Origin of the sequence: Micromonospora alfalfae, assembly GCF_022230925.1 — a bacterium.
Lineage (GTDB): Bacteria > Actinomycetota > Actinomycetes > Mycobacteriales > Micromonosporaceae > Micromonospora > Micromonospora alfalfae.
This window is the reverse complement of sequence record NZ_JAKKFH010000009.1, coordinates 114826-171666: the sequence shown is the minus strand read 5'-3', so window position 1 is coordinate 171666 and position 56841 is coordinate 114826. Positions and strand designations below refer to the sequence as shown.

Below are 56841 nucleotides of genomic sequence, written 5' to 3'. Positions count from 1 at the left end.
TGAACTCCACCGAGGTCACCGTCGGGTACTGCACGACCGGGTGGTCGGCGAGCACCTCCAACGACACCGACCGCTCCCGGGTGAGCCTGTGACCCGCCGCGACCGCCAGCACCCGGCCCTCGGAGATCAGCGCCGGGCCGGTGGCCATCCCGTCGAACGGGTACGAGGCGATCAACACGTCTGTCGAGCCGTCGAGCAGCCCGGATCGGGTGGTGGACAACTGCGCCTCGTGCACCTCCACCCGGCAGTCGGGGTGCCGTTCCCCGAACACTGCCACCGCCCGGAGCAGCACCGGCGCGGTCCACTCGCCGAGGAACGCCACCCGTAGCGTCCCGGTCACGCCCCGGGCGGCGTCCGTCGCCCGGCGGACGGCCTCGTCCATGCCTGCCACCAGGGGAGCCAGCTCGTCGGCGAGCTGCCGGCCGATCGGGGTGAGCCGGACGACCCGACTGGTACGGGCGAACAGCGGTGCGCCGATCCGGCGCTCCAGCTTCTTCACCACATGGCTGACCCGGCCGGTGCTGACTGTCAACCGCTCGGCCGTCCGGCCGAAGTGCAGTTCCTCCGCGAGGGTCAGGAACGTCTCGACCTCGTAGCGCTCCAGCACACAGTTCCCATCGTTGACCTGTGGGCAACGATCGTAGCGGCATCGGGTCTTGGTCGGCGGCCCTCGCCCAGGGATCGTGAACGCGGCAGGGAAAACCGAGCGAAGGGCTCTGACATGAGCGTTGACGACTACCTGGCCGGCCTCGCCGGCCCAGTGCGCGAGATCGGCGAGAAGCTGACACCGGTCATCGCGGCGGCCCTTCCCGGGGCGACCGGGGCGATGTGGCACGGGCACCCGGTCTGGAGCCTGGGCGACCGGCCCGGCCAGCGCCCGCTCTGCCTGATCAAGGCGTACGGGTCGTACGTCACCTTCGGGCTGTGGCGGGGGCAGGAGATCACCGACCCGTCGGGGCGGCTGATCCCCGGTGCGCGGGCGATGGCGGCGGTGAAGTTGCGCGACGTCGCCGACATCGACCCGGCCCTGTTCAGCGACTGGCTGCGCGCGGCGGCCCACCTGGAGGAGGGGTGAGCGCGGTGCGGGTAACCGGATTCGACCACCTGGTGCTGACAGTCGCCGACGTGGAACGGTCCCTGGACTTCTACTGCGGCCGGCTCGGGCTGGCGCCGGTACGCGTCGACGAGTGGCGTGCGGGCAGCGTCCCGTTCCCGTCGGTGCGGATCAGCCCCGACAGCATCATCGACCTCGTCCGCGGTGAGCCGCAGGGCGCGAACGTGGACCACTTCTGCCTGGTGGTGGCACCACTGGACTGGGCGCAGGTGATCGAGTCAAAGGTCTTCACGGTGCTGACCGGCCCGGTCAGCCGGTTCGGCGCCCGCGGTTCGGCGACCTCGATCTACGTGCGGGACCCGGACGGCAACTCGGTGGAGTTGCGCTGGTACCCGCAGGACGCGGGGTCGGATTCGGGTCCGGTCGTCAGGCCTCGGTGACCGCCCGGTAGGCGTCCTCGATGCGGGCGGCCAACAGCACCTCGCCCTCGGTCAGCGGCTCGCCGCTGCCGTGCCCCACCCGGATCTGGGTGCTGTCGGCCCGGCGGCTGATCTCGGGTCGCAGATGCAGCGCATCCGCGACGACCTTGACCCGCTCAGTGAGTGCGGCGTGTTGGGTATCGTCGATCACGAGCGTCCGTCGGATCTGCTCGCCCTCGCGCGTCCAACCAGATAGCAAGGTCAACGCGTCGGACAGGTAGTCGTGCTTGGCCCTGCTGTTGAACAGCACGCGCATCACCGCACCCCCCAAGCGCCGTTGCCGGCTTGTGGCCAAGTCGTCGCCATCCCGTGTCTTGTCGGTGCCTCCTAGTCTCCCGCTGCTCGGAGGGGGTGTCCACGCCCACACTTCCGTGTCTTGTTGGCCTAGCGGACGGCTACGGTACCCAAACCGCCGATTGATCTGGCACCCTGGACGCCCGTGCGGACCGAACGGGCGAATGATGGCGGGCAGGCCGAACGACGGGACCTGAAGGTGATCGTCGGTGCGGCGATCATCCGGGATGGGCGGGTGCTCGCCTGTGCGCGTTCCGCCCCACCCGAGGTAGCGGGCATGTGGGAGTTTCCGGGCGGAAAGGTCGAGCCGGGGGAGGCCGAGACCGACGCGTTGATCCGGGAGTGCGCCGAGGAGTTGGCCGTACGCGTCGAGATCGGCGACCGGGTCGGCCGCAACGTACGGATGGCGCACGGCCGGTCGGTGCTCAAGGTGTACGCGGCCCGCCTGCTCGGCGACGACCAGCCACAGGCGCTGGAGCACGAGGCGCTGCGCTGGCTCACCGCCGACGAACTGGACTCGGTCACCTGGCTCCCCGCCGACGCCCCCATCGTGGCCGCCCTCCGCCCCCTCCTGCGCAGCTCTCGTTGATCATGAAGTTATTGCCACCGCGCGCGGCGTGTCGTGGCAATAACTTCATGATCAACGGGGGTGGGGCGGGGGGTTGGGGTGGGGCGTGGAACGGGGGCCGTGGCAACTGCCACGGCCCCCGTTGTTGTTCAGGTGATCAGTGCTTGTTGTCCTGCTCCGGGTGAGCGAAGTTGAGGTGCTCCGGAGGCAGCGGGAAGGTCACGTCGTCGCCGAACGGCGACGGCGCGGCGGCCCGGTCGAAGGTGAGCTCGGTCAGCGGCAGCTTGCCCCGGTCGTCGACCGCCGGAGCGGTCGGGTGCGGCACCTCCCGGTCCCAGTTGACGCCACTCTGCGCCTGCGCCTCGGCCCGCTTGTCGTGCGAGCCGCCCGCGTGCGAGTGGACCCCGGCCCTGGTCGCGCCCGACGAACTCGCCGAGCCCTGACGGGCGGTGGTCACGCTGGTCTGGGGCGTCTCGCCCCGACGGAAGATCTTGCTACCAAGCCACACAAGGGGATCGTACCTGCGGTCGACGACCCGTTCCTTCATGGGGATGATCCCGTTGTCAGTGATCTTGATGTGCTCGGGGCAGACCTCGGTGCAGCACTTGGTGATGTTGCAGAAGCCGAGGCCCTGTTCGGCCTGCGCGTACTCCTTGCGGTCGGTCCGGGCGTCCAGCGGGTGCATGTCCAGCTCGGCCGCCCGGATGAAGTACCGCGGGCCGGAGAACGCCTGCTTGTTCTCCTCGTGATCGCGGATCACGTGGCAGACCGTCTGGCACAGGAAGCACTCGATGCACTTGCGGAACTCCTGCGAGCGCTCCACGTCGACCTGCTGCATCCGGTAGTCACCCGGAGCCACGTCCGCCGGAGGGGCGAACGCAGGGGTCTCCCGTGCCTTCTCGTAGTTGAACGAGACGTCGGTGACCAGATCCCGGATGACCGGGAAGGTGCGCAGCGGGGTGACCGTGACCGTCTCGTCGTCGCCGAAGGTCGACATCCGCGTCATGCAACCCAGCCGCGGCTTGCCGTTGATCTCCATCGAGCAGGAGCCGCACTTGCCGGCCTTGCAGTTCCACCGGCAGGCCAGGTCGGGCGCGTCGGTGGCCTGCAGGCGGTGGATGACGTCGAGGACTACCTCGCCCTCGTTCACCTCCACCATGTAGTCCTGGAGGTCACCGCCGCTCTCGTCGCCCCGCCAGATCCGGAACTGACGCTTCCCGCTCATCGGTTGTCCGCCTCTCCAGCGTCGGCGACGAGGGCGTCGAAGTCGGCGAGCTCCTCGTCGGTGAGGTACTTGGCCAGCTCGGCCCGGTCGAAGAGGCCGATCAGCTCCGGCCGCATCTTCGGCAGCGGCTTGCGGGTCAGTTGCACCGTGTCGCCGTCCAGCGCGCAGACCAGGTTGACCTGCCGCCACTTCGGCTCCATCGCCGGGTAGTCCTCCCGGGTGTGCCCGCCGCGCGACTCCTGCCGCTCCAGCGCCGCCTTCGCCGTGCACTCCGAGACCACCAGCATGTTGCGCAGATCCAGGGCCAGGTGCCAACCCGGGTTGTAGCGTCGGCCGCCGGCAGCGCTCACCTTGGCCACCCGCTCACGCAGCTCGGCGAGCCGGACCAGCGCGTCGGCCAGCTCACCCTCCCGGCGGATGATGCCCACCAGGTCACCCATGACCGCCTGGAGGTCCTGCTGAAGGGTGTACGGGTTCTCGCCGGTGTCCCGTTGCAGCGGCGCGAGGGCCGTCTCCACTGCCGCCTCGACCTCGTCCACCGCCACCTTCGGCCGGGCGGTCAGCCCGTCGGCGTAGCTGGCCGCGTGCCCGCCCGCCCGCTTGCCGAAGACCAGCAGGTCGGACAGGGAGTTGCCACCGAGTCGGTTCGAGCCGTGCATGCCACCGGAGACCTCACCGGCGGCGAACAGCCCGCGTACGTGGCCGAAGGCGGCACCCGAATCCGGGTCAACCTCGACGCCGCCCATCACGTAGTGGCAGGTCGGGCCGACCTCCATCGGCTCGGCAGTGATGTCGACGTCGGCCAGCTCCTTGAACTGGTGGTACATCGACGGCAGCCGGCGGCGGATCTCGTCGGCCGACCGTCGGCTCGCGATGTCCAGGAAGACGCCACCGGCGGGGGAGCCCCGGCCGGCCTTGACCTCGCTGTTGATGGCGCGGGCGACCTCGTCGCGGGGCAGCAGCTCCGGCGGGCGTCGGTTGTTGTCCGGGTCGGTGTACCAGCGGTCCGCCTCCTCCTCGGTCTCCGCGTACTGCTTGCGGAAGACATCGGGGACGTAGTCGAACATGAACCGCTTGCCGTCGGAGTTCTTCAGGACGCCGCCGTCACCACGCACCGACTCGGTGACCAGGATGCCCTTCACCGAGGGCGGCCAGACCATGCCGGTCGGGTGGAACTGGAGGAACTCCATGTTGATCAGCGTCGCCCCGGCCCGCAGCGCCAGCGCGTGCCCGTCCCCGGTGTACTCCCAGGAGTTCGAGGTGACCTTGTAGGAGCGCCCGACGCCGCCGGTGGCCAGCACGACCGCCGGCGCCTCGAAGAGGATGAACTCGCCCGACTCGCGGTAGTAGCCGAACGCGCCGGCCACCCGGTCACCGTCGAGCAGCAGCTCGGTGATTGTCGTCTCGGAGAACACCCTGATCCGGGCGTCGTACGAGCCGAACTCCCGCTGGTCCTCCTGCTGGAGCGAGACGATCTTCTGCTGGAGGGTGCGGATCAGCTCCAGGCCGGTCCGGTCGCCCACGTGCGCCAGGCGCGGGTACTCGTGGCCACCGAAGTTGCGCTGCGAGATCTTGCCGTCCTTGGTGCGGTCGAAGAGCGCACCGTACGTCTCCAGCTCCCAGATCCGCTGCGGCGACTCCTTCGCGTGCAGCTCGGCCATCCGGAAGTTGTTGAGGAACTTGCCGCCGCGCATGGTGTCGCGGAAGTGCACCTGCCAGTTGTCCCGGCTGTTCACATTGCCCATCGCGGCGGCGGCGCCGCCCTCGGCCATCACCGTGTGCGCCTTGCCGAACAGCGACTTGGAGATGATCGCGGTCTTCTTGCCGGCCAGCCGGGCCTCGATCGCCGCGCGCAGACCGGCGCCGCCGGCCCCGATGACGACGACGTCGTAGTGGTGTCGTTCGATGCGAGTGGTTGTGGTCATGTCAGGGGCCCTTTAGTTGATGAACCGCAGGTCGGAGAACCAGCCGGCCGCAAGCGCCATGATGTAGAAGTCGGCCAGCGCCAGGGTGCCGAGGGTGATCCAGGCGAGCTGCATGTGCCGGACGTTCAACGCCGAGACGAACGTCCAGGCCTTGTACCGCACCGGGTGTTTGGAGAAGTGCTTGAGCCGGCCGCCGATGATGTGCCGGCAGGAGTGGCAGGAGATCGTGTACGCCCAGAGCATCACCACGTTGAGCAGCAGGATGATGTTGCCCAGCCCGAAGCCGAAGCCCTTCGGCGAGTGGAAGGCGAGTATCGCGTCCCAGGTGTTGATCAGCGAGATGATCGCGGCGGCGTAGAAGAAGTAGCGGTGCAGGTTCTGCCCGAGCAGCGGGAAACGGGTCTCACCGCCGTACTCCTTGTGCCCGTCCGGGACGGCGCAGGCCGGCGGCGACAGCCAGAACGACCGGTAGTACGCCTTGCGGTAGTAGTAGCAGGTGAGCCGGAACAGCAGCAGGAACGGCAGGGTCAGCGCGGCGTCCGGGATGATCCACCAGCCGGGCAGGAACCGGCCGAAGTGCGAGGCTTCCTCGACACACCGGTCGGTCACGCACGGGGAGTAGAACGGGGTCAGGTAGTGGAACTGGTCCACCCAGTACCACTTGTGCATGAAGACCCGGACCGTCGCGTACGCGACCCAGGCGCTGAGCCCGATCACGGTGATCAGTGGGGCGAACCACCATCGGTCGGTACGCAACGTCTTCGCCGCGATGGCGGCGCGCGCCCGCGCCCCCCTCGGCCTCGTTGCCGTTGAAGTCATTCGAGTCGTCTCCTCGACGGGCCCGTACGGGCGGGCTGGTCTCTCTCCGGTCGGCACGCGGACCGGCGAACCCGCACCCGCTGCCACGTCATGCGCACACCAACGACCACGCCGGATCGACCGACGCAGCTAAGTGACACACGTTACGCCGATCTCCGCGAGCCGTCCGCGCAAGGGAGTGTCCCGTGTGTCTGGCCTGCGGAAAAGCCCTCGACGCGCCGGTTGGCGCGCAGAATCGGGAACGTCAGCCGGAGGCTCCTCCGGTGAAGTGCCAGGAAGCCAGCCGCAGCGACGGCGCCGCCCACCAGGCACCGTCCACCCGGTCCGGTTGGCGCACCGCCCGCGCCCCCAGCCCGAGCACCGCCCCCGGCCCGAGCGCCCGCGGGTACGACTCGGTGAACCGCAGGTCACGGACCGCCCGGACCACAGTGCCGTCCTCGATCAACCAGACGCCGTTGCGGGTCAACCCGGTGACGACGAGGCTCTTCGGGTCGAGCACACGCGTGTACCAGAGGTCGGTGACCAGCAGGCCCCGGCGCACGCCGGCCACCAACGCGGCGTTGTCCGCGTCGACGACCGCCCCGGCCGCCGCGCCGGTGGTGCTCCGGGCCACCGCGCTGGCCGGACCCGCCGCCGCGCCGGTCAGCCGCAGGTTGCGGGGCATCGGGCCCCAGGTGGCACCGCCCGCTACCGCGTGCCCGGTGGACTCCGCACCCGCCTCGGCGGCGGTCCGGCGGTCGTGCGCCACCGCCCGGGTGGTGCCCGCCTCGACCAGCGTCAGCGCCCCTCGGCCGGTGCCCTCCGCGTCGAACGGCAACCCGGACCCGCCCAGCGGGTCGTCCACCACCGTCACCGCCCTGTCGAACTGGGCCGCGCCCGGCTCGGCGAACGACTGCCGCTCGGCGTACCGCTTGCCGTTGAAGCCGTAGAAGGACAGGTTTTGCAGAAGGTCCGCCACGGCGGCCGGCTCGAACACCACCTCGTAGTGCCCCGGCGGCAACTCGACCGGGTCGGCCGCCGCCTGCGCCTTCGCGGCCGCCTGCGCGCCCAACTCGGCGCCGTCGAGGTCGGACAGCCGGTCGGCGCTGCGCCGGGCCACCCCGTCCACGCCGTCGCGGCGGGCGATGCCGTCCATCGCCGCCTCCACCGAGCGGCCGTACGCCGAGTGCCCGGCCGAGTTCGCGAACGCCGACGAGCGGTGCGCGGTGCGGCAGTAACCGGCGGTGCTGAGGCCCCCGGCGGCGGCCACGAACGCCCCCACCCGATCGGCCCGCTGATCCGGCTCCGCGTGCGCGGTGGCCTCGTCGACGGGCGGGGCGTCCGGCGTGGGCATGGGCGGGGTCAGCCCCGGCCAACCCGCGTCGGGCGGGCAGAGCCGGGCCGCGGCCAGGGTGCGCTCCACCAGGGCGGACAACCCGTCGGCGGTGACCACGCTGCCGCCACCGGCGGCCGTCCGACCATCGACGTGAACCCGCAGCCGAACCCCGACAGTGGACTCGGAGACGTTCTGGTGGATGCCCGAGTTGGCGAACCGGGTCAGAGCCAGGTCCGCCCGCGTCACCACCGCCTCGGCCTGCGCGGCCGGCCCGCCGAGACGGCGAACCAACTCCACGACCTGCCCCGCCAGCTCCAACTCCGTCGGCCCACTCATGCCGAGCCACCTTCCGTTCGCGACTGCGGGGCTCGCAAAACCGGCTCACTCCTCGCGCTCACGCTGAAACCCCCACGCGGACGTTGCGGAACCGGGCCGGCGCGGCCGGGTGGCCTGTGTGCCCGACCTGGCCGGGTTGGCCCTTGCCGCAGTTGGGTGTCCCCCAGGAGACCGTCTCGCCGGAGAGCATGTCCATCGAGCGCCAGAACAACGGGCCGATCCCGGTGTACGTGGGGTTGCGCAACATCCGCCCCCGCCGCCCCTTCTTGATCTCCCAGCCGACCTCGCAGCCGAACTGGAAGTTGAGCCGCTTGTCGTCGATCGACCAGGACCGGTTGAGGTCCATCAGCACGCCGTCGTCGGTGGCCGCGATGATCTCCTCCAGCGTGTGTGGGCCGGGTTCCAGGCCGACGTTCGTCATCCGCACCATCGGCAGCCGGGCCCACCCGTCGGCCCGTACGCTGCCGCCGTAGTCGAGGCTGGCCATCGCTGCGGAATCCCGGCCGGCGAGTACACCCACCCAGCGGCCGTCCCGGACCGCGTCCCGCTTGACCGCCGGGGAGCCCTCGTCGTCGAAGCCGAAGCTGCCCAGCGCTCCCGGGATGGTCGGGTCGATGGTGATGTTCATCAGCTCCGAGCCGTAGCGCAGCGAGCCGAGCTGGGCCAGGTCCAGCCAGGACGTGCCGGCGAACGCCGCCTCCCAGCCGAGGATCCGGTCCAGCTCGATGGCGTGTCCGACCGACTCGTGAATCTGCAGGGCCAACTGCTCGCCACCGAGGATCAGATCCGTCTCGCCGGCCGGACAGAGCGGCGCGGTGAGCAGCGCCCGGGACTCCTCGGCGATCTGCGCGGCGTGCGCGGCCAGGTCCAGCGACTCGACAAGCTCCCACCCGGTGGTGCCGTACTGGCCCCGGTAGCTCGGCCAGGACCGGCGCTGCGTCTCGCCGTCACCGATCGAGGTGGCCGAGATGCCGCCGCCGCACTCGCGGATGCGCTGGTCGATCCGGTGACCCTCGCTGGAGACGAACCACTTCGCGGTGTCCCAGATCTGGTACAGGCCCTCGGCCAGGTCCGCGCCGTGCTCGGCCATCGTGCGGGTCGCGTCGACAAGCAGATCGCCCTTGTCCGACAGGGGCACCCCGAGCGGGTCGATCTGGCAGCCGGAGGCCCAGCTCGCGGTGACCGCCTCGACCGGCACCAGGTCGACCGAAGGGCCCGGCACCCGCGCGCTCGCCATGGCGGTCCGCGTCGCGCGCCGGCCGGCGTCGCGGGCGGCGGCGTCCGACAGATCGGGTACGGCGTGGAAACCCCAGCTCGCCCCCACCAACGCGCGGACGCCCAGCCCGATGCTCTCGTCCTGCGTCAGCTCCTCCACGTCACCGTTGCGTGCGGTCATCGACTCGTAGCGGCGGTGCATCACCCGGGCGTCGGCGTACCGGGCGCCCGCGTCGAGGGCGGCCTGGACGGCGGCGGTGGCCGCGTCGAACTCGGTCATGGACCGACCCTAGGCCAGCCGACCGACACCCGTCAGGGAAGCAGTTCCTCCGGCCGAATGGCGGCCTTGACCGGCTCGGTGAGCACAAGCAGGTCTCCCGGCCTGGTCACGGACTGCTCGATGTAGTGGCCGCCCTGCCGCCGATAAAGGTGCAGCGTGCCATTCGTCTGCTCCACCAGCAGGTACCACTCGATCCCGGCCGAGGCGTAGTAGTGCATCTTGAGCACCTTGTCGGTGGACGCGTTGCTCGGCGAAATGATTTCGCAAACAAGCCGTACGTCACCTGCCTCGACGTTGAGTTCGTCGAAGTCGATCGGGCCGGTGACCACGAGGTCGGGGATGGGAATCCGGCCGGGCCTGAGCCGGACGTTCACCGCTTCCAGTACGTGCAGGCCGGCCTCGCGAGCCGGAGCCCGTAGGGCCGCACGCAGTTCGCCGGAGATGTTCTGGTGTCGGGGGGTGGGCGCTGGGGTCACGTGGAGGCTCCCGTCGAAGAGTTCGACGCGTTGCTGCGTCTCGCCGAGGGCGAGGTACTCCTCTTCGGTCCACGGGCCTTCGTGGTTGAACACCGCCGCGGTCATCGTCACCTCCACCTCGTGCCACGGGCGTCCTCTGCTGGTTGCTCTCGCCATGGTCGCACCTGAAGTGCGGTAACGGCATGAACAGCCGTGGATGGCGAGGTGACGGGGGTGCGGGGCCGATGCCGACTCGTTACGCTCGGGCCCGCTGACACGTGCCGGCTTTGTAGCTTATTTTCACCCTCGGGACTTTGCTGTAAGTTCTCTTCGTCACTGAGGGAGGTGGCCGTGGACAGCTCGGAACCCTCGCCGTCCGGGGACCCGGACGACCGTCCCGCCGTGCCGGCGCAGCGCTCCGACCAGGACGCCTACCTGCGGGTGCATGATCTTCGGGTTCGGTTCGACACCGAGGACGGCGTGGTGCGCGCGGTCGACGGGGTGTCGTTCGCCGTCGAGCGGGGCCGCACCCTCGGCATCGTCGGTGAGTCCGGCTCCGGCAAGAGCGTCACCTCGCTGGCCATCCTCGGCCTGCACGACCCCAAGCGGACCACCATCACCGGGGAGATCTCGGTGGGTGGCCGGCAGGTGGTCGGCCTTCCAGACGAGGAGGTACGCCGGCTGCGCGGCCGGGACATGGCGATGATCTTCCAGGATCCACTGTCGGCGCTGCACCCGTACTACACGGTGGGCCGGCAGATCGCCGAGGCGTACCGGGTGCATCACCCGAAGGCCAACCGGCGCGAGGCCCGCCAACGGGCGGTCGACATGCTGGACCGGGTCGGCATTCCGCAGCCGGCGCGTCGCTTCGACCAGTACCCGCACGAGTTCTCCGGCGGCATGCGCCAGCGGGCGATGATCGCGATGTCCCTGGTCAACGACCCGGCACTGCTGATCGCCGACGAGCCGACCACCGCGCTGGACGTCACCGTCCAGGCGCAGATCCTGGACCTGCTCGCCGACCTTCAGGCCGAGTTCCACTCCGCGATCATCCTGATCACCCATGACCTCGGCGTGGTCGGCCAGGTCGCCGACGACGTGCTGGTCATGTACGGCGGGCGGGCCGTCGAGCGGGGCAGCGTCGAGCAGGTGCTCCGGGCGCCGCAGCATCCGTACACCTGGGGGTTGCTCTCCAGCGTGCCGTCACTGCACGGCGACGCGGACGCGGACCTGCTGCCCATCCCCGGCAACCCGCCCAGCCTGATCAACCTGCCGCCGGGCTGCGCGTTCCACCCCCGCTGCCGGTACGCGGACCGCGCGGGCAGCCGCTCCCGCACCGAGGTGCCCGAGCTGCGAGCGGCCGGGGCCGACGGCCACCTGGTCGCCTGTCACCTGAGCGCTGAGGAGCGCGCGGCGTTCTACGCCGAGGACGTCGCATCCGTGGGGGTGGCCCGATGACCGATGAACCACTGCTGCGGGTACGCGGCCTGACCAAGCACTTCCCGGTACGCCAGGGGCTGCGCGCCACCGGTCTGGTGCGGGCGGTGGACGGGCTCGACTTCGACGTGCGCCCGGGTGAGACGCTCGGCCTGGTGGGGGAGTCGGGCTGCGGCAAGACCACCACCGGTCGGATGCTGGTGCGGCTGCTGGAGCCGACGAGCGGCAGCATCGAGTTCGACGGGCGGGACATCACGCACGCCGGCCGCCGGGAGCTGCGCCCGCTGCGCCAGGAACTTCAGATCATCTTCCAGGACCCGTACGCCTCGCTGAACCCTCGGCACACAGTGGGCCGGATCGTGGCGATGCCGCTACAGGTCAACGGGATCAAGCCGCCGGGTGGGATCAAGGCCCGGGTGCAGGAGTTGCTGGAACTGGTCGGGTTGAACCCGGAGCACTACAACCGGTACCCGCACGAGTTCTCCGGCGGTCAACGTCAGCGCATCGGCATCGCCCGCGCGCTGGCCCTTCGGCCCAAGCTGATCGTCGCCGACGAGCCGGTCTCCGCGCTGGACGTCTCGATCCAGGCGCAGGTGGTCAACCTGCTGCGCAACCTGCAACGGGAGCTGGGCCTGGCGTTCGTGTTCATCGCGCACGACCTGGCGGTGATCCGGCACTTCAGCCAGCGGGTCGCGGTCATGTACCTGGGTCGGATCGTGGAGATCGGCGACCGGGCGGACATCTACGAACGACCCCAGCACCCGTACACCCGGGCGTTGCTCTCGGCGATCCCGGACGTCACCCAGCTCGGCCCGGCGGGCCGGATCCGGCTGACCGGTGACGTGCCCACTCCGCTCGACCCGCCCTCGGGCTGCCGGTTCCGTACCCGTTGCTGGAAGGCGCAGGACATCTGCGCCACCGAGGAGCCGGCGCTGGTGCCGCGCGACGGTGGTCGGCAGGCCACGGCGTGTCACTTCCCCGAGGTGGCGGCTCCGATCTTCGAGGAGGTGCCGTCGTGAGCCTGTCCCCGGTGGAGGGTGTGGCGCTGGCCGAGATCGAGTCCGACCCGGACGCGACCATGCCCGCCGCGAAGGGCGTCGTCGGCCGCTCACCCGGTCAGCTCGCCTGGATGCGACTGCGTCGCGACCGGACGGCAGTGGTCAGCGGCGTACTCCTGGTGTTCTTCCTGTTGTTGGGGTTGGCCGCCCCGCTGATCGAGATGGCCTACGGGATCGGGCCGCGGGAGCAGTTCCAGAACCTGCTGGACGGTTTCGGCATGCCGCTGGGCTACGCCGGCGGTGTCACCGGGGACCACTGGTTCGGTCTGGAGCCGAACCTGGGTCGGGACATCTTCATCCGGTTGATCTACGGCTTGCGGACGTCACTGTTCATCGCGTTCGCGGCGGCGCTGATAACCGCGACGATCGGGGTCGTGCTGGGCGCGCTCGCCGGCTACCTCGGCGGCTGGCTCGACGCGGTGATCAACTGGATCACCGATCTGACCCTGGCCATGCCCTTCCTGATCATCGCGCTGGCGCTCACCCCGACCATCACGCTGCGCTTCTACGGTGAGCGGGGGCAGGTGTCGTCCGCCTTCGGGGTGGGCGTGCTGATCGCCGTCTTCGCCATCTTCGGCTGGACCAGCACGGCCCGGCTGGTTCGCGGGCAGGTGATCGCACTGCGCGAGCGGGAGTTCGTGGAGGCGGCCAGGGCCAGTGGGGCCGGGCTGGGGCACATGCTCTTCCGGCAGCTGCTGCCCAACATCTGGGCGCCGATCCTGGTGTCGTTCTCCCTGGCGGTGCCGCAGTTCATCACCAGCGAGGCCGCGCTGTCATTCATCGGTGTCGGTCTCAGCGACGAGACCCCGAGCTTCGGCCGGATGATCTACGACAGTCTGGACTTCCTCCAGACCGACCCGGCGTACGTGTTCTTCCCGGGCATCACGATCTTCGCGCTGGTGTTCGCCTTCAACCTCTTCGGCGACGCGTTGCGGGACGCGCTCGACCCGAAGTCGTCCCGGTAGGGGTGGACTCATGTCACGGTTTCTGATCAAGCGGCTGTTCTCCGCCACGCTGACCCTGTTCGCGGTGAGCGTGTTGACCTTCCTGATGTTCTTCGCTCTGCCGCGTGACCCGGTCAGCAGCATCTGCTCGAAGAACTGCAACCCCGAGCGGCTGGAGCGGGTCCGCGACGACCTGGGTCTGAACGACCCGCTGATCAGCCAGTACGCCGGTTACATGAAGGGAATCGTGACCGGTCGTGACCTGGGCAGCGCCCAGGGCGGCCGGTGCGACGCGCCCTGCCTGGGCTGGTCGTACGTCACCAACGAGGCGGTCTCGGACACCATCGCCCGGGTGCTGCCGGTGACGTTGAGCATCGTGATCCCGGCGGCGATCCTCTGGTTGCTGCTCGGGGTCGGCCTCGGAATGGTGTCCGCGTTGCGGCGGGGCACCTGGCTGGACCGCCTGGCGATCGGCTTCTCGCTGACCGGGGCCTCGTTGCAGCTCTACTTCGTGGGCGCGGTGCTGCTGTTGGTGTTCGTCTACAACCTGCGGCTGTTGCCGGTGCCCAGCTACACGTCCCTCTTCGACAATCCGGCGAAGTGGGCCAGTGGGCTGGTGCTCGCCTGGGTGGCGCTGGCCTTCCTCTTCTCGGCGATCTACGCCCGGTTGTCCCGGGCGCAGATGTTGGAGACGCTGTCGGAGGACTTCGTCCGGACCGCGCGGGCCAAGGGCCTGGCCAAACCCACTGTGTACGGAAGGCACGCGCTGCGTGCGGCGATCACTCCGGTGGTGACCATCGCCGGCCTGGATGTGGGCGGGGCGCTCGGCGGCACGGTGATCACCGAGACGACGTTCGGCATCCAGGGCTTGGGGCGTACGGCGGTGGACGCGGTGCGCTCGGGTGATCTGCCCACCATCATGGCCACCGTGCTGATCGCCGCGGTCTTCGTGGTGTTGGCGAACGTGCTGGTGGACCTGCTCTACGCGGCCATCGACCCGCGGGTGCGGCTGCGCTGACCTGTCGATGTCCAGCGTGTGGCTGGTGGCTGGGCTGTGGCGGAAGTTATCGACAACTGTTACACAACTCGAAGGTTTTCTTCCTTACGATCCTCGGGACGTCGGCGGTTCTCGCCCCGACGAAATCGCACGGCACATGGGTGAAGGGGGTACTTCATGAGACCACGCGTGGTGGCTGCCGCAGGCGGCGCGATCGCTCTGGTTGTGGCATTGGGTGCGTGCTCGAAGAACACGGGCGAGGGCACCACCGTGAACACCGAGCGGCAGCAGACCGGGGTCATCGCGACCGACCCCAAGGACTCGCAGGGCCCGGCCGCCGAGGTGAGTGGGGCGCAGAAGGGCGGCACCTTCACCATCATCCGGGAGTCGCCGATCTCCCACCTCGACCCGCAGCGGACGTACTCGTTCGCCGGTCTGATGGCCAACCCGCTCTTCGCCCGCTACCTGACCACCTGGAAGGACGACGGCAAGGGCGGCCTGGTCCTGGTGGGCGACCTGGCCGAGACGCCGGGCAAGAACGTCAACAACGACTGCAAGGTCTGGGAATTCACCGTCAAGGACGGGGTGAAGTTCGAGGACGGCCGACCGATCACCTCCAAGGAGATCGCGTACGGCATCGCCCGGTCCTTCGACCCGGACCTCTCCGGTGGCCCGACCTACATCCAGGAGTGGCTGGCCGACACCCCGCAGTTCGACACCAAGTGGGACTTCAAGAAGAACAAGACGTCGCTGCCGCCGGGCCTCAGCACGCCGGACGCGAAGACGCTGCGCTTCGAGTTCGCCAAGCCCCGCTGTGACCTGCCGTTCGCGGTCTCGCTGCCGACCACCGCGCCACTGCCCGCCGACAAGGACACCGGCGTCGACCTGGACAAGCAACCGTTCTCGTCCGGCCCGTACAAGATCGCCAAGAACCAGGTCGGCGTGTCGATCACCCTGGACCGCAACCCCAACTGGGACCCGAAGACCGACGCCGTCCGGCACCAGTACCCGGACCAGTTCGTGTGGACCTTCGGCCCGACCGCGGACGCCGCCAACAACCGGGTGATCGCCGACAACGGCGCCGACCAGAGCGCGCTCGCCTTCAACACCGTGCCGGCCTCGCTGGTCGCGAAGGTCGCCGGGGACGCCGCGCTCAAGTCGCGGACGATCCTCTCCCCGACCCCGAGTGCCAACCAGCTCGTCATCAACAACCAGCGGGTCACCGACCTGAAGGTCCGGCAGGCGCTCAACTACGCCGTCGACCGCGAGGGCATGATCAAGGCGCTCGGCGGCCAAACCGTCGCCGCGCCGCTGACCACGCTGATGCCGCCGGCCACCATCGGTTACAAGGCGTACGAGGCGTACCCGGCCGGCCCCAACGGCAACGTCGACAAGGCCAAGGAGCTGCTCGGCGGCAAGACGCCGGAGCTGGTCCTCGGTGTCGCCGACAACTCCACCGAGCAGCAGCAGGGCGCGCAGCTCAAGGCCAACCTGGAGCGCGCCGGCTTCAAGATCACGCTGCGGAACATCTCGGACGACGCGAAGCTCGACGAGATCAAGAAGAAGGACAACCCCTGGGACCTGTACATCGGTAACTGGGCGGCGGACTGGCCGAGCGGGGCCTCGATCCTGCCGGTGCTCTACGACGGTCGCACCATCAAGGCCGAGGGCAACAGCAACCAGTCCTACTTCAACGACCCGGCGGTCAACGCCGAGATGGACCGCATCCTCGCGCTGGCCCCGGCAGAACAGGGCCCGGAGTGGGCCAAGCTCGACGAGCGGATCATGAAGGAGCACGCGCCGGTGGTGCCGTTCTACGTCGACGTGGCCTACAACGTGCACGGTTCCAAGGCCGGCGGGATCTTCATCTCCAGCGTCTTCGGCTACCCGTCGTTCGTGAACGCGCACGTCAAGCCGTAAGGCACACCGCAAGCCAGAAGGGCCCCCTCCCGACAACGTCGTCGGGAGGGGGCCCTTCTGTTCCTGCCGATCCACTGCGACCTTCAGCACGGCGTGGAGTGAGCACCGGGCAGAACTCGCACCCACAGATCGAACGTAACCTTGTGGGTACGTAACCGAGCGGTTACATTCGTGGTCATGGACGCCGTGTTGCACGCGCTGGCAGACGAGAGCCGGCGCACGGTTCTCGATATTCTCCGCGACCGCCCGGCGAGTGCAGGAGAGCTGGCCGAGGCTCTCCCGATCGCTCGCCCGGGCGTGTCCCGGCATCTCCGCGTGCTGCGGGAAGCCGGGCTTGTCGACGTACGCCAGGACGCGCAGCGCCGGATCTACACACTCCGCCCGGAGGCGCTCGTCGAGGTCGACGAGTGGCTGGGGGAGTACCGCCGGCTCTGGGAGAACCGGCTCGACGCTCTTCATACCGAGATCGCACGAGGAAAGAGGGCGCAACGATGACCACGATCGCGACGATGCGAACGCTCGACGAGACCCGCGGAGCAGTCCGGGTCGAGAACCTCTATGACACGGACATCGGCGACCTCTGGCAGGCGTGTACGACGCCCGAGCGGCTGGCCCGCTGGATGGCCCGGGTCGATGGCGACATGCGGGTCGGCAGCACGATCCAGGCCGTCTTCACGAGCAGCTGGACCGGTCCGGCGCGCATCGAGGTGTGCGATGCGCCCCACCACCTGCTGCTGACGACGAAGCCGGGTACGGACGACGAGGGGCAGATCGAGGCGTGGCTGACCGAGGAGGGCTCCAAGACCCGGCTGGTGGTCGAGGAGCGCGGTCTGCCGATAGGGCATCTCCCGTTTCACGCCTCTGGTTGGCGGGTCCACCTTGATGATCTCGGTCGGTCGCTGGAGGTCGACGGCCCGGTCCATCCGGAGGGCTGGAGCTCCGATGTCAGAGCGCGCGGATGGGAGGAACGCTGGGAGGAGCTCACGCCGGCATACCAACAGATGGAGATTGTTCGATGACAGACCTGATCAGGCTCAGCTTGACGACTGTCAATGCGCCCGACGCAATCGCGCTCGCGCGGTTCTACGCCGAGATCACCGGCGGGGTGGCGAAGGGTGACGAGTCCTGGGCGCTTGTAGAAGGGCCGAACGGTGACATCGGGTTCCAGCAGATCGACGACTACCGGCCACCCACCTGGCCGGATGGCGAGGTGGGGATGCAGATGCACCTCGAGTTCCTCGTCGACGACCTGGAGGCGACCGGAGCGCGTGTGCTGGCGGCCGGCGCTACCCGATTCGAGCATCAGCCCAACGCGGACCACTGCTTCGTCTACGCCGACCCGGCCGGGCATCCGTTCTGCCTGTCCACGTGGGGGACCCCGAGAGTCGGCGACTGACTCAGCTCGTTCGGGCACCTGTTGGTCAGGCGCGGACCAACGTGCCGGTGCCGGAACGGGCCGAGCGTGGATTCGGGCGTGTCAGGCGATGACGAGACCGCGCGGTATGGAGAGGGCGTATCCACTATGAAATTCCGCGGGGTTGAATGATGGACTGGTATCCGCCCGTCGAGCCGTACGACTCCGGGATGCTCGACGTCGGCCACGGCAATGAGCTCTACTGGGAACTGTGCGGAAATCCCGACGGCAAACCCGCGGTGTTCCTGCACGGCGGTCCCGGCGGTGGCCTGCTCCCGGACAATCGGCGGTACTTCGACCCGTCCGGTTACCGGGTCGTGCTGTTCGACCAGCGAAACTGCGGTCGTAGCCGGCCCTTCGCGGGCGACCCGAAGACGTCACTGGAACACAACACCACCCCGCACCTGGTGGCGGACATCGAGCGGCTACGCGAGCACCTGGGGATCGAGCGTTGGCTCGTCTTCGGCGGCAGCTGGGGCAGCACCCTCGGCCTGGCCTACGCCCAGGCCCATGCCGAGCGGGTCACCGAACTCGTGCTCCGCGGCCTGTGGCTGGTTCGCAGGTCGGACGAGGCATGGTCGTTCACCCCGGCGGGTGCGGCGCACCTGTTTCCCGCCGAGTGGGCGGCCTTCTGTGCCGCGATCCCCGTGACGGAACAGGACGACCTTGTCGCCGCCTATGGCCGCCGCATTTCCGACCCCGATCCCGCGGTCCACGGCCCGGCGGCCCGCGCCTGGATGAGCTGGGAGCTCTCGGCCAACACCCTGCTGCCGATGACGCCGCCCGTCATCGACGACACCAGCCTGCTGGCGTTCGCCCGCATCACACACCACTACATCAGCAACGGCGGCTTCCTCCCGCCGGAAGGTCTCCTGGCGGGCGTCGACCGCATTCGACACATCCCGACGGTCATCGTGAACGGCCGTTACGACATCAAGACGCCGCCGAACCAGGCCTGGGACCTGCATCGGGTCTGGCCTGAGGCGAAGTTCCACATCGTGGAGGACGCCGGCCACAGCGGCTCCGAACCTGGCACCCGCAGCCTGCTCATCGAAGCCACCAACCAGTTCCTCGCGCCGATGTGATCTTGAGCCGACGTAATAGCCTGTTGAGGGCGAATCCGTACTACGCCATCCGCAAAGCCAACTGCGGATCAGTCGGCGAAACTTCTACTCGGGCGAGGTGTTGTACTGGTCGAGTGTCGCCTTGGACGTGGAGGCATCCCGGAATGTCAGCTCCCAGGGGCCTGTGTTGACGTCCATGTCCTTGCCGAACCCGACCCATTTCCCGGCCATCCGCCGGCCGGTGGGCTCCACCAGTAGCTGGATTGCGCCGTGGTACCGGGCTCCCCGGTAGTAGCCAGCGGGATCGGTCTGCTCCACCCAGGTGCCGGTGACCACGGCACCGTCCACGGTGAGATCCATTGACAGCGACGATGCCGCCGAACCGGGCAGACTGCGCACGGTCAGTCGGTCGCCGTGCTGGAGCACGACCACGAAGTGCTGCCCGGCGAATGATTCTCCCCGGCCGCTGGAGTGGTATTGGTAGCGGCTGAGCCAGACGCCCTCGTACGACGCGTGGACCGCGAGTGGCTTGGGCGTTGGCGTGGCCAGGCTGGACATGGGCGAGGTCAGGTCGTGGCCGCCGTGCTGGTCATCGACGACCTGGCCATTGGGTATCGCGGCGAAGCCGAGCAGCGGCAGGCCGGTGACGACCTCCAGGGCGCGGGCGTACACGGGCCGCGGTGCGGCGATCGCGCCGGACTCCCAGCGCTGGACGAGTCTCTTGTTGGCGTCGTTGGGCTCGCCGACGCGGCGGCCGGCGGCCTGGAGCGCGCGGGCGAAGTCGTCCTGGCGCATGCGCATCCCCGTGTGGACCACGCGCAGAGCGGTGTTCGGGGCACTCATATCAGCAACGATAGCGTTGGGTCACCCCAATGCCACCCTGAGTGCACCCGAAGGTGTCACGCCGGTGCAGTGAGTGATGAGAAGCCACGCAGATGTCCTTGCGGCGGCGACAACGGGAGCGTCCAATCAGCATGACGCCGTGTTTGCTCGACGCACTGTCCGTAGCAGTAGTTCGCCGATCCGGTCTGAGCTGTCCTGCCTTCGATTAGGGGCCTCTCGTGTCGCAGGTCGATCCACGCTTCGGTGCCCAACTTCGCGCACTGCGGACCAGCAAAGGACTGTCTCTGCGGGCGCTCGGTCAGCTCGCCCATCGGGGCAAGAGCCACCTGCACGATCTGGAGACCGGGGCGAAGGCCCCCACCCCTGACACGGCTCGGCACCTCGACGAAGTGTTGCGAGCCGACGGGGCGCTCGTCCGTCTGGTGGACCAGCCCGTCGACCACGACGCCGAGGCCGGTGAGCTGCTGGCTCGGGTACGGGCCAGCGATGTCAGCGCCGAGACGCTCGTGCGGATCGAGGCCGGAGTAGACGACCTGGCGAGCGCGTACGCGCTCTCGCGGCCGTTCGAGCTACTTCCGAGGGTGCGTCGGCAGTTGGCATATGTGGAACGGCTGCTCGATGGGCGTGGCACTTTGGCGCAGCGCCGGCGGCTCGTCATTGCCGGTGGCTGGCTGACGGTGCTGCGGGCGACGGTGCACATCGATCTGCTGCAACAGCCTGCCGCAGGCGCTCATCTGCGTACGGCCATGGCTCTTGCCGAGCATGCGGAGCATCCGGAGATCCAGGCGTGGTGTCTGGAGACGCGGGCGTGGGACTGGCTCACCCGGGGTGACTGCCGGCGGGCGATGAACCTTTCGCGGCAGGCGCAGCGGGTCGCGCCTCAGGGTAGTTCCGCGTACATCCAGGCGACCGCCCAGGAAGCGCGGGTGTGGGCGCGCTTCGGTGATGTGCGGGGGACGCGTGATGCGCTGGATCGTCTGGAACTGTTGACAGCGAACTTGCCGGTGCCCGAGCGGGCCGAGCACCACTACCGGTACGACCCGACGAAGGCGTTGGCGTACACGGCGACCACGCTGTCGTGGGTGGGCGACCCGGCCGCCGAGCAGATGGCCCGGACTGCCTTGGCGGAATTGGACCCGCGCGGCGATGGTGGGGAGCGGCCACGGCGCTCCGCTTCCGCCCGTCTGGATCTCGCGATGGCACTGGTGGCCGGCGATCAGCCGGATGAGGCGAGTGTCGTCGCCGCCGATGCGGTCCGCTCGGGGCGAGTGGTGTCCTCGAACTGGTGGCGGGCGCGGGAAGTGCTCCGAAAGATCGAGGGCACCGGGACGGCGGAAGCGGCCGCGTTCCGTGAGGTCTACGAGGCGTACCGGCCCGTGGCCCGATAGCGGACGGCACGCGCGACCAGCGGACACCCGCTAGCTTTCTGTCACTCACCGTTCACCAGATGCTGAGTGAGGGCGGGATCAGTACGAACAGGTCGCCAAGGCGAGACCACCTGCCCCTGTCAGCGGAGGTGGGAATGAGCGGCAAGGACGACGCCGGCACGCCGTACACGGGCGAGCAGATCGACGCTGCCGAACGGGACGAAGCCAAACGCCGGTTGCTCGCGCAGGCCGAGGCCGAACGGATACCGGTGCAGGAGACGACTCGGGCGGTGCCGGATCGGCGGTGGCGGGGTGAGCCGTGATCCGGTGCCGATCGGCCGACGGGTCGCGTACCTGCGGGTGCGGCGGAGGTTGTCGCAGCAGTCGTTCGCGGATCGGTTGGGGAAGTCAAAGAGCTGGGTGGACAAGGTCGAGCGTGGGGTCCGTTCCCTGGAGCGGGTGTCGACCATCCGGGAGATCGCAGCGGTGCTGCGGGTCGATCCCGCAGCCCTGCTTGGCCGTGATGTCCAGCCCGCCGGGGTTGTCGAGCGTCGCGAGGGCGTCGCGCGGATTCGGGCGGCGCTGTCGGCGTACCCAATGGCTTTTGGTCGTCTGGCGGACCGTGACGTGATGTCGCCCGATCGGTTGGCTCGGGAGGTGCGTCATGCATGGATGACCTTCCAGCACGCCCGGTACCCGCGTCTGGTCGAGCTGCTGCCCACTGTGGTGACCGAGGTGCGTCGCGCCCACGCGCAGGACCCGGAGGCCGGACGGGCGGCGGTGGTCGAGGCGTATCGGGTGACGGCGGCGCTCCTGGTCAAGCTGGACGAGGGGAGCCTCGCCTGGTTGGCGGCTGATCGGGCGATGTCCGCCGCCGCTGGTGACCGGGTCTTGTTGGCCTGCGCGGCGGTGCAGCTTGGCCAGGTGTTGCGGGCATCGGCTCGTGCAGGGCCGGTGATGCTCGCCGCCGCTTCCCAGATCGCTTCGGGCACGCCGGAGGAGATGTCGCTACGGGGATCGCTGCTCGTGCAGGCCGCGCTGATCGCGGCCAGGGCCGGTGATGATCGGGTGTTCGGTGAGCTGTTGGGCGAGGCCGCCGAGTTGGCCGCTCAGGTGGGCGACGGTCAGGACCATTACCGGACGGCGTTCGGGCCGACTGCCGTCGAACTGGCATGGGTCGCTGCCGCCGTGGAACTGGGCGACGGGCCCCAGGCGGTCGCCCGGCACGAGAAGGCGATCGGGCGGGACGGGTGGCGGTGGCTGCCGGTCGAGCACCGCGCCGCGCACCTGATCGATGCGGCGCGCGCATACCTCCACACGGATGACCTCGCCAACGCGGCGCGGGTCCTGTTGCGGGCCGAGCGCATGGCGCCCGCTGAGGTCCGCGACCGGCCAGCCGTGCGGGACGTGGTCGCCCAGGTCGCCCGCGACCCGGGTGCCCCACCGACGATCACGCAGCTCGCCATCGGCCTCGGGGTGCTGTGAGTCGACAAACCGCTGGAGCGCCTCAGCGCGCCGCGTTCAGGTAGCGCAGCACGGCGAGCACTCGCCGGTGGTCGGTCCGAGCCTGGGGTAGGTCCAGCTTGGTGAAGATGGCTGTCACGTGCTTCTCCACGCTGCGTGCGGCGAGGTGCAGCGACTCGCAGATGGCAGCGTTGGACCGGCCCTCGGCCAGCATTCCCAGGACCTCTCGTTCCCGCTCGCTGAGGCGGGCGACGCCCGCGTCCACCGCCGGGGCCGCCAGCAACTGCCGCACCACCTCCGGGTCCAGTGCTGTCCCGCCGTCGGCCACCCTGCGCAGCGCGTCGACGAAGTCGTCGGTGCTGACGATGCGGTCCTTCAACAGGTACCCGACCCGCCCGGGGTGCTCGGCGATCAGTTGTCGCGCGTACCGGGTCTCCACCCACTGTGAGAAGACCAGCACGCTGATCTCCGGGTACGTCGCCCGGATCGCCAGTGCCGCCCGCAGGCCTTCGTCGGTGAAGGTCGGTGGCATCCGCACGTCGACCACCGCCGCGTCCGGCCGATGCTCGCCGATCGCCGCCAGCAGGTCGTCTCCGTTGTCCACAGTCGACACCACTGTGATGCCGTGATCCGTCAGCAACAATCTGATCCCGTCGCGCAGCAACGGGTTGTCCTCGGCGATCACCACTCGCACGGCAGCTCCACTGTGATAGTCGTCGGCCCGCCGGGCGGGCTGTCCACCCGCAGCGCGCCGTCCAGCGACTCGGCCCGCCGGGCCAGCCCTGCCAGACCCGTACCCTTGCTCCCCGGCGCTGCCCCGCCGCGCCCGTCGTCGGTGACGGTCAGGCGGAGCACGCCACCCAGCGCCCGAAGGTCCAGCCGGATCCGGCTGGATCCGGCGTGCTTCGCCACGTTGGTGAGCAGTTCGGCGGCGCTGAAATAGAGCGCGGACTCCATGTCGGGCGTTGGCCGCCGGGGCAGGTGCACGTTTACGTCGACGGGCACCGCGCTGCGCGCGGCCAGCGTCTCGATAGCGGTGCCCAGGCCGGCGTCCAGCGCGGGCGGGTGAATGCCCCGCACGATGTCCCGCAGCTCGGTAAGCGCCTCCACCACCGCGCCCTGGGCCTGCGCCACCATCGTCCGCAGCTCCGGTTCGCCGGCTCGCCGCTCGATGCGCGACAGCGCCACGCCCAGCGCGACCAGCCGGGCCTGGGTGCCGTCGTGCAGGTCCCGCTCCACCCGCCGCAGCAGCGCCGCCGCGTCCGCCCGCAACGCGTCCCGGCTGGCTTCCAACGCCGCTATCCGGGCTCGCTCCGGGCCCGGCTCCAGCAGCGCCCCCACCAACCGCCGGTCCAGCCACACGATGAGCCTGAAGTACCACGGAAACACCAGCAGCGCGGCCAACCCCTGCGCGGCCAGACCCCAGGGACCGCCCCACGGCGGATCCTGCGGAAACCAGTGCATCCACACGGGATAGGTGATCCCTAGCAGCCCTCCGACGATGAGGACCCCGCCGAGGTAGCCGGCCGCTGCCATCAGCGGCAGCCGGGCGAAGCAGTACGCGAGGGCCTTCCAACCGCTGGCGTCGGTCAGCACCGCAGCGGCCCAACGCACCGGGCCCGACCCGCCGCGGCGTACGGGCGGCGGGTTCGGCCAACTCCAGCCGAGGAAGAGCCGGGCCGGCCCACGGAAGTACCGCACTGTCAGCCGGGCCAGCACCAGCACACCGGTCAGGAGCGGCAGCCCGATCGTCAGCAGCGACAGCGCGGAGAACACCAACCCCAGCAGCGCGAGCGCGAACGTCGGCACGGCCAGCACCGCGCCGGTGACCGCGTATCCGACCTCACGCCAGGTACGGGCGGCCAGCGGCGCGCGCAGGACCGTGCCGACGACCGATCTCACGGGTCCACCGCCAGCGACTCGACCGCCGGGCGGCGCATCGCGACCACCGCCGGCACCACGGTGCCCAGCAGGACCAGACCGATCACCGCGGCCAGGCCGACGATCAGCTGCCCGCTCGGCAGGTACGGCATCCACGTGCCCAGCATGCCGTGCAGCATCGGCACCACTGTGACCATCGCGACCACCGTACCCACCGCCATCGCTGTCACCGTCACCGTCAGGGCTTCGCAGACGACCACGGCCAGCGCCCGCATCCTGCTCGCGCCGACCAGCCGGGTCACCGCAAGCTCCCGGCGCCGGGCCAACAACACGGTCACCAGCGTGTTCACAGCGGCTACCGCGGCGAAGGCCACGTAGACGGCAGTGCCGGAGTACTCCGTCCACACCTGCGCCGGTGGGTCGGGCACTGCGCGCACATGTACGGACGTGGTGTGCGTGACCACCTTCACCATGGCGAACGCGATTGCCAGAACCAGCGGTACCAGGGCACCGGACAGCGCCTTGGATCGCACCGCGAGATTGTCCGCGGCCAGCGCCCCGGTGCCCCCGAACAGTCGCGCCAGCGGTGCGACCAGCCGCAGCAGTACCGGGCCGAGGAAGCCGGCCCCGACGCACATCGCCAGCATCGTGAAGAAGCTCGACCCGTCGGCCTTGGCCGGGTCGCCCTTCGCGATCAGGATCGACAGCACCACGCCGCCAGCCACCAGTACCACCCCGATCGCGGTACGCACGAAGCTGACCTGACGCCGCGCGACGGCCGTCTCGGTCAGTGCGGCGGCGGGGCGTACTCGCGCCGGGCGCACCGCCGCGACCAGCGCACCAACCAGCGACGCCCCGACGGTGATGCCCAACGCGGCGGGCAACGCCGCGGCCGAACTGTGGAACGTCACGCCGGGCGGAATCACCCCGTGCCCCGTGAGCCCCGCCAACCAGGTGTGGGCGAGCAGGGCGCCGAGCGGCACCCCGAGCACTGTCGCCGGCACTGCCACCGCAGCGGCCTGGACAGCCACCGCGCGGCGCACCAGCGCGGGAGTGGCACCGATCGCCCGCACCAGCGCGATGTCCCGACCCTGCCGGGCGATCGACGACGTCATGGTCAACCCAACGATCAACGTGGTCAGGTACACCGACACCACCACGAACAGCACCGCCATCTCGGGGATCCCGCTATCGGTCAGCGCCTGCCGCGCGGCCGGGTCCAACCGCGCGTCGGATATCGAGGAACTGGCGCCGAGCGCTCCGGACACCAGCGCGGCGGCCAGGCACTGCGTGACGAATGGTCCAGCGAAGGCCCACGGCTGCTTGCGCAACGCCTGCCTGGTCAGCCCCGCGTTCACCGGGCCACCACCGGGTCAGACACGGTGGCGGCCAGCCGCTGCGCGATGCTCGTCGGATCGGGCGTCGGGCCGTCCGCCACCACCTCGCCGTCGCGCAGCAGGATGAGCCTGTCGCTCCACGCCGCTGCCATCGGGTCGTGGGTGACCATCACCACAGTCACCCCGGCCCGGTCCACCCCGTTGCGAAACAACTGCAGAACCTGCCCACCGGTGGTCGGGTCCAACGCCCCGGTCGGCTCATCCGCGAACACCACGGCGGGACGGCCAGCCAACGCACGGGCAATGGCGACCCGCTGACGCTGGCCACCGGACAACTCACCGACCGAACGGCCAGCAAGCCCGGACAGCCCGACCTCGGCCAGCACCTCGTCGAGCGGACGCGGACGCGGACCACCCAACCGACGGGGCAGCAGCACGTTCTGCCGCACCGTCAGCTCGGACAGCAGGTTGTACGACTGGAAGACGAAACCCACCCGGTCGCGGCGCAGCCGGGTCAGGGCGCCTTCGCGCATCCGCGTGACGTCCCGGCCGACCAGCCGCACCCGGCCTGACGTCGGCCGGTCCAGCCCGGCCGCGCACTGCAACAGCGTGCTCTTGCCCGATCCGGTGGCGCCCATCACCGCCACGAACGTGCCGGCCGCCACCGCGACTGAGACGGTGCGAAGAGCGGCGACCGGCCGGCGGCGCGAGCCGTAGCTGCGGGTCACCCCGTCGAGTTCCACCACGTTGTCCATGCGTTCCAGCCTCGGCGGCGGCGGGGGCACGGACATCCGGGTGGCCCGCACGGTGTGGGTGCGGTTATCCGTACCGTCCCGTGAGTCTGTCCACGACGCCCACCACGCGATCTCAACCGGCGTGAGATGCAAGAGGCGCTGATCAGGGAACGATCACCACGCCGCCGCGCACGCCGCCCTGGGCCAGCCGCTCGTGGGCGGCCGCCGCGTCGGCGAAGGGGTACACGTCGGCGATCCGGAGCGGGATGTCGCCGCTGGTGACGAGTTTGACCAGTTCGCCCAGCCGGGTTCCGTCCGGTAGCACCTCCAGCGCGACGGACCGGATCCCGCGCACCGGCTCCGGGCGAAGCGGGGGTGACGCGGCCACGTAGCCGCCGCCGTCCCGAACGAGGTCCAGCAGCGAGGAGCCGATCACCGCCAGGTCGACGACCGCGTCGAACGTCCCCGTCGGATCGTCGTCGCGCGACAGGAACGCCGCGCCCAGCGACTCGACGAACTCGCTGTCGTCGGCCCCGGCCAGTCCGGTGGCGTGCAGACCGGCCGCCCGGGCCAGCGCCAGGACGAACCCACCGACCTGCCCGGCGGCGCCGGTGACGAGCACCGTCGAACCTGCCGGGAGCGCGAGCAGGTCGAGTGCCTGGGCGGCGGCGAGGCCATTGGTCGGCAGGGTCGCCGCCTCGGTGGCGGGGACGCCGGCGGGCGCGGAGGTCAGCCAGGCGGCGTCGAGGACCACGTACTCGGCGTGGGCGCCGACAGTGGTCTGCAGCCAGGGCGAGAAGCCGATGACCTCGTCGCCGATCGTGAACTCGTCGACCGACGGGCCGACCGCGTCGACGCTGCCGGCAACGTCCCAACCGGGCGTGTACGGCAGACCGGTCGGCAGCGGAGCCGGGAACCGACCGGAGCGGACCATCAGATCAACCGGATGGACAACCGAGGCCGCGACCCGCACCCGCACCTGCCCGGGCCCCGGCTCGGGCACCGGCGCCTCGGCCACGTGCAGGACCTCCGGCCCTCCGAACTCTGCATAGCTGACTGCGCGCATCGCCGTCTCCTTCGTGGGATTTCGTGATCACCACGACCGTACGAATCAGAGGCACTGTGAGAAAGTAGGTACCTTAAAGTGCCTAGGGCACCAAGGAGGCAAGAGGATGGCGACGTCGACCGCAGCGCAACGCCGCGAACAGGCCAAACGCGACTACGACGCGTTCCTGGAGCAGTGCCCGACCCGTGAGCTGCTGAGCAGGCTCACCGACAAGTGGGTCGCCCTGGTGATCCCAGCGCTCGTCAACGGCCCGCAGCGGCACGGCGAACTCGCCCAGCGCATCGCCGGCGTCAGCCAGAAAATGCTCACCCAGACCCTGCGCACCCTGGAGCGCGACGGCCTGGTCACCCGCACTGTCACCGCCTCGGTGCCGGTCCGCGTCGACTACGAGCTCACCCCACTCGGCCATGAGCTGTTCCCGGTCATGATCGCGATCAAGAACTGGGCGGAGACGCACATGGACCGCGTTTTCGATGCCCGGACCCAATACGACGCACGCCCCTGAGTGCATCGACCAGAGCGGCCATCAGACGCTGCCCCTCAAGGCCGACCAGAGGGTTTGCGTCGCGGCGGGCTCGCGTTTGCGTTCGCGCGCGCTCAAAGCCATAGCTTTGCCGCCATGACGACACAGACCTGGATCATCACCGGTGCGTCCCGCGGTTTCGGGCGAGCACTGGCGGAGTCGGCGCTCGCTGCGGGCGATCAGGTGGTGGCGGCGGTGCGCCGGCCGGACAGCGTGGCCGACCTGGCGGCCAGATACCCCGACAACGTTCTGGTCGCGAACTTCGACGCCCGGGACACCGCTGCGTCGGCGTCGCTCGTGCGGGCCACCCTCGACCGCTTCGGTCAGCTTGACGTTCTCGTCAACAACGCGGGCCGGGCCGTGGTCGGAGCGGTCGAGGAGGTCAGCGACGCGCAGCTGCGCGAATTGATGGATCTGCACCTGTTCGGTCCGGCCGCGCTCGTGCGGGCGGCGTTGCCCGCGATGCGTAGCCGGGGCGCCGGGATGATCGTGCAGATGAGCAGCCAGGGCGGGAGGATGGCGTTTCCCGGCGTATCGGCCTACTCCGCGTCGAAGTTCGCCCTCGAAGGCTGGTCCGAGGCGCTGGCCGGGGAGGTCGCACCGTTCGGGATCCGCGTGATGATCATTGAACCGAGCCGGTTCCGGACCGACTTCAACGCCGCCGACGTACTCGAATTCACTGAGGCGTCCGAAACGTACAGTGATCTGCTCGCCGCCGTCCGCGCGGACATGGCCGGGACCGACGGCCGCCAGGAAGGTGACCCAACACGGGCGGCCGAGATCATCGTGTCCCTCGCACACAGCAACGAGGTGCCGCTGCGTCTGCCGCTCGGGCGCGAAGCGGTCGAGCGCATCTCGGGCGCGTACCGGCGTGGTCTGGACGAGGTCGAGCGGTGGGCCGAGACTGCCCGCAGCGCCGACTTCGACGGCGTCCCGGCGTCGGTCCGGCCGATCTAGGGTGATGTCGTGGCCACCGACGATCTGATGACCAGGGCCTTGGAAATGGTCGGGGATGACGGCCCGCTGTCGGTCGAGGTGATCCACAGCCTCACCGACCTGGCCGACGTCCACGAGTCGATGACGATCGCCGAGGTCGCCGACCTCCTCGACATCACGCCTCACACGCTGCGCTACTACGAGCGGGCCGGGCTGGTCGAGGTGGCCCGTGACAGCCAGGGTCATCGCGTCTACGACGCCGCAGCGGTGCGGCGCCTGGTGTTCCTCACCAGGATGCGGCTGTCCGGGATGCCGATGCGCGACCTGCAGCACTACATTGCGCTCGTGGACGCCGGGCAGGACACGGTGCCCGAGCGGCTCGACATGCTGCTTGAACATCGCGACATCATCCGTCGCCGGATTCGTGAGCTGACCCTCTCCCTCGCGGCGACCGAATACAAGATCGCCACGTATGGCGGCTCGACCGGACCGGACGTTGCGGCCCTCGACACTGCCGCCGACCTGTAGGCCCCCTACAGCAGGTGGGTGCGGAGGAAGTCCAGCTCCAGAGGCAGCAGACGCTCGGCGGTGCCGTTCGCGGCCAGATGGGTGGCCCCGGTCAGCGGCAGCACGGCGTGCGGGCGGCCGGCGCTCAGCAGGGCTGCGGAGAGCCGGAGCGTGTGCGCGGCCACCACGTTGTCGTCGGCCATGCCGTGCACCAGCAGCAACGGGCGGGCCTGGTCCGGGCCGGTGACCGGTTCGGCGGCCATCTCGACGAGCGAGTGGTGCGCGTAGATGTCCTGGCCGTCCTCCGGCAACCCCAGATAACGCTCGGTGTACGCAGTGTCGTACAGCGCCCAGTCGGTCACCGGGGCGCCCGCGATCCCGCAGCGGAACAGCTCCGGGTGGCGCAGCACCGCCAAGCCGGCCAGCCACCCGCCGAACGACCAACCGCGCACCCCGACCCGCCCCAGGTCCAGGTCCGGGTGCTTGCCGGCGAGCGCGGTGAGCGCGTCGATCTGGTCGGTCAGGATCACGTCGGCGACCCGCCGGTGGATCGCCTTCTCGAACGACGGCGCCACTCCCGGCGTACCCCGGTTGTCGATGGTGACCACCGCGAACCCGGCGTCGGCCCACCACTGCCGCTCCAACCACGCGGCCCGCGCCGCCACCACCTCCTGGTGCCCCGGGCCGCCGTAGATGTCCAGCAGCACCGGCAGCCGCCGGCCCGTCACGTGGTTGTCCGGGTAGAGCACCGCCGCCGGCAGCCGCCGGTCGGTCACCCGTTCCAGCAGCGGCAGAGGGGAATACGGCGGGGCGGCGGCGAACGAACGCAGCTCGGCGATCTCCTGATCGCCGCGGCGGACAGTCCAGCGCACCCCGGCGTGGTCCAGCGACGCGCCGCCGACGGCCAGCACGTCCCCGCCCACGGCGGCGGTGTACCAGCCGGAGTCGGTGGTGAGGCGGCGGGCGTCCACCCCACCGCCGATGGTGGTGCGGACCCGGAACAGGTGCCGCTCGCTCGGCTCGCCGTCGCTCGCCTCCACCAGCAGGTCGGCCGGGCCGGCGGCGGCCGGCAGCCGACCCACCACCCGTCGTACGTACAGCGACGGCGGGGTGAGCAGGGTGCCGTCCGCGAAGAGGCACCGGGCGTCGTACCCGTCGTGGGCCAACTCCCCACCGACAAGCACCCGGCCGTCCGGCAGGTGCGTGGGGGTGCCGGCGATCGGCTCGACCCAGCGGGGATCGGCCAGCTCGGCGTGCACCTGCGTCTCACCGGTGCGCGGGTCCACCGCCAGCACCAGCCCGTGCTGCTGCGAGCGGCGCAGCACGGTGATCAACGGACTGCCCTCACCCCAGCTGACCCCGGTCAGGTACGGGTAGGTCTCCCGGTCCCAGTGCACGTCGACCCAACCGTCGTCCAGGTCCAGCAGGTGCAGGCTGACCTCAGCGTTCGGGCCACCGGCCCGGGGGTACGCGACGGCGGTCGGGGGGCTCGCCGGCTCGGCCGGGTCATGCAGGTGCCACCGCTCCAGGCGGGACTCGTCGACCCGGGCGGCGAGCACCGAGCGGCCGTCGGGCGCCCACCAGTACCCCCGGTACCGGCCGAACTCCTCCGCCGCGATGTGCTCGGCCAACCCCCAGCTCACCCCGGCGTCCTCGCCGGCCAGCAGGGTGTCGGTGCCGTCCGGGTCGATCACCCGCAGTTCACCCCGGCGCACGCCCTCGGCCGCGTCCGTCACGTACGCCAGCCGCTGCCCGGTCGGGTCGGGACGTGGGTCCAGCACCGGGCCGACGGCCGCCACCTCCACCACGTCGCCGTGCACCAGATCGGCTCGGAACAACCGCCCGGCCAGCGCGAACACCGCAACCCGACCGGCCGCGTCCAACGCGTACGAGCCGATGCCGGCGGCGCTGAGCCGCAGTCGCTCGCGTAGCGCGCGTTCGCCGGGGGAGAGGGAGCGGACATCCCCGCCTTCGCCCAGCAGGGTCGCCGGATCGGCGACCAGCCGCTCCTCGCCGGTGCCCACGTCCAGCAACCAGAGCGCGTCCGCCGGGTCCTCGGGGCCGGCGGATCGCAGGAAGATCACCCGGGAGCCGTCCTCAGCCACCGAGACAGCGCGTGGCGCGCCGTGGCTGAACCGGCGGGTGCGGGCGGCCAGCTCCGGAAAGTCCACAGCCCAAATCGTAGAGCGGGAGCGGGGGTGATGTGGCCGACCTGGGCGGACGCGTCAGCGTTGGCCGGGCCGAACTGCCAGTTAGAGTGACCGTCGTGACGATGCTGCCCGACCGCCGCCTGCTGCTGGTCCACGCGCACCCCGACGACGAGTCGATCGGCACCGGCTCGACGATGGCCCACTACGCCGCCGACGGCGCGCACGTCACGCTGGTGACCTGCACACTCGGCGAGGAGGGCGAGATCCACGTGCCCGCGCTGGCGCAGCTCGCCGCCGCCGAGGCCGACCAGCTCGGCGGGTACCGCGTGGCCGAGCTGGCCGCCGCGTGCGCCGCGCTCGGCGTCAGCGACCACCGCTTCCTCGGCGGCGCTGGCCGCTACCGTGACTCCGGGATGATGGGGCTCGCGACCAACGAGCACCCCAGGGCTTTCTGGCAGGCCGACCTCGACGAGGCCGCCGGGCACCTCGTGGAGATCATGCGAGAGGTACGCCCGCAGGTGCTCGTCACGTACGACCCGAACGGCTTCTACGGCCACCCCGACCACATCCAGGCGCACCGGGTGGCCATGCGTGCCGTCGAGTTGGCCACCGCCGAGGGCTGCGCCCCGCTCAAGGTCTACTGGACGGCCATGCCGCTCAGCGTCCTGGAGGCCGGCATGACGCATTTCGCCGAGTCGTCCGACAACCCGTTCGGCGGCATCGAGGACATCGCCGACCTGCCCTTCGGCACCCCGGACGCCCAGATCGCCGCCCGGATCGACGGCACCGACCACCACACTGCCAAGGAGGCCGCGATGCGGGCGCACGCCACCCAGATCCCGGCCAACTCGTGGCTCTACTCGATCGCCGGCAACTTCGGTGGCGAGTTCATGGGCGTGGAGTTCTTCACCCTCGCGGTCGGTGCGAAGGGTCCGGGCACCGGGCCGTACGGCTGGGAGGACGACCTCTTCGCCGGCCTGCCCGCGGAGACCGCCCCGGACCGGTCCCCGGTCGCGGCGGCGGGTCTCCGGTGACAGTGCCGGCCGCACAGATGACGGTCGTGGAGGACCAGGAAGCCCCGCCCCCGGCGGGGCCGCCGCCGCGACTGCTGGATCTGGGCGTCCGGCTGGTCGGTGGGATCGTCGTGGTCCTCGCCGGTGTGCTGACCGGCGTACTGGAGCTGCTGCTCGCCACGCTCCGCGTCGGCGGGCAACTGGTCGGCGTGTCGGTGCTCCTCGCCATCGGCGCCAACATCCTGCTGAGCTGGTTCGCGTACGAGGCGGTGGGCCGTCGCTGGGCGGTGGCGCTGCCGGCGGTGCCGTGGTTCGCGCTGATGGCGGTCGCCGCCATCCGGACCAACGAGGGGGACCTGTTGCTGGCCGGAGACAACTGGGTCGGGCTGGCCATGATCGTGGCCGGCGCGATGACCTTCGCGGTGATGGGCTTCCGGCAGATTCTCGCCCCGCAGCCGGCCATGCTGGACGGCTGACGCCGGGCTGGTTCTGGTTGCTGCCGGGTGATGACGGCTCCCAGGTAAGGGTGGTAGATATTCCTGCCAGGGATGCGAGCCCGCGACGGGCGTACGGCAGGAGGGTCCGGCGATGGACAAGCGGTGGCGTGACCTCGGGGTGCTCGTAGCGGCGCTGTTCGCGGTCAACGTGGTCGCCCGACTGATCACCCGGTTCGGTTTCGACGGTGACGACACCGCCGCCGACCGGGTGTCGCTGACGATGTTCACGGTGATCGGCCTGATCCTCGCCGTGGTCGCCTTCCGCTGGGGCCGACGCCGGCCGCTGGCGGGCTGGGCCGCCGACATGGCCCTCGTGGTGCCGGTGGCGCTGCTGCTGACAGTGCTGGTCGGGCCGCTGCTGGTCGGTGACAACCCGTTCGCCGGTGGCGCGGCGACGTTCTTCGCCCAGATCTGGCTCTACCTGCTCGCGACTGGTGCCGGGTTGCTGATCGGCTATCTGGTGCTCACCGCGCTCGGCCGTGACTACCGCTCTCAGCAGCTCAAGCGGTACGCCGAGGTCAAGGCCGCCAAGCCCCGCCGAGTCGTCCGCCGCTGACCACCGCTCTTGATCGACTCGGCTTCTTGAAGTCGGGGGGTCCCGGGCGTCCGGATGCCGCGACTTCCTGAAAGCCGAGTGGATCAAGCTGTGTTCGGGGCTACCCGGGTCAGGTAGGTGTGGTGGGTGACGAGGCCGAGTCGCTGGTAGAGCGCGACAGCCGCCGCGTTGCGCTGCTCGACCTGGAGGAACGCGTGCGTCGCGCCGCCCGCCACCCCCCAGTTGGCCAGCTCGTGGATCACGCGGCGGGCCAACCCATGGCGGCGGGCCGCCGGCAGGACCTCGATCAGGCTGAGGCCCAACCAGCGTCCCTGGCCGGTCACAGTGCCACGGCCGATGGCCACCAGGGCGTTGTCGGCGTACACGTGGGCGAAGCGAACCTGGTCCACGGCGGTGAGGACGTGCCGGGCGGCGTCCGGCAGGCCGCCCTTACGGCCGGCGGCGATGGCCAGCCACTCGTCGCTCGGCGCGGTGGCCAGCTCGACGACAGCGCTGCCCCACCCGTCGGCCTGGCCGCTGGCGGGCGTCGACGCCGGTAGGGGCAGCGGCGCGGTCTGCACCAGCGTCGGCGGACGGGTGCCCCAGCCACGGGCGTCCAGCTCGGCGCCGACCGGTGCGGCGAGCGGCAGCGGCGTGTTGATCAACGCGGGTTGGCCCAGGTCGGCGTACCAGCGCTCCACCGCGTCGACAGCGGCGGCCAGTGGTCGGTCCGGGTCGCCGATCGGCAGCGCGGAGTTGGCGCGCCCGGTCCAGCCCTCGGCCGACCGGAGCAGCCAGTCACCGAGTAGGCCCCGGGTCGGCGCCGGCCAGGCCTCGTCGGCGGCCCGCTCCAGCGCCACGACCGCCGCGGCGGTCGGCCGCCGGGTCGGCGGAACGCGCTTGGCGCGGTGGACCTGCGCCACCGGTACCCGGAGCGGCCCCTGGGCGGTGGCCAGAGTGAGATGAGTCTCGCTCAGCTCGACCAGCTCGCCGAGGGCATCGGAAAATAGTGGGCGGCCCTCGCGAATCCCCACAATCCGGCGGACCACGATCCGGTGTCCCACATCCTGCTGTCGGAGCACGATCGACCCCCTCCCCGGCGAGATACTAGGCTCTTAGCGTCGCGGGAGATCGCGGCGAGTCTTGCGGAGGAGAAGACCGGTGACCTACATCATCGCCGAGCCGTGCGTAGATGTGCTCGACAAGGCATGCATCGAGGAGTGCCCGGTCGACTGCATTTACGAGGGCAATCGGATGCTCTACATCCACCCCGACGAGTGCGTCGACTGTGGTGCCTGTGAGCCCGTCTGCCCCGTGGAGGCGATCTTCTACGAGGACGACGTCCCGGAGCAGTGGAAGGACTACACCGGCGCGAACTACGAGTTCTTCGAGGACCTGGGCTCGCCCGGTGGCGCCTCGAAGGTCGGCAAGGTGGAGAAGGACGCCACCTTCGTCGCCGCGCAGCCGCCGCGCGGCGAGGGCAACTGAACCGGCCCGCGCCGGTCTCGTCGCGGCTGCCCGAGTTCACCTGGGACACCCTGGACGCCGCGGCCACGTTGGCCGCGGCGCATCCGGAGGGCCTGATCAACCTCTCCATGGGTACGCCGGTCGACCCGGTGCCCGAGGTGATCCGGCGGGCGTTGGCTGACGCGTCCGATGCTCCCGGTTACCCGCTGACCGCCGGCACCCCGGCGTTGCGGGCCGCCATCGCGGCGTGGGTGTCCCGAGCCTGCGGCGCTGGCGTCGACGGTCTCGGTGTGCTGCCGACCATCGGCTCGAAGGAGCTGGTGGCCTGGCTGCCCACGCTGCTCGGCATCGGCCCGGGTGACGTGGTGGTGGTGCCGTCGATCGCGTACCCCACCTATGAGGACGGGGCCCGGCTGGCCGGTGCCACAGTCGTTCGTACCGACTCGCTCACGGCGGTCGGGCCGACCTCGCGGGTTCGGTTGGTCTGGGTCAACTCGCCAGGCAACCCGACCGGCCGGGTGCTGCCCGCGGCGCACCTGCGCAAGGTGGTCGACTGGGCCCGCGAGCGTGGCGCGGTGGTCGCCAGTGACGAGTGCTACCTGCCCCTGGGCTGGTCGGCCGACCCGGTTTCGGTGCTGTCTCCGCAGGTCAGCGGGGGTAGCTACGCCGGGGTGCTGGCCGTGCACTCGCTCTCCAAGCGGTCCAACCTCGCCGGCTACCGGGCCGGCTTCGTCGCCGGAGACCCGGCGCTCGTCGCGGAGCTGCTCAAGGTCCGCAAGCATGCCGGCATGATCGTGCCCGCGCCGGTGCAGGCGGCAATGGTGGCCGCGCTGGAGGACGAGCGACACGCCGAGGAGCAGCGGGAGCGTTACCGGGCCCGGCGGGAGGTGCTCACCGCGGCGTTCACCGGTGCCGGGTTCACCGTCGAGCACTCCGAGGCGGGCCTGTACCTCTGGCTGACCAGGGGTGAGGACTGCTGGCAGACCGTCGACTGGCTGGCCCGACGCGGCATCCTGGTCGCCGCCGGCGTCTTCTACGGCCCGACGGCCGGGCAGCATGTCCGGGTCGCGCTGACCGAGTCCGACGAGCACATCGCCGGCGTCGCGGCGCGCCTCACCTGATCGCGGATCCGGGCGGTCGAGCATGGTGGACAGGCCAGGTGCGCGGGTACGGGCGGCGGTCGTCGGCACCGGTCTGATCGGTGGCTCGGTGCTGCTCCGGATGGCCGCCGCCGGCATCGACGTGGTCGGGTGGGACCCGGACGAGGCCACCCGACGGGAGACTCGCCGGGTGGGCGTACCCGCTCCGGACGACCTGGTCGAGGCGGTGACCGATCGGGACGTGGTCTTCCTGTGCGGGCCGTTGCCCACCCTGCCGGCGACGCTGGTCGAGGTGGCGGCGATGACCGGCGAGCGTTGTGTGCTCACCGACGTCGGTAGCACCAAGGAGCAGGTGGCGGCGTTCGCCGCCGCGCAGGGGCTGACGCACCGGTTCGTGCCCGGCCACCCGATGGCGGGCACCGACCGGGCTGGCCTGACGGCCGCGCGCCCGGACCTGCTCACCGGCGCGGCCTGGGTGCTCTGTCCGGCACCCGGCCCGGGCACCACCGCGTTCCGTTGGCTGGCCGAGCTGCTGGTGGAGGTCTTCGAGGCCCGGGTGGTGCCGATGTCCGCCACGGAGCACGACTCGGCCGCCGCGCTCGCCTCCCACGTGCCGCACCTGCTCGCCGGCGCGCTGGCCGGCGCCGTGCAACGCGCACCGCTGCGCGACGCGATCCTCGCGCTCGCCGCCGGCAGCTTCTCCGACGGCACCCGGGTCGCCGGAACCCCTGCCGACCGTACCGCCAACATGCTGCTCGGCAACCGGGACCGGGTGCTGCGTGAGCTGGCCGAGGTCACCGCGTTCCTGGACGACCTGACCGTCGCGCTGCGCGCTGATGACGCGTCGGCGCTCACTGCACGCTACGACGAGGCGAGGGCCTCCCGGGTGGCGCTGCGCGACCGGCGGTTCGACGCGGACGACAGGCAGTTCCCGGCCGGTGGTGACCACGTCGCAGAGGTGTCCTGGTTGCGCGAGCTGGGGGTGGCCGGCGGCTACCTGACCGCCCTGCGCGCCGACGCGAACACTGTTTCCTACGCGGCGCGTCGCCCCATCGCTGACTAGGCTGAGGGGTATGGCGGCGGACGGTCCGGTGGTGCAGGTGCGCGGTGAGGCGTACCGGGAGGTGCCTCCCGAGCTGGCCCGGTTCGCGGTCACCGCGACAGCCCGCGACCGGGACCGGGAGGCGACGCTGACCCGGTTGGCCGAGCGGGCCGCGGCGGTCCGGGTGCTGCTGGACGGCTCCGGGCCGGTGGTGGCGCGGCGGGAGACCGGCGACCTGCGGGTGCGGCCGGAGACCCGGCGCTCGGGTGAACGGGTGGTCGCCTGGCACGGCAGTGTCACCACCACGGTCACCGTCACCGACTTCACAGCGCTGGGCGAGCTGATGCTCCGGCTCGCCGACCAGGACCAGGTCGAGGTGGCCGGCCCGTGGTGGGAGCTTCGTCCGGACAGCCCCGCCCATCGTGCGGCCCGGCACGCCGCGATCAGCGACGCGCTGCTGCGGGCCCGGGAGTACGCGGAGGCGCTGGGCGCCCGGGTCACCTCGTTGATCGAGCTTGCCGACGCGGGCCCCGCCGACCGGCCGATGTTCGCCCGTGCGGCCTTCGCCGGGGCTGGTGGCACGGGCGGTGGTCCACCGGAGCTCGAGTTGGACCCGCAGCCGCAGACCGTGCAGGCGGCGGTGCAGGCCCGGTTCACCATCAGCGACCCGGTTCTGGGCTGATGCCGCCGGCCCGGGTGCTGTCCACCGAAGAGTTGGTGGCGCGGGCGTCGGTGCTCGCCGAGGCCGGTCCGCGACAACTGCTCGGCATCGCCGGTGCACCGGGCGCCGGGAAGTCCACCCTGGCGGAACGGATCGTCGCCGAGATCGGGTCGTCCGCCTGCCTGGTGCCGATGGACGGCTTCCACCTGGCGCAGTCGCAACTGGTTCGCCTGGGCCGCGCCGACCGCAAGGGTGCCGTGGACACCTTCGACGCCAACGGGTACGTCTCGCTGCTGCGCCGGCTGCACCGGTTGGAGCCGACGGCGGTCTACGCGCCGGAGTTCCGCCGCGAGTTGGAGGAGCCGGTGGCCGGGGCGATCGAGGTGCTGCCGTCGGTCCGGTTGGTGGTGACCGAGGGCAACTACCTGCTGTTGCCGGATTTCCCCTGGCAGGAGATCCGACCGCTGCTGCACGAGGCGTGGTTTCTCGACCTGGACGCCGAGGTGCGCCACCGCCGGCTGACCGCCCGGCACGAGGCGTTCGGTCGATCTCCGGAGCAGGCGCGGGCGTGGGCGCTGGGCAGCGACGAGTCGAACGCCGCGCTCATCACCCCCACCGCCGACCGGGCTGACCTGGTGGTCCGCCTGGCGGAGCCCCCGCCGGTCTAGCCGATTTCGCGGACCGGCCGGGCCGGGTTGCCGACCGCCACGACGTTGGCGGGCAGGTCCCGGGTAACCACAGCGCCCGCGCCGACGACTGTGTTCGCGCCGATCGTCACGCCGGCCAACACGATGGCGCCGCCGCCGAGCCACACGTTGTCGCCGATGGTGATCGGCTTGGCCGCCTCCCACTTGTCCCGTCGCGGGCCGGGCTCGACCGGGTGTGTCGGGGTGAGCAGCTGCACGTTCGGGCCGACCTGGACGTCCGCGCCGAGGGTGATCCGAGCGACGTCGAGGAAGACCGCGTTGTAGTTGACGAAGCTGCGCGGGCCGATGCGGATCTGCCAGCCGTAGTCGCAGTAGAACGGTGGGCGGATCCAGGTGTCCTCGCCCAGTTCGCCGAGGAGTTCCCGCAGTGCCGTGATCCGGGCCTGCGGATCGGCCGCCGGACTGGTGTTGAAGCGCTCCATCAGCCGGGCGGCCCGGTCCAGATCGGCGATGATTTCGGGATCGTCGGCGATGTATGGCTCGCCGGCGAGCATCTTGTCCTTCGTGGAGGTCACCGCCCGATCATGCCGGCCCGGTTCGTCGGCTCGTGGCGGGTCCGTCATTTTTTGGCCTTCATTATGCATACCCAGTATGCAATTCTGGGTTGTCAATGTGACTCCATCCATCAAGACGCTTGACGAGGAGGATCCGTTGCACCAGGGAAGAAGATTGGCCGCCCTCGGCCTCGTGTTCGCGCTGGCGCTCTCCGCGCCGGCTCCCGCCTCAGCCGCTGCCACAGTGCCCGCCACACCGGGCGGCACCGGCCCACAGTCCACTTCGAGTGGACCCGTCGCCAACCGCTCGGCCACCGTCACGCTGATCACCGGTGACCGGGTCACCATCACCGCCTCCGGCACCTCGGCCCGGCCCGGCGTCGGCCGCGAGGACGTGCAGTTCCTGGTCCAGCGCGAGCGCGGACGCCTCACCGTGACGCCGACTGACGCGCTGCCGTTGCTGCGCTCCGGCCGGGTGGACCGGCGACTCTTCGACGTCACCGGGCTGATCGAGGCAGGTTACGACGACGCCCACCGCAACACCCTGCCGCTGCTGGTGTCGTACGGCTCGACGGGGTCCGCCCGGCGTACGTCGGCCGCACTGCCCGGCACGCGGGTGACCCGTGACCTGCCGCTGATCCGCGGTGCCGCCCTGAGCAGCGACAAGTCCTCCCTCGGCGCGGTGTGGGCGGCGGTCGCCACCGGTCCCGCTGGGGCCCGGCTCGACGCGGCGGGGGGCGTCGAGCGGATCTGGCTGGACGGCCGTCGACGGGTGACCCTCGACCACAGCGTGCCGCAGATCGGCGCGCCCGCCGCCTGGGCGGCCGGGTTCACCGGCGCGGGGGTGTCCGTCGCGGTGCTGGACACCGGCGTCGACGCCACCCACCCGGACCTGGCCGGCAAGGTGGCCGAGGCGCGCAACTTCACCGAGGTCGCCGACGCTCGGGACACTGTCGGCCACGGCACCCACGTGGCGTCGACCATCGCGGGCACCGGCGCCGCCTCCGGTGGTAAGTACCGAGGTGTGGCGCCGGACGCGACGCTGCTGGACGGCAAGGTCTGTGAGGACGCGGGCTGCACCGACTCGGCGATCCTCGCCGGCATGCAGTGGGCGGCTGTGGAGAAGAAGGCCGCCGTGGTCAACATGAGCCTCAGCGGCTGGGACACCCCGGAGGTCGACCCGGTCGAGGAGGCCGTGCAGACCCTCACCGCGCAGACCGGGACGCTGTTCGTCCTCGCCGCCGGCAACGACGGTGCTGACGGCTCGGTCGGCTCCCCGGCCAGCGCCGACGCCGGGCTCGCCGTGGGCGCGGTGGACCGCGACGACGAACTGGCCGACTTCTCCAGCCGGGGCCCGCGAGTCGGCGACGATGCGCTGAAGCCGGACATCACAGCGCCCGGCGTCGACATCGTCGCCGCACGGTCCGCCAACGGCGTCATCGGCGACCCGGTGGGGGACCGCTACGTCGCCCTCTCCGGCACCTCGATGGCCACCCCGCACGTCGCCGGATCGGCCGCGCTGCTGGCACAGCAGCACCCCGGATGGCGGGCCGACCGGCTCAAGGCCACCCTGATGGCCGCCGCCAAGCCGCACCCGGACCAGACCGCCTACCAGCAGGGCGCCGGGCGGGTCGACGTCGCACACGCGATCACCCAGCAGCTCACCACCGACCCGGTGAGCGTCTCGTTCGGGCGTACGCTCTGGCCGCACGCCGACGACGCCCCGATCACCCGTACGGTGACCTGGCGTAACGACGGTACGGCCCCGGTCACAGTGGACCTGAGCGTCGAGGGCGCTGGCCCCGGCGGTCGGGCGCTACCGGCCGGCCTGTTCGTCCTGGGCGCCAACCAACTCACAGTGCCGGCTGGCGGCACGGCCGCCACGACCGTCACCACTGACACCCGCCTCGGCGACGCCGACGGTTACTGGACCGGGCGGATCGTGGCCCGGTCCGGTGCTGCGGTCGCTGTCACCCCGCTGGCAGTGAACCGGGAGGTGGAGAGCTACACGCTCACCGTGGAGCACCTGAACCGCGCCGGCGCGCGTACCGCTGACCACTGGAGCTTCCTGCTCGGGATGGACAGCTACGGATCCTGGGACCTCGTCAGTTCCGACGGGGTGGCCACCGTGCGGGTGCCCAAGGGGCACTACGGCCTGGCCGGCCTCGTCTTCGAGCCCGGTCCGGAGGATGAGCAGCGCGGGATGTCGCTGTTGATGCAGCCCGAACTGACGATCGAGCGGGACACCCGGATCGTCGTGGACGCCCGCCGGGCCAAGCCGGTGCGGACTACCGTTCCGGACCGGACCGCCGTCCCGCAACTGATCGACCTCAGCGGCAACTTCACCGCCGACGACGGCAGTGGGTACGGCGTCGGGCTCTGGGCGGAGACGTTCACCGGCCTGACCAGCGGTCAGCTCGGCAAGCCGACCTCCGCCGACAAGTTCGTCGGCACCGTCAGCAGCCAGTGGACCGCTCCAGACCCGGCCAACAGCCCGTACCTGTACGCGCTGGCCGAGGCGGTCCCTGGCCGGATGCCCACCGGGTTCGTCCGCGACTACACCCGGCGGGACCTGGCCACCGTCGTGCACCGGTTCCGGGGTGGCTACCCGGGCATGGCGGCCGAGCGGGTCGTGATCCCCGAGCTGGAGTACAACGTCGGCTACTCCGCGCTGATCCTGCCCACCGTCGTGCCCGGCCAGCGGGTGGAGCACTACAACACCAAGAACGTGAAGTGGGAGTCCGAGGTCTACTTCGGAACTGTGGACGACGACGGCTGGTTGAATCCGAAGGCGGCGCTCTTCTCCACCCCCACCGCGTACCGGGCCGGACGGACGGTCCAGGAGATCTGGAACCAGGCGCCGTACGCGCCGTCCTTCCCGAACCCGCGCTGGCCGTACCAGAGCGTCAGCCGGGTCGGCGACACCATCCTTGTCGACGTGCCGATGTTCAGCGACGCGGCCGGGCACCCGGGCGCCTCGTTGAGCGACAGTGAGCACACCAAGCTCTGGCGCAACGGCAAGCTGGTCGGCGAGAGCGAGTACGCCGGCTACGGCGAGTTCGCGGTTCCACCGGGTGCGGCCGACTACCGGCTCGTCATGTCGTCGCAGCGAAGCTTCACCGACCTGAGCACCGCCGTGGAGTCGAGCTGGACCTTCCGATCGAGGCACGTCGCCGGTGAGACGCCGGCCCGACTGCCCCTGTCGGCGGTGCGCTTCGCGCCGCCGCTGCGGGTCGACAACAGCGCTCCGGCCGGTCAGGGCTTCGTCGTACCGGTACGGGTGCAGCGGCAGCCCGGCTCACCGGCCACCCGGGTGGAGAAGCTCGCCGTCGACGTCTCGTACGACGGCGGGAAGACCTGGGGCAGGGCGAAGCTGGTCCGCACCTCGGCCGACGGCTGGTCGGCAGTGTTGCGGCATCCGGCCGGACCCGGCCACGTGTCGCTGCGGGCCACCGCCCGGGACACCGCCGGCAACACGGTGACCCAACGGATCATCCAGGCGTACCGGTTGCGCTGAGGCGTACCCCGTCCGGGTCCGCGGCCGAACGCCGCGGACCCGGACGGGGCCGTCAGTCGTTGGCGTGCAGGGCGGCGTTCAGCTCGATGCCCCGGCCGGTGCGCGGTCGGGCCTCCAGCCCGCCGGTGATCGAGTTGCGCCAGAACAGCAGGCCGTCGACGCCGGACAGCTCCCGGGCCTTGACCACCCGGCCGTCAGGGAGCGTGACCTTCGACGCGGCGGTGATGTAGCAGCCGGCCTCGACCACACAGTCGTCGCCGAGGGAGATCCCGACGCCGGCGTTCGCGCCCACCAGGCTCCGCTCACCGATGCTGATCTTGTCGGTGCCGCCGCCGGAGAGGGTGCCCATGATGGAAGCCCCGCCGCCGATGTCGGAGCTGTCGCCGACCAGCACGCCCTGCACGATCCGCCCCTCGACCATCGAGGTGCCGACGGTGCCGGCGTTGAAGTTCACGAAGCCCTCGTGCATCACAGTGGTGCCGGCGGCCAGGTGCGCACCGAGACGGACCCGGTCGGCGTCGGCGATCCGCACACCGGAGGGCACCACGTAGTCGGTCATCCGGGGGAACTTGTCGACCCCGTACACCGCCAGGTGCCGACCGGCGGCTCGCTCGATCACCCGCAGCTCGTCCACCCGCTCCGGGGGGCACGGCCCGGCGGACGTCCAGGCCACGTTGGCCAGCTTGCCGAAGATGCCGTCCAGGTTGAGCTGGTTGGGTCGGACCAGGCGGTGCGAGAGCAGGTGCAACCGGAGGTACGCGTCGGACGCGTCCTTGATCGGGTCGTCCAACGAGCCGATCACGGTCACCACCTGCACGGTACGCAGACCGGGCAGGGACCGGTCACCGAGCGCGGCGGGCGGCAGGTCGAGCACGTCCGCCTTGTCCTCGCCGGCGACCAACGGCAGCTCGCCCAGGCCCAGCTTGCCGGTCGGGTACCAGGTATCGAGCACCTGCTCGTCTGCGGTGACCGTAGCCAGGCCGATGCCCCAGGCGGAATCTGCGGACGTCACTGTTACACCTCTCGGTCACGGCCAAGCTGACCTCGGCTCGCTCCTCGCGCTGACAGACCTGAAGGTACCGTGCGAACCATGGAGAACCCGCTGACCCCCGAGGTCCTCGCCGATCCGGTGCAGCTGACCCGCGCTCTGGTCGACATAGAGTCCGTGTCCCTCAACGAGAAGGCGATCGCCGACTGTGTCGAAGAGGTGCTGCGGGGCGTACCGCACCTGACCACCCACCGGCACGGCAACACGGTGATGGCCCGTACCGACCTCGGTCGGTCGCAGCGTGTCGTGCTGGCCGGGCACCTCGACACGGTGCCGTTGAACAACAACTTCCCGTCGACCATGCGCGGCGACCTGATGTACGGCTGCGGCACCTCCGACATGAAGTCGGGCACCGCGTACGCGCTGCACCTGGCGGTGACGCTGCCCGAGCCGCGCTACGACGTGACGTACTTCTTCTACGAGGCCGAGGAGATCGAGTCGCGGTACAACGGGCTCAACCTCGTCGCCCAGGCGTTCCCGGAGTGGTTGCAGGCGGACTTCGCGGTGCTGCTGGAGCCGACGTACGGCATCGTCGAGGCGGGCTGCCAGGGCACCATGCGCTCGGTGGTCACCACGACCGGCGTACGCGCCCACTCGGCGCGCTCCTGGCACGGGGTCAACGCCATCCACGCCGCCGGCGAGGTGCTGCGACGTCTCCAGACGTACGAGGCGCGCCGGGTCACCATTGACGGCTGCGACTACCGCGAGGGCATGAACGCGGTGCGGATCAACGGTGGGGTGGCCGGCAACGTGGTTCCCGACCTCTGTGAGGTCGAGGTCAACTACCGGTTCGCCCCGGACCGCACCCCGGCCGAGGCGGAGGCGCACCTGCGTGAGGTGTTCACCGGCTTCGAGGTGACAGTCACCGACACTGCTGCCGGTGCCGCGCCCGGGCTCGACGCGGCCCCCGCGAAGGAGTTCCTGGCGGCGGTCGGCGCCGCACCGATCGGCAAGCTGGGCTGGACGGACGTGGCCCGGTTCGCGGCGATGGGCATTCCCGCGCTGAACTTCGGCCCGGGCGACCCGAACCTCGCCCACCACCCCGACGAGCACGTCGAGATCAGCAAGATCCGTGACGGCGCGGCAACCCTGCACCGCTGGCTGGCCCCGGTCTGACCCGGCCCCGGCCCCGGCTCCGGCCTCGCGCCGGAGCCCACCGGTGATCAAGAGGTTTGCGTCAGCCTGGCCCGTTGTCGGCGACGCAAACCTCTTGATCGGTTCCGGAGGGTGTGGGGGAGGTGGGGGTTGGGTTCTGCTGGCGGGTGCGGCGGCGTTCGGCCACCACGTCTCGGATCCGTCGCTGCATCTGGCGACGGATCCGGATCATCTCGCTGTTACTGATCACGCTGTCTCCTCCCCCGAAGGCGCGCGCCGGGGCATACCCGGTATGTGAATAGTAAGACGTACGGGAGCGCCGAATAGTTGCCCATGATCCCGAACAATTTCTCGGCGTCCCCGCCCCGCGCACCCGGCCGGTGCTGCTCCACTACGGTTGCCCCATGAGCCAGAGCAACGGGCGGGAGGCCGGTCGCGGTCCGGGACAGGAGCGGCATCGCGGTGCGGTCACCCTGCGCAGAGGGGCGATCCCGAGCAGCACCGCCGACCAGCGACTGCTGGATTCACGGGGGCGCGGCGACTGGAAGACCAAGGACGCCTGGCGCGCGCTACGCATCCTCGCCGAGTTCGTCGAGGGTTTCGACACCCTCGCCGACGTGCCGTCAGCGGTCAGCGTCTTCGGCTCCGCGCGCAGCGCACCGGACAGCGCCGAGTGCCAGTTGGCCGAGGAGTTGGGCGGCGCGCTGGCCCGAGCCGGCTACGCGGTGATCACCGGAGGTGGGCCCGGCGTGATGGAGGCCGCCAACCGGGGCGCCAGCGAGGCCGGTGGGCTCTCCGTGGGTCTCGGCATCGAGCTTCCGTTCGAGCAGGGCATCAACGACTGGGTCGACCTGGCCATCGACTTCCGCTACTTCTTCGCCCGCAAGACGATGTTCGTCAAGTACGCCCAGGCGTTCGTCGTGCTGCCCGGCGGGTTCGGCACCATGGACGAGTTGTTCGAGGCGCTCACCCTGGTGCAGACCGGCAAGGTCACCCGGTTCCCGGTGGTGCTCATGGGAGTCGCCTACTGGCAGGGCCTGCTGGACTGGCTGCGCGACACGATGGCGGCCACCGGCAAGATCGGGCCGGTCGACCTGGACCTGATCTGCCTCACCGACGACGTCAACGAGGCGGTCCGGTACATCGTCGCGTCGGAGGCCGCGCTCTCCGCCGAGCAGGAGGCGGTCCGCGAGGAGGCCGTCGCGCGCACCGGCGCAGACCAGCAGGCCGCCGCCGAGCAGGCGCGGGACCACGACTGATGGCGGCGATCTGCGTCTTCTGCGCCTCCTCTCGTACCCTTGATCAGCGCTGGTTGGACCTGGCCGCCGAGACCGGTGCGGAGCTGGCCCGGCGCGGGCACACGCTGGTCAGCGGTGGTGGCTGCGTCGGCATGATGGGCGCGCTGGCGGACGGCGCCCGATCCGCCGGTGGCCGCACCGTCGGCGTGATCCCGCAGTCGCTGGTCGACCTGGAGGTCGCCGACCTGGCCTCGGACGAGCTGCTGGTGACCGACTCGATGGCCAGCCGCAAGACCCTGATGATCGACAAGTCGGATGCCTTCCTCACCCTGCCCGGCGGGCTGGGCACCCTGGACGAGTTGTTCGAGGTCTGGACCACCGCCACCCTCGCCCTGCACACCAAGCCGATGGTGCTGATCGACACCGACGGGTTCTACCGTCCCCTGCTGGACTGGCTCGACGCGCTGGCCGACCAGACGTTCCTCAAGCCCGCCGGCCGCGACCTTCTGACGGTCACCACCACCGTCACCGAGGCCCTCGACGTTCTGGAATCCCACCTGACCTGACCGCCCCAACCCCACCCAGGCCGCGGTGATCATGAAGTTGTCGACGTCGCCGTCGGCGTGTCGCGCAGCTAACCTCATGATCGACGAGGCTGGATGGGATGCGGTGTGGAGTGGGGTTTGGGTGGGTGGGTGTCGTATGGGTCTGATGGGATGAGCTGATGCAGGCGTACCGGTTGGTGCGGCGGCCCGGAGGGCCGGCGCGGGGGGACGGGACGACGCCTGACGGCGCTTCCGTGCTCGCCAGCGGCGGCACGTCAGTGGGCGGTGTCGGCACGTCGGAAGGGCCCGATCGCGTGGCCGGGCCCGAGCTGACCTCCGGCGGCGGCTGGCGGGCCGATCCGGTGCAGGCCGAGGTGGTCGGGCACACCGACGGGCCGATGCTCGTGCTCGGCGGCCCGGGCACCGGCAAGACCAGCACGCTGGTCGAGGCGGTCGCCGCCCGGGTGGCAGAGGGGGCCGACCCCGAACGGATCCTGGTGCTGACCTTCGGCCGCCGAGGCGCCACCGCGCTGCGACAGCGCATCGAGGCCCGGATCGCGCAGGACGGCCACCGGGTGCTGCGCGAGCCGTTGGTGCGCACCTTCCCGGCGTACGCCTTCGGGCTGCTCCGCCGCGCCGCCGCCGAGCGGGGCGAACCGTCGCCCCGGCTGCTCACCGGCCCCGAGCAGGATCTGATCATCCGTGAGCTGCTGGACGTGGTGGGCGAGGAGCCCGAGGACGACCCGGTCGGCTGGCCCACAGACCTGCGCCCCGCCCTGCGCACCCGGGCGTTCGCCGGCCAACTGCGCGACCTGCTCATGCGCGCCGCCGAGCGCGGCGTGGGGCCGATCGACCTGGCCCGGCTGGGTGAGAAGCTCGGCCGCGCCGACTGGCCGGCCGCCGCCCGCTTCCTGCGGGAGTACGTCGCAGTGCTCGCGTTGCGTGACGTCAGCAACCGGGGCTCCATCGCGTACGACCCGGCGGAGCTGGTCCGGGCGGCCACCGGGCTGCTGCGCGACGACGAGGAGTTGCTGGCCGCCGAGCGCCGTCGCCTCGCCCACGTCTACCTCGACGAGCTGGCCGACACCGACCCCGCCCAACTGGAGCTGCTCTCGGTGATCGCCGGCGGTGGCAAGTCGCTTGTCGCGTTCGCCGACCCGGATTCCTCCACGTACGCCTTCCGGGGCGCCGACCCGGCCGGGGTGGCGACGTTCCCGCACCGGTTCCGGACGGCATCCGGTGCGCCGGCCGCGCAGGTGCTGCTGACCACGTCGTACCGGGCCGGGCCGGGTCTGCTCGCGGCGATCGCCCGGCTGGGCCGCCGGCTGCGGGGTCCGGCCGCGCACCGCCGGCTGCACCCGGTGCCGGGCGCGCCGCCCGGCGTGGTCGAGGTGCACACCTTCCGCTCGGCGACCAGCGAGGCCGCCTGGCTGGCCCACGCGCTGCGCTCGGCTCACCTGCTCGACGGCGTCCCGTGGTCACGGATGGCGGTGGTGGTGCGGTCCACCGCGTTGCAACTGCCCACCCTGCGACGGGCGCTGCACGCCGCCGGGGTGCCCACAGTGGTGCACGGTGAGGATCTGCCGTTGCACCTGCAACCGGCGGTCGCGCCGCTGCTGCTCCTGCTGCGCTGCGCGCTGGAGCCGGATCGACTCGACGAGGAGGCGGCCGTCGCGCTGCTGCACTCGCCGCTCGGCGGGGCCGACCCGCTGGCCGAGCGGCGGCTGCGGCAGGGCCTGCGTGCGCTCGCGTTGGCCGGCGGCGACCGACGTCCCTCCGGGGAGCTGATCGTCGAGGCGTTGCAGGACCCGGAGGAGCTGGCCGGCATCGAGCGGCTCTGGGCGGAGCCGGCGCAGGCGGTGGCCGGGCTGCTTGCCATCGCACGCGAGGCCGCCGCCCGCCCGGGTGCGACCGCCGAGGACGTGCTCTGGGCCGTCTGGCACGCCAGTGGTCTCGCCGAGCGGTGGGCCGGCGCGATCAACCAGGGTCGTCCGGAGGCTGGCGAGGGCGACCTGGCCCGGCGTCGGCGGGCCGAGGCTGCCGACCGCGACCTGGACGCCGTGCTGGTCCTCTTCGACGCGGCGGCCCGGTTCACCGACCGGCTGCCCGGTGCCCGCACCGAGGTCTTCCTCGACCACGTGCTCGCCCAGGACCTGCCGGCTGACACCATCGCCCCGACCGCCGACCGGGGTGCGGCGGTACGCCTGCTCACCGCGCACGCCGCGAAGGGCCTGGAATGGGATCTGGTGGCGGTGGCCGGCGTGCAGGAGGGCATCTGGCCGGACCTGCGGCTGCGCGGCAGCCTGCTCGGCTCCGAGCGACTGGTCGACGTGCTGGCCGGCCGGTCGGTCGACGGGGCGACCGCGGCGAACGTGGTGGGTCAGACCTCGGCGCTGCTGGACGAGGAGCGTCGGCTCTTCCACGTCGCCATCAGTCGGGCCCGGCACCGGCTGCTGGTCAGCGCCGTGGCGTCGGCCGCCGTCGGCGGCGACGACCACGAGGAGCAACCCAGCCGGTTCCTGCACGAGCTGGGCCCGAGCACACCGCCGCCGACCCCGCCGGGCACACCGCCACCGACCCCGCCGGGCACACCGCCGCCGACCCCGCCGACGGCGCCCGGCCCGCCGCCCGGTCCCCGCACCGAGCCGTCCTCCGGCGGCGGCAGAGGGGGCGCCGCGGTGGGCGAGACCAGCGACGAGGAGCCGGACCGCCCCGGGGCGCTGCCGGTGACCCGTCCACCCCGGGCGCTGACCCTGCCGGCGTTGGTAGCTGAACTGCGTACCGCCATCACCGACCCGGCCGCCCCGGCGGCCCGGCGGCGCGCCGCGGCGGCCGAACTGGCCCGGCTCGCCGCCGCCGGGGTGCCCGGCGCGCACCCCGACGACTGGTGGGGGTTGCGGGTGCTCTCCGACGACCGGCCGCTCGTCGACGACGGCGACCCGGTGCGGGTCACCCCGTCGGCCATGGAGAGCGCGCTGCGGTGCAGCCTGCGCTGGCTGCTGGAACGGCACGGCGGTAGCGGCCCCACCAGCACCGCGCAGGGAGTGGGCAACCTGGTCCACGCCGCCGCGATGCTCGCCGAGGACGCCAGCGCCGACCGGGGCGCGCTGCTCGACTACGTGGCCGCCCGGTTCGACGCGATCGAGCTGGCGGCCCGGTGGATGGCCGGGCCGGAGCGGGAACGCGCCGAGGCGATGGTCGACAAACTGCTGCGCTGGCTGGCCACCAATCCACGCCGGTTGCTCGCCATCGAGCACGAGTTCGCCGTCCGCCTGGACGACCCGAACCGGCCCATCGACCTGGCCGGCCGGGTCGACCGGCTGGAGGTCGACGAGGCCGGGCGGCTCGTGGTGATCGACCTGAAGACCGGCAAGTCCACAGCTGTCACCGGCACCGACCTTGCCGAGCACCCGCAGCTCGGCGCCTACCAGGCGGCGGTGGAGGCGGGGGCGTTCGCCGAGTTCGGTGACGAGTCCGGAGGTGCCGCGCTGGTGCAGCTCGGGACCTCCGCCAAGGACGCCAGGGAGCAGAATCAGCCGGCCGCCAGCGAGGGGCCGGCCGCCGGCTGGGCGACAGCGCTGGTCCGGCGGACCGCCGATACGATGGCAGCCGCCACGTTCGCCGCGGTGGCCAACTCGAAGTGCCGGGTCTGCCCGGTGCGCACCAGCTGCCCGGTCTCCGGGCAGGGTCGCCAGGTCGTCGAGCCGCCCACCGTGCGACGCACAGGTGAGGGCGAGGAATGAGCGTGCGAGCCCGGTCACGACCTGGGACGGCATCCGTGAGGGCGAGGAGCGCGCCGGTGTTGGGAACCGAGACGGCACGGTGAGTCAGCCCACCCTGTTCGGCGCGGGCCCCGCGCCGACGCCCCGACTCGCGGACTCCGGCCCCCGCTACACACCGGTGGAGCTGGCCAAGCTGCTGCGGTTGCCGGCACCCACCCGGGAACAGGCCGCGATCATCGCCGCCCCGGTGGAGCCGCTGCTGGTGGTAGCGGGCGCCGGGTCGGGCAAGACCGAGACGATGGCCGCCCGGGTGGTCTGGCTGGTGGCCAACTCGTACGTGCGGCCGGAGCAGATCCTCGGCCTGACCTTCACCCGCAAGGCGGCCGGCGAGCTGGCCCATCGGGTACGCACCCGGCTCGACCAGCTGATCCGCCGACTCGGCCGGCAGGGACGGGACCCGCTGGACGACCCGCTCGCGGGTGAGCCCACCGTCTCCACCTACCACTCGTACGCGGGGCGGATCGTCACCGAGCACGGGCTGCGGGCCGGCTACGAGCCGTCCACCAGGCTGCTCACCGAGGCGTCCCGCTGGCAGTTGGTGGACCTGCTGGTGCGCAACTACGACGGCGACATGTCCGAGGTGGACCGGATGCCGAGCACCATCACCGATGCGGTTCTGGCGCTCGCCGGGGAGCTGGACGAGCATCTGGTCGCGCCGGACGACCTGGCGGCCTGGACCGGTCGGTTCTTCGCCGAGGTGCAGTCCCGGCCGGGTCGGGTGTACGCCGACGTGCGCAAGGCGCTCACCCTCCAGCAGACCCGGTTGCGCCTGTTGCCGCTGGTGCGGGCGTACGCCCGGCGCAAGGAGGACTTCGAGGCGATGGACTTCGCCGACCAGCTCGCCCGGGCGGCCCGGGTGGCCCGGGACCACCCGGGGGTCGGCGTGATCGAGCGGGACCGCTTCCGGGTGGTGCTGCTCGACGAGTACCAGGACACCAGCCACGCCCAGGTGGTGTTGCTCAACGCGCTGTTCGGTGGCGGGCACCCGGTGACCGCTGTGGGCGACCCGTGCCAGTCGATCTACGGCTGGCGGGGGGCCAGCGCGGGCACCCTGGACCGGTTCCCCACCGAGTTCGCCCGCGCCAACGGTGAGCCGGCCCCGGCGCTGGGGCTCACCACGAGTTGGCGCAACCGCCCGGAGATCCTCCGGGTGGCGAACGCCCTCTCCACCCCGCTGCGGGCGGCGGGCGCCCGGGTGCCGGAGCTGCGCTCCGCGCTGACCGTCCGGGACCCGATTCCGCACCGCAGCCCGGGCGGCGCGGCCGGCGGCACTGTGCACTGCGCGATGCTGCCCACGTACGCCGACGAGGCCGACTGGATCGCCGACAGCGTGCTCGCCGCCTGGCGTGGGGCGGCAGGGATGCCGGGCGCGGCCCCGGAACACATCCCGGTGGAGCGCCGTCCGACGACCGCCGTGCTGGTCCGGGTACGCAGCCAGATCCCGGCGATCGAGTCGGCTCTGCGGGAGCGGGGCCTACCGGTCGAGGTGGTCGGGCTGGGCGGCCTGCTGGACACCCCAGAGGTACGCGACGTGGTCTGCACGCTGCGGGTCCTTGCCGACCCGACCGATGGTGCCGCGCTGCTGCGGTTGCTCACCGGCGCCCGTTGGCGGATCGGGCCACGTGACCTGGTGGCGTTGCACCGGCGGGCCCGGGCCATCGCGAACGCCCGGCGACAGGTGGCCGCCGACGAGGCCGCGGAGATCAGCCCCGACCTGTTGGACGAGGCGACTCTGGTGGAGGCGTTGGCCGACCTCGGGCCCGCGCAGGCGTACTCGGCTGAGGGGTTCGCACGGCTGCGCGCGTACGGCCGGGAACTGGCGCTGCTGCGCTACCGGCTGGACCAGGCGCTGCCGGATCTCATCGCGGACATCGAGCGGACCATCGGCCTGGACGTGGAGGTCGCGGTGCGGGCCGGCCGGGACGGCGCCGGCGACGCGGGCCTGGCCCGGGGGCATCTGGACGCGCTCGGTGACGTGGCGGCCCGGTTCAGCGGGGAGACGCCCGGCGCGACCCTGTCCGGGTTCCTGTCCTACCTGGCCGCCGCCGAGGATGAGGAGCGCGGTCTGGCGCCGGGCGAGGTCGAGGTGGTGGAGGGCGCGGTGCAGGTGGTCACCGCGCACGCCGCCAAGGGCCTGGAGTGGGACGTCGTTGCGGTGGCCGGGCTCAGTCGTGGTCTGTGGCCGGGGCCGGTCCGCAACTCCGACCACTGGCTGGGTGGGCTGGGCGTGCTGCCGTTCCCGCTGCGCGGCGATGCCGACGGCCTGCCCGAGTTGGCACTCGACGAGGCGGGGGACCAGCGGGCCGTGGCGCGGGCGGTGACCGACTTCACCGACGCGTGGCGGGCCCACGACGAACGGGAGGAACGCCGGCTGACGTACGTCGCTGTCACCCGGCCGCGCCGGCTGCTGCTCTGCTCCGGTTACTGGTGGGGGGAGGGCACGAAGCGGCCGAGAGGTCCGTCGGTCTTCCTGCGTGAGGTGTACGACGCCTGCCTCGACGGCGGGCCCGGGCATTTGATCGACGCGTGGGCGCCGGAGCCGACTCCCGACGCGACGAACCCCACGGCCGAGGTGGTGCTCCGCGCGGAGTGGCCGGCAGACCCGCTGGGCGGTCGCCGGCCGGCGTTGGCCGAGGCGGCCGGGCTGGTGCGTCGCCTGATGGCCGACGGTCCGGCGGCGGCGCTCCCCGGGCCGGTCACGCCGATCGGATCGCCGGTCGGGCCGGTCAAGCAGGTCGGGCCGGTCGGGCCGGCCGAGCCGGTCGAGCAGGTCGAGCCGGTCGAGCAGGTCGAGCCGGAGGTGGATCCGGAGGTGGCGCGCTGGCAGCGTGAGGCGGACCTGCTGTTGGCGGAGCGCGCCGAGCTGACCCGGCTCTCCGGTGCGGTCGAGGTGGCGCTACCCGGCGCGTTGAGCGTCACCCAGCTGGTCGCGCTGCGGCGCGATCCGGCGGCCCTGGCCCGTACGCTGCGTCGCCCGGTGCCGTCCGAACCCAACCCGTACGCCCGTCGAGGCACCGCCTTCCACGCCTGGTTGGAGCAGCGCTTCGGCGCCGACCGCCTGTTGGATCTGGACGAGCTGCCCGGCGCGGCCGACGCCGATGCCGCGCCCGACGAGGCGCTGGTCGAGCTTCAGGAGCGGTTCCTGGCCAGCGAGTGGGCCGACAGGTCACCGGTGGAGGTAGAGGTGCCCTTCGCCACTGTGATCGCCGGGGTTGTGGTGCGGGGCCGGATGGACGCTGTCTTCGCCCGGCCGGGTGGCCGGTTCGACGTGGTCGACTGGAAGACCGGCGCGCAGCCCACCGGGCCGGCGGCCGACGTGGCCGCCGTGCAGCTGGCCGTTTACCGGCTGGCCTGGGCGGAACTGGCCGGCGTGCCGGTCGACACTGTGGGCGCGGCGTTCCACTACGTCCGGCACGGGGTGACCGTCCGGCCCGCCGACCTGCTGGATGTGACCGGCCTCACGGCCATGATCGCGCAGTTGCCCGAGGATTCTGCCCAACATTGACCATGGCGGGGAAAACCGTGGTAGGTTGACCGGGTTGCAGTTTTGGTTACCAGAGACTCTGTGTGCGCCTGGCGGGATTGTGGCCCCAGGCGCTCTTTGTTGTGTCCGGAGTTCTCCGGGCGGGGCGACCAGAAGCGACAGGCGATTCGCGCATCCCCGCGCGGAGCGCTCCTCTTCGGGCACGCAACAAGTGCGTGTCCGACGTTCCGTCAAGGAGACGAAACACATGGCTATTGGCACCGTGAAGTGGTTCAACGCTGACAAGGGCTTCGGCTTCATCACCCCGGACGGCGGCGGCGCTGACGTCTTCGCCCACTTCTCGGCGATCCAGTCCTCCGGCTACCGGAGCCTGGACGAGAACCAGCGGGTCGAGTTCGAGGTGACCCAGGGCCAGAAGGGCCCGCAGGCGGAGAACATCCGCCCGCTCTGATCTTCGGATCGGTCAGCATTACCTGTCGCGCCCTCCGGGTGTGACGGTGACGGGACCGGCCCGCCCCGCTGCCGCCTGCGCATGCAGGCGGCGGCCCGGCGGCGGGCCGGCCCGTACTCCAATCGGTTCGTGCTTGTGAGTCCTGGCTGCCTTGCGCCGCCGGTTGACAGCGCCGACTTCGGCGCCCTCCCTCGACACGTTCCGCGTCGAGGAAGGCTTTCGCATGACCACAGTTATTCCGTCGTTCGCTCATACCGGTCTGGCACCGGCGCTGCTCACCGCGCTGACCGCGCAGGGCATCACCGAGCCGTTCCCGATCCAGACGGCGACGCTGCCCGACTCGCTCGCCGGCCGGGACGTGCTGGGCCGCGGTCGTACCGGCTCCGGCAAGACCCTCGCCTTCGGGCTTCCGCTGCTGTCCCGCACCGCCGGCCGTAAGGCTCGGCCGGGCCGCCCGCTGGCCCTGGTGCTGGTGCCGACCCGTGAGCTGGCCCAGCAGGTCACCACAGCGCTGGCCCCGTACGCCCGCGCCGTCGGGCTGCGCTGCACCACAGTCGTCGGCGGGCTGTCGTTGCAACGGCAGGCGGACGCTCTGCGCGCCGGCGCCGAGGTTGTCGTCGCCACCCCGGGCCGGCTGCACGACCTGATCAACCGCGGCGACGCCCGGCTCGACCAGGTCGAGATCACAGTGCTCGACGAGGCCGACCAGATGGCCGACATGGGCTTCCTGCCGCAGGTCACCAAGCTGCTGGAGCAGGTCGCGCCGCAGGGGCAGCGGATGCTCTTCTCCGCCACCCTGGACGGTGGCGTGGACCGGCTGGTCCGCCGCTTCCTGAGCAACCCGGTCACCCACTCGGTCGACCCGGGCACCGCCACCGTCACTGCGATGACCCACCACGTGCTGCACGTCGACGCGCTGGACAAGCCCGACGCGTTGACCCGGATCGCCGCCCGTGAGGGCCGCACCATCCTGTTCATGGGCACCAAGCACCGCGCCGACCGGCTGGCCCGCCAACTGCTCTCCAAGGGCGTACGCGCGGCCGCGCTGCACGGTGGCAAGTCCCAGCCGCAGCGCACCCGGATCCTTGAGCAGTTCCGCAACGGTCAGGTGACCGCCCTGGTCGCCACCGACGTGGCGGCCCGTGGCATCCACGTGGACGGCCTGGACATGGTGGTCAACGTTGACCCGCCGACCGAGGCGAAGGACTACCTGCACCGGGGCGGCCGTACCGCCCGGGCCGGCGAGTCCGGTTCCGTGGTCACCCTGGTCCTGCCGGAGCAGCGTCGGGACGTGTCCCGGCTGATGGCCACCGCCGGTATCCGGCCCGAGTCGGTCCAGGTGCGCGCGGGTGACGGAGCGCTGGCCCGGGTGACCGGTGCCCGCGAGCCGTCCGGTGTGCCGGTGACCATCGTCGCTCCGCCGGCGCCCGCAACTCGGGCCCGTACCTCCGGGGGCTCGGCCGCCGACGGGGGCGCCCGTCCGGCGCACCGCGCGTCGGGCCGGTCCCGTCGGCCGCGTCGTCCCCGTACCGTCTGATCTTCTGCGCGTAGACCGACCCGTCCCGCTTCGGCGAGGCGGGTCGGTTTTGTCTGCGCGGTGTTCCGGGCCGGTCGGCTTCGGCGAGGCGGGTCGGTTTTGTCTGCGCGGTGTTCCGGCCGGTCGGCTGTCAGTGCGGCCCGACCGGTCAGCCGACCGCGCCGGGTGGCCCCCTCTGCTGAGTCGGTAATCAGCCTCCGCTGGGTCGGCTGGCCGACTGCGCCCCGGCCGCTGGTGGTCGAGGCTGACCGACGGGGGAAGCCGGGCGGGGGGCCCGGCACGGGAGGGGTGACCATGGCGGGCGAAGCCGGCTCGGGCGCACTGCGTGAACTGATCCTGGTGGTCGCGGTCGCGCTCGCCGGGTTGCTGCTCGCCATGGTTGCGGCCTTCGCGCCCTGGCATGCCACCCCGGCGGGTAACGCTCCCGCCAGTCTGGTGGAGCTGCACAGTCCTGGCGATCCGGGCGTCAGCCCGGCGACCGCACACGTGGGCTGAGCAGCGACCGGCCTACCGGTGCCGGCGGAGGGGCAGGCCCGGTCAGGATCGGTACGAGATGTGGTCGGGTCGGCGGGGCACCGACCCGACCACATCGCCTCCACGTCCTCCCGGCTCGCGCCGAGGGCGTCGCCGGCCGAGGGCGTCGCTGCCCGAGGGCGTCGCTGCCCGAGGGCGTCGCTGCCCGAGGGGGCCGCTGCCCGAGGGGCCGCTGCCCGAGGGGGCGCTGGCCGAGGAGGCCGCGAACGCGCATGATCGCGCTCGATCCAGGAAATAGGCCCCTCGCCAAGCGGGCGAGGCCACTACATCAATGATCGAGCGCGATCATGCGAGCGGTGCGTCGGTGCTGACCGCCGGAGCGTGGGTGAGCAGGTCGGTCAGAGTGGTGCTGTCGACCACAGTGGCGATCGCCCCGTGCACCGCCAGCCAGACGTCGGTGAGCCCGGCGGCCACTCCGTGATAACCGGCCCGCTCGGCCGGCAGACCGCGCACCGTGGTGAGCGAGCCGCCGACCGCGCGCAGTACG

The 56841-nt window shown here is 71.3% G+C and carries 55 protein-coding genes (2 of these 55 cut by a window edge); 35 read left to right on the top strand and 20 right to left on the bottom strand.

The genetic code is table 11. The annotated features are described in order from the left end of the window. Positions 1-607: the 5' portion of a LysR family transcriptional regulator gene (locus MED01_RS10255; RefSeq protein WP_238668273.1), read on the bottom strand. 278 nt of this gene lie to the left of the window's left edge; only the first 607 of its 885 coding nucleotides appear in the window; it begins with the start codon at positions 605-607; the stop codon falls past the left edge of the window. A gap of 114 nt (positions 608-721) precedes the next feature. Between MED01_RS10255 and MED01_RS10250 the strand changes: the two genes are divergently transcribed. Further along, the gene (locus tag MED01_RS10250; RefSeq protein ID WP_238668272.1) at positions 722-1075 is read left to right on the top strand and encodes a DUF1801 domain-containing protein; all 354 of its coding nucleotides are present in this window, start codon (positions 722-724) and stop codon (positions 1073-1075) included. 5 nt (positions 1076-1080) lie between these two features. Continuing rightward, complete coding sequence (locus MED01_RS10245) at positions 1081-1494, top strand: VOC family protein (protein ID WP_238668271.1); 414 nt, start codon at positions 1081-1083, stop codon at positions 1492-1494. Here the strand turns inward: MED01_RS10245 and MED01_RS10240 are convergent. Beyond that, entirely contained in the window at positions 1481-1789 is a 309-nt protein-coding gene (locus MED01_RS10240) for a 4a-hydroxytetrahydrobiopterin dehydratase (protein ID WP_112604995.1), read from the bottom strand. The two genes, MED01_RS10245 and MED01_RS10240, sit on opposite strands and share 14 nt — an antisense overlap. 183 nt (positions 1790-1972) lie before the next feature. On the opposite strand from MED01_RS10240, the gene MED01_RS10235 reads away from it, so the two are divergent. After that, positions 1973-2416: a (deoxy)nucleoside triphosphate pyrophosphohydrolase gene (locus MED01_RS10235; protein WP_238668270.1), complete on the top strand. Its 444-nt coding sequence runs from the start codon at positions 1973-1975 to the stop codon at positions 2414-2416. Positions 2417-2552: 136 nt separating this feature from the next. On the opposite strand, the gene MED01_RS10230 is transcribed toward MED01_RS10235, so the two are convergent. The 6 genes from MED01_RS10230 to MED01_RS10205 all read right to left on the bottom strand — a co-directional run bounded on the left by MED01_RS10230 (position 2553) and on the right by MED01_RS10205 (position 10091). After that, the gene (locus tag MED01_RS10230) at positions 2553-3620 is read right to left on the bottom strand and encodes a succinate dehydrogenase/fumarate reductase iron-sulfur subunit (RefSeq protein ID WP_238668269.1); all 1068 of its coding nucleotides are present in this window, start codon (positions 3618-3620) and stop codon (positions 2553-2555) included. Next, the gene (locus MED01_RS10225; RefSeq protein WP_238668268.1) at positions 3617-5545 is read right to left on the bottom strand and encodes a fumarate reductase/succinate dehydrogenase flavoprotein subunit; all 1929 of its coding nucleotides are present in this window, start codon (positions 5543-5545) and stop codon (positions 3617-3619) included. The genes MED01_RS10230 and MED01_RS10225 overlap by 4 nt, the downstream gene beginning before the upstream one ends. Before the next feature lie 12 nt (positions 5546-5557). Then, complete coding sequence (gene sdhC / locus MED01_RS10220; protein WP_112583731.1) at positions 5558-6364, bottom strand: succinate dehydrogenase subunit SdhC; 807 nt, start codon at positions 6362-6364, stop codon at positions 5558-5560. A 244-nt stretch (positions 6365-6608) separates the two neighbouring features. After that, positions 6609-8015 carry a TldD/PmbA family protein gene (locus tag MED01_RS10215; RefSeq protein WP_238668267.1) on the bottom strand — a complete coding sequence of 469 codons (1407 nt, stop codon included), beginning with the start codon at positions 8013-8015 and terminating at the stop codon, positions 6609-6611. A 58-nt stretch (positions 8016-8073) separates the two neighbouring features. Further along, positions 8074-9510 carry a TldD/PmbA family protein gene (locus tag MED01_RS10210; RefSeq protein WP_238668266.1) on the bottom strand — a complete coding sequence of 479 codons (1437 nt, stop codon included), beginning with the start codon at positions 9508-9510 and terminating at the stop codon, positions 8074-8076. 32 nt (positions 9511-9542) lie between these two features. After that, entirely contained in the window at positions 9543-10091 is a 549-nt protein-coding gene (locus MED01_RS10205) for a Uma2 family endonuclease (protein WP_238668353.1), read from the bottom strand. 276 nt (positions 10092-10367) lie between these two features. Here MED01_RS10205 and MED01_RS10200 point away from each other — a divergent pair, with 276 nt between their 5' ends. The 9 genes from MED01_RS10200 (at position 10368) to pip (ending at position 18820) form a co-directional block, all read left to right on the top strand. Beyond that, positions 10368-11423, top strand: a complete 1056-nt coding sequence (locus MED01_RS10200) for an ABC transporter ATP-binding protein (protein ID WP_238668352.1) — start codon at positions 10368-10370, stop codon at positions 11421-11423. Then, the gene (locus tag MED01_RS10195; protein WP_238668265.1) at positions 11420-12421 is read left to right on the top strand and encodes an ABC transporter ATP-binding protein; all 1002 of its coding nucleotides are present in this window, start codon (positions 11420-11422) and stop codon (positions 12419-12421) included. Before MED01_RS10200 ends, MED01_RS10195 begins: the two co-directional genes overlap by 4 nt. Next, complete coding sequence (locus MED01_RS10190) at positions 12418-13425, top strand: ABC transporter permease (RefSeq protein WP_238668264.1); 1008 nt, start codon at positions 12418-12420, stop codon at positions 13423-13425. The genes MED01_RS10195 and MED01_RS10190 overlap by 4 nt, the downstream gene beginning before the upstream one ends. Positions 13426-13435: 10 nt before the next feature. Continuing rightward, complete coding sequence (locus MED01_RS10185; RefSeq protein WP_238668263.1) at positions 13436-14422, top strand: ABC transporter permease; 987 nt, start codon at positions 13436-13438, stop codon at positions 14420-14422. A gap of 156 nt (positions 14423-14578) precedes the next feature. Beyond that, on the top strand, positions 14579-16321 hold the full coding sequence (locus MED01_RS10180) for an ABC transporter substrate-binding protein (RefSeq protein WP_238668262.1): 1743 nt from the start codon (positions 14579-14581) through the stop codon (positions 16319-16321). Positions 16322-16498: 177 nt separating this feature from the next. Beyond that, entirely contained in the window at positions 16499-16816 is a 318-nt protein-coding gene (locus tag MED01_RS10175) for an ArsR/SmtB family transcription factor (protein WP_238668261.1), read from the top strand. After that, the gene (locus MED01_RS10170) at positions 16813-17340 is read left to right on the top strand and encodes an SRPBCC domain-containing protein (protein ID WP_238668260.1); all 528 of its coding nucleotides are present in this window, start codon (positions 16813-16815) and stop codon (positions 17338-17340) included. Before MED01_RS10175 ends, MED01_RS10170 begins: the two co-directional genes overlap by 4 nt. Then, the gene (locus MED01_RS10165) at positions 17337-17717 is read left to right on the top strand and encodes a VOC family protein (protein WP_238668259.1); all 381 of its coding nucleotides are present in this window, start codon (positions 17337-17339) and stop codon (positions 17715-17717) included. Before MED01_RS10170 ends, MED01_RS10165 begins: the two co-directional genes overlap by 4 nt. A gap of 149 nt (positions 17718-17866) precedes the next feature. Next, the gene (gene pip, locus MED01_RS10160; protein WP_238668258.1) at positions 17867-18820 is read left to right on the top strand and encodes a prolyl aminopeptidase; all 954 of its coding nucleotides are present in this window, start codon (positions 17867-17869) and stop codon (positions 18818-18820) included. A gap of 84 nt (positions 18821-18904) precedes the next feature. On the opposite strand, the gene MED01_RS10155 is transcribed toward pip, so the two are convergent. Beyond that, a complete protein-coding gene (locus MED01_RS10155; RefSeq protein WP_238668257.1) occupies positions 18905-19642 on the bottom strand; it encodes an XRE family transcriptional regulator in 738 nt (245 codons plus the stop codon). A 218-nt stretch (positions 19643-19860) separates the two neighbouring features. On the opposite strand from MED01_RS10155, the gene MED01_RS10150 reads away from it, so the two are divergent. From MED01_RS10150 to MED01_RS10140, 3 genes are all read left to right on the top strand, one after another. Next, positions 19861-21030: a helix-turn-helix domain-containing protein gene (locus tag MED01_RS10150; protein ID WP_238668256.1), complete on the top strand. Its 1170-nt coding sequence runs from the start codon at positions 19861-19863 to the stop codon at positions 21028-21030. Positions 21031-21164: 134 nt separating this feature from the next. Next, on the top strand, positions 21165-21332 hold the full coding sequence (locus MED01_RS10145; RefSeq protein WP_238668255.1) for a hypothetical protein: 168 nt from the start codon (positions 21165-21167) through the stop codon (positions 21330-21332). Continuing rightward, positions 21322-22494: a helix-turn-helix domain-containing protein gene (locus MED01_RS10140; protein ID WP_238668254.1), complete on the top strand. Its 1173-nt coding sequence runs from the start codon at positions 21322-21324 to the stop codon at positions 22492-22494. Before MED01_RS10145 ends, MED01_RS10140 begins: the two co-directional genes overlap by 11 nt. Before the next feature lie 22 nt (positions 22495-22516). On the opposite strand, the gene MED01_RS10135 is transcribed toward MED01_RS10140, so the two are convergent. From MED01_RS10135 to MED01_RS10115, 5 genes are all read right to left on the bottom strand, one after another. Further along, positions 22517-23167 carry a response regulator transcription factor gene (locus MED01_RS10135; protein WP_238668253.1) on the bottom strand — a complete coding sequence of 217 codons (651 nt, stop codon included), beginning with the start codon at positions 23165-23167 and terminating at the stop codon, positions 22517-22519. After that, positions 23155-24375 (bottom strand): sensor histidine kinase, encoded by a 1221-nt coding sequence (locus tag MED01_RS10130; protein ID WP_238668252.1) that lies wholly within the window; start codon positions 24373-24375, stop codon positions 23155-23157. The genes MED01_RS10135 and MED01_RS10130 overlap by 13 nt, the downstream gene beginning before the upstream one ends. Continuing rightward, positions 24372-25712, bottom strand: coding sequence for an FtsX-like permease family protein (locus tag MED01_RS10125; RefSeq protein ID WP_238668251.1), 1341 nt, complete (start codon positions 25710-25712; stop codon positions 24372-24374). Before MED01_RS10125 ends, MED01_RS10130 begins: the two co-directional genes overlap by 4 nt. After that, a complete protein-coding gene (locus MED01_RS10120; RefSeq protein WP_145789191.1) occupies positions 25709-26446 on the bottom strand; it encodes an ABC transporter ATP-binding protein in 738 nt (245 codons plus the stop codon). The genes MED01_RS10125 and MED01_RS10120 overlap by 4 nt, the downstream gene beginning before the upstream one ends. Positions 26447-26588: 142 nt before the next feature. Further along, positions 26589-27491 (bottom strand): NADP-dependent oxidoreductase, encoded by a 903-nt coding sequence (locus MED01_RS10115; protein WP_238668250.1) that lies wholly within the window; start codon positions 27489-27491, stop codon positions 26589-26591. Between the two features lie 106 nt (positions 27492-27597). Between MED01_RS10115 and MED01_RS10110 the strand changes: the two genes are divergently transcribed. The 3 genes from MED01_RS10110 to MED01_RS10100 are packed head-to-tail and all read left to right on the top strand — an operon-like array spanning position 27598 to position 29478. Beyond that, positions 27598-27996, top strand: a complete 399-nt coding sequence (locus MED01_RS10110) for a winged helix-turn-helix transcriptional regulator (protein WP_238668249.1) — start codon at positions 27598-27600, stop codon at positions 27994-27996. A 54-nt stretch (positions 27997-28050) separates the two neighbouring features. After that, complete coding sequence (locus tag MED01_RS10105) at positions 28051-28971, top strand: SDR family NAD(P)-dependent oxidoreductase (RefSeq protein ID WP_238668248.1); 921 nt, start codon at positions 28051-28053, stop codon at positions 28969-28971. Positions 28972-28980: 9 nt separating this feature from the next. Further along, on the top strand, positions 28981-29478 hold the full coding sequence (locus MED01_RS10100; RefSeq protein WP_238668247.1) for a MerR family transcriptional regulator: 498 nt from the start codon (positions 28981-28983) through the stop codon (positions 29476-29478). 5 nt (positions 29479-29483) lie between these two features. Here MED01_RS10100 and MED01_RS10095 read toward each other — a convergent pair whose 3' ends face one another. Continuing rightward, positions 29484-31628 (bottom strand): S9 family peptidase, encoded by a 2145-nt coding sequence (locus MED01_RS10095; RefSeq protein ID WP_238668246.1) that lies wholly within the window; start codon positions 31626-31628, stop codon positions 29484-29486. A gap of 86 nt (positions 31629-31714) precedes the next feature. On the opposite strand from MED01_RS10095, the gene mshB reads away from it, so the two are divergent. From mshB to MED01_RS10080, 3 genes are all read left to right on the top strand, one after another. Next, positions 31715-32641, top strand: a complete 927-nt coding sequence (gene mshB / locus MED01_RS10090) for an N-acetyl-1-D-myo-inositol-2-amino-2-deoxy-alpha-D-glucopyranoside deacetylase (RefSeq protein WP_238668245.1) — start codon at positions 31715-31717, stop codon at positions 32639-32641. 17 nt (positions 32642-32658) lie between these two features. After that, on the top strand, positions 32659-33096 hold the full coding sequence (locus tag MED01_RS10085) for a hypothetical protein (protein WP_238668244.1): 438 nt from the start codon (positions 32659-32661) through the stop codon (positions 33094-33096). 112 nt (positions 33097-33208) lie between these two features. Further along, a complete protein-coding gene (locus tag MED01_RS10080; protein ID WP_238668243.1) occupies positions 33209-33673 on the top strand; it encodes a hypothetical protein in 465 nt (154 codons plus the stop codon). Positions 33674-33756: 83 nt separating this feature from the next. On the opposite strand, the gene MED01_RS10075 is transcribed toward MED01_RS10080, so the two are convergent. After that, entirely contained in the window at positions 33757-34734 is a 978-nt protein-coding gene (locus MED01_RS10075) for a GNAT family N-acetyltransferase (protein ID WP_238668242.1), read from the bottom strand. A gap of 79 nt (positions 34735-34813) precedes the next feature. On the opposite strand from MED01_RS10075, the gene fdxA reads away from it, so the two are divergent. The 5 genes from fdxA to MED01_RS10050 are packed head-to-tail and all read left to right on the top strand — an operon-like array spanning position 34814 to position 38590. Further along, on the top strand, positions 34814-35140 hold the full coding sequence (fdxA, locus tag MED01_RS10070; RefSeq protein ID WP_167492961.1) for a ferredoxin: 327 nt from the start codon (positions 34814-34816) through the stop codon (positions 35138-35140). Then, positions 35137-36240, top strand: a complete 1104-nt coding sequence (dapC, locus tag MED01_RS10065) for a succinyldiaminopimelate transaminase (protein WP_274525533.1) — start codon at positions 35137-35139, stop codon at positions 36238-36240. The genes fdxA and dapC overlap by 4 nt, the downstream gene beginning before the upstream one ends. A 22-nt stretch (positions 36241-36262) precedes the next feature. Continuing rightward, a complete protein-coding gene (locus MED01_RS10060; protein WP_238668241.1) occupies positions 36263-37282 on the top strand; it encodes a prephenate dehydrogenase in 1020 nt (339 codons plus the stop codon). Between the two features lie 10 nt (positions 37283-37292). Beyond that, positions 37293-37943: an SIMPL domain-containing protein gene (locus tag MED01_RS10055; protein ID WP_238668240.1), complete on the top strand. Its 651-nt coding sequence runs from the start codon at positions 37293-37295 to the stop codon at positions 37941-37943. After that, complete coding sequence (locus tag MED01_RS10050) at positions 37943-38590, top strand: nucleoside/nucleotide kinase family protein (protein WP_238668239.1); 648 nt, start codon at positions 37943-37945, stop codon at positions 38588-38590. The genes MED01_RS10055 and MED01_RS10050 overlap by 1 nt, the downstream gene beginning before the upstream one ends. Here the strand turns inward: MED01_RS10050 and MED01_RS10045 are convergent. Then, positions 38587-39144 carry a sugar O-acetyltransferase gene (locus MED01_RS10045; protein WP_238668238.1) on the bottom strand — a complete coding sequence of 186 codons (558 nt, stop codon included), beginning with the start codon at positions 39142-39144 and terminating at the stop codon, positions 38587-38589. The two genes, MED01_RS10050 and MED01_RS10045, sit on opposite strands and share 4 nt — an antisense overlap. 76 nt (positions 39145-39220) lie before the next feature. Between MED01_RS10045 and MED01_RS10040 the strand changes: the two genes are divergently transcribed. Further along, positions 39221-42640, top strand: coding sequence for a S8 family serine peptidase (locus MED01_RS10040; RefSeq protein WP_238668237.1), 3420 nt, complete (start codon positions 39221-39223; stop codon positions 42638-42640). A gap of 52 nt (positions 42641-42692) precedes the next feature. On the opposite strand, the gene dapD is transcribed toward MED01_RS10040, so the two are convergent. Beyond that, positions 42693-43652: a 2,3,4,5-tetrahydropyridine-2,6-dicarboxylate N-succinyltransferase gene (dapD, locus tag MED01_RS10035; RefSeq protein ID WP_238668236.1), complete on the bottom strand. Its 960-nt coding sequence runs from the start codon at positions 43650-43652 to the stop codon at positions 42693-42695. Positions 43653-43730: 78 nt separating this feature from the next. Here dapD and dapE point away from each other — a divergent pair, with 78 nt between their 5' ends. Then, positions 43731-44804 carry a succinyl-diaminopimelate desuccinylase gene (gene dapE, locus MED01_RS10030; RefSeq protein WP_238668235.1) on the top strand — a complete coding sequence of 358 codons (1074 nt, stop codon included), beginning with the start codon at positions 43731-43733 and terminating at the stop codon, positions 44802-44804. 61 nt (positions 44805-44865) lie between these two features. Here dapE and MED01_RS10025 read toward each other — a convergent pair whose 3' ends face one another. After that, the gene (locus MED01_RS10025; RefSeq protein WP_238668234.1) at positions 44866-45033 is read right to left on the bottom strand and encodes a hypothetical protein; all 168 of its coding nucleotides are present in this window, start codon (positions 45031-45033) and stop codon (positions 44866-44868) included. 154 nt (positions 45034-45187) lie between these two features. Between MED01_RS10025 and MED01_RS10020 the strand changes: the two genes are divergently transcribed. The 7 genes from MED01_RS10020 (at position 45188) to MED01_RS09990 (ending at position 56315) form a co-directional block, all read left to right on the top strand. Continuing rightward, positions 45188-46042 (top strand): LOG family protein, encoded by an 855-nt coding sequence (locus MED01_RS10020; protein ID WP_238668233.1) that lies wholly within the window; start codon positions 45188-45190, stop codon positions 46040-46042. After that, a complete protein-coding gene (locus MED01_RS10015) occupies positions 46042-46587 on the top strand; it encodes an LOG family protein (RefSeq protein WP_112675715.1) in 546 nt (181 codons plus the stop codon). Before MED01_RS10020 ends, MED01_RS10015 begins: the two co-directional genes overlap by 1 nt. A 158-nt stretch (positions 46588-46745) precedes the next feature. Further along, entirely contained in the window at positions 46746-50309 is a 3564-nt protein-coding gene (locus MED01_RS10010; RefSeq protein WP_238668232.1) for an ATP-dependent helicase, read from the top strand. A 79-nt stretch (positions 50310-50388) separates the two neighbouring features. Next, the gene (locus MED01_RS10005) at positions 50389-53853 is read left to right on the top strand and encodes an ATP-dependent helicase (protein ID WP_238668231.1); all 3465 of its coding nucleotides are present in this window, start codon (positions 50389-50391) and stop codon (positions 53851-53853) included. 226 nt (positions 53854-54079) lie between these two features. Next, positions 54080-54283 carry a transcription antiterminator/RNA stability regulator CspE gene (cspE, locus tag MED01_RS10000; protein ID WP_007464836.1) on the top strand — a complete coding sequence of 68 codons (204 nt, stop codon included), beginning with the start codon at positions 54080-54082 and terminating at the stop codon, positions 54281-54283. A 223-nt stretch (positions 54284-54506) separates the two neighbouring features. Then, positions 54507-55820, top strand: a complete 1314-nt coding sequence (locus MED01_RS09995; protein WP_238668230.1) for a DEAD/DEAH box helicase — start codon at positions 54507-54509, stop codon at positions 55818-55820. A 294-nt stretch (positions 55821-56114) separates the two neighbouring features. Beyond that, entirely contained in the window at positions 56115-56315 is a 201-nt protein-coding gene (locus tag MED01_RS09990) for a hypothetical protein (protein WP_238668229.1), read from the top strand. A 324-nt stretch (positions 56316-56639) separates the two neighbouring features. Here the strand turns inward: MED01_RS09990 and MED01_RS09985 are convergent, their stop codons facing one another. Next, positions 56640-56841, bottom strand: partial view of an RrF2 family transcriptional regulator gene (locus MED01_RS09985; protein WP_238668228.1) — the final stretch only. Its footprint extends 257 nt past the window's final position; only the last 202 of its 459 coding nucleotides appear in the window; the start codon falls outside the window, past its right edge — the gene reads right to left on this strand; the stop codon is at positions 56640-56642.

Excerpts from the sequence above, each read along its gene's own strand:
- MED01_RS09990 (WP_238668229.1), top strand. The coding sequence starts at position 56,115 with ATGGCGGGCGAAGCCGGCTCGGGCGCACTGCGTGAACTGATCCTGGTG.
- dapE (WP_238668235.1), top strand. The coding sequence starts at position 43,731 with ATGGAGAACCCGCTGACCCCCGAGGTCCTCGCCGATCCGGTGCAGCTG.
- MED01_RS10240 (WP_112604995.1), bottom strand. The coding sequence starts at position 1,789 with ATGCGCGTGCTGTTCAACAGCAGGGCCAAGCACGACTACCTGTCCGAC.
- MED01_RS10145 (WP_238668255.1), top strand. The coding sequence starts at position 21,165 with ATGAGCGGCAAGGACGACGCCGGCACGCCGTACACGGGCGAGCAGATC.
- MED01_RS10010 (WP_238668232.1), top strand. The coding sequence starts at position 46,746 with ATGCAGGCGTACCGGTTGGTGCGGCGGCCCGGAGGGCCGGCGCGGGGG.
- MED01_RS10215 (WP_238668267.1), bottom strand. The coding sequence starts at position 8,015 with ATGAGTGGGCCGACGGAGTTGGAGCTGGCGGGGCAGGTCGTGGAGTTG.
- pip (WP_238668258.1), top strand. The coding sequence starts at position 17,867 with ATGGACTGGTATCCGCCCGTCGAGCCGTACGACTCCGGGATGCTCGAC.
- MED01_RS10110 (WP_238668249.1), top strand. The coding sequence starts at position 27,598 with ATGGCGACGTCGACCGCAGCGCAACGCCGCGAACAGGCCAAACGCGAC.
- MED01_RS10120 (WP_145789191.1), bottom strand. The coding sequence starts at position 26,446 with ATGGACAACGTGGTGGAACTCGACGGGGTGACCCGCAGCTACGGCTCG.
- MED01_RS10180 (WP_238668262.1), top strand. The coding sequence starts at position 14,579 with ATGAGACCACGCGTGGTGGCTGCCGCAGGCGGCGCGATCGCTCTGGTT.
- MED01_RS10050 (WP_238668239.1), top strand. The coding sequence starts at position 37,943 with ATGCCGCCGGCCCGGGTGCTGTCCACCGAAGAGTTGGTGGCGCGGGCG.
- MED01_RS10205 (WP_238668353.1), bottom strand. The coding sequence starts at position 10,091 with ATGACCGCGGCGGTGTTCAACCACGAAGGCCCGTGGACCGAAGAGGAG.
- cspE (WP_007464836.1), top strand. The coding sequence starts at position 54,080 with ATGGCTATTGGCACCGTGAAGTGGTTCAACGCTGACAAGGGCTTCGGC.
- MED01_RS10195 (WP_238668265.1), top strand. The coding sequence starts at position 11,420 with ATGACCGATGAACCACTGCTGCGGGTACGCGGCCTGACCAAGCACTTC.
- MED01_RS10230 (WP_238668269.1), bottom strand. The coding sequence starts at position 3,620 with ATGAGCGGGAAGCGTCAGTTCCGGATCTGGCGGGGCGACGAGAGCGGC.
- MED01_RS10250 (WP_238668272.1), top strand. The coding sequence starts at position 722 with ATGAGCGTTGACGACTACCTGGCCGGCCTCGCCGGCCCAGTGCGCGAG.
- MED01_RS10080 (WP_238668243.1), top strand. The coding sequence starts at position 33,209 with ATGGACAAGCGGTGGCGTGACCTCGGGGTGCTCGTAGCGGCGCTGTTC.
- MED01_RS10185 (WP_238668263.1), top strand. The coding sequence starts at position 13,436 with ATGTCACGGTTTCTGATCAAGCGGCTGTTCTCCGCCACGCTGACCCTG.
- MED01_RS10085 (WP_238668244.1), top strand. The coding sequence starts at position 32,659 with ATGACGGTCGTGGAGGACCAGGAAGCCCCGCCCCCGGCGGGGCCGCCG.
- sdhC (WP_112583731.1), bottom strand. The coding sequence starts at position 6,364 with ATGACTTCAACGGCAACGAGGCCGAGGGGGGCGCGGGCGCGCGCCGCC.
- MED01_RS10040 (WP_238668237.1), top strand. The coding sequence starts at position 39,221 with ATGCAATTCTGGGTTGTCAATGTGACTCCATCCATCAAGACGCTTGAC.
- MED01_RS10225 (WP_238668268.1), bottom strand. The coding sequence starts at position 5,545 with ATGACCACAACCACTCGCATCGAACGACACCACTACGACGTCGTCGTC.
- MED01_RS10170 (WP_238668260.1), top strand. The coding sequence starts at position 16,813 with ATGACCACGATCGCGACGATGCGAACGCTCGACGAGACCCGCGGAGCA.
- MED01_RS10115 (WP_238668250.1), bottom strand. The coding sequence starts at position 27,491 with ATGCGCGCAGTCAGCTATGCAGAGTTCGGAGGGCCGGAGGTCCTGCAC.
- MED01_RS10055 (WP_238668240.1), top strand. The coding sequence starts at position 37,293 with ATGGCGGCGGACGGTCCGGTGGTGCAGGTGCGCGGTGAGGCGTACCGG.
- MED01_RS10015 (WP_112675715.1), top strand. The coding sequence starts at position 46,042 with ATGGCGGCGATCTGCGTCTTCTGCGCCTCCTCTCGTACCCTTGATCAG.
- MED01_RS09995 (WP_238668230.1), top strand. The coding sequence starts at position 54,507 with ATGACCACAGTTATTCCGTCGTTCGCTCATACCGGTCTGGCACCGGCG.
- MED01_RS10165 (WP_238668259.1), top strand. The coding sequence starts at position 17,337 with ATGACAGACCTGATCAGGCTCAGCTTGACGACTGTCAATGCGCCCGAC.
- MED01_RS10020 (WP_238668233.1), top strand. The coding sequence starts at position 45,188 with ATGAGCCAGAGCAACGGGCGGGAGGCCGGTCGCGGTCCGGGACAGGAG.
- MED01_RS10155 (WP_238668257.1), bottom strand. The coding sequence starts at position 19,642 with ATGAGTGCCCCGAACACCGCTCTGCGCGTGGTCCACACGGGGATGCGC.
- MED01_RS10175 (WP_238668261.1), top strand. The coding sequence starts at position 16,499 with ATGGACGCCGTGTTGCACGCGCTGGCAGACGAGAGCCGGCGCACGGTT.
- MED01_RS10210 (WP_238668266.1), bottom strand. The coding sequence starts at position 9,510 with ATGACCGAGTTCGACGCGGCCACCGCCGCCGTCCAGGCCGCCCTCGAC.
- MED01_RS10060 (WP_238668241.1), top strand. The coding sequence starts at position 36,263 with ATGGTGGACAGGCCAGGTGCGCGGGTACGGGCGGCGGTCGTCGGCACC.